Origin of the sequence: Sphingopyxis panaciterrulae (assembly GCF_014199295.1) — a bacterium.
GTDB lineage: Bacteria > Pseudomonadota > Alphaproteobacteria > Sphingomonadales > Sphingomonadaceae > Sphingopyxis > Sphingopyxis panaciterrulae.
On the sequence record NZ_JACIJH010000015.1, the window covers coordinates 57,487 to 109,230 of the forward strand.

Here is a 51,744-nt window from a genome sequence, read left to right on the forward strand (position 1 = left end):
CTCGGGATGAAGGTCGAGCCCGCCGGCGATGGGCAATGGCACGATATCGATCATGCCATTGCCTCGGGAGCGGGCCTCTACGGCGAATGGACATTCGCGGCGATCCAGCGCCTTCCCGTGACCAGCCAGAAGCGCGAGGGAGCGGAAGTCCACATCCGATTCGGAAAACCGGTCCTCCTGGAGCGTTACGCCTTCCCCCAGGACGACGAGGCTGCGCTCGAACGTTTGCAGGCGGATTTTCGCCGTCACATAGCGAAGCGCGGGATTTTGGGTCTGGAGTATCTTAGCTCTCAGCTCGTTATGCCCTGAGCGAGATTCTCCTAGATTTATCGGCGGTCACGTGCGCTTTCGGCTCGATGCCCGCCAAGCATCGCCGGGCCGAATCGAAAGACAAGAGTCCGATCTCAAGATAGCCTGATTTTGGGATATATCTTCTGAATTCCAGGGCCTTTCCCTGGGGCTCCCGCGCGGTGCTGCGGCCGGACCATCTTGCAATGGTGCTGGATATGTCCCATATAATGCCCCTGAATTGGACGGAGAATGGGACATGGTCGCACAGGCAATCGGAGGTGGGAAAGCAGCCGCGGCACCGGCGCGGCGCGCGGGGGTGCGTCGTTCGGCCAAGTCGGGCGCCTTTCAGACGACCGGCTTCATGACCCATTTCATCGATCCCAAGGGCAATGTCGACTTCGATCAGGTCGTGGACGCCTATCGGCTGACCAAGGGTCAGCTTGCCGACACCGTCGGGCTCGCCGCTGCGACGATCAGCAAGGCCGGGCGCCGCGACGGGCCGCGCGCGCAGACGCGGGTGCGTGAGATGCTCGAGATCCTCGAGCGCGTCCGCGAATGGGCCGGGAGTGATACGCAGGCGCTGGCCTGGTATCGCGCTGAGCCGATCCCGGCGCTCGACGGCCGTACCGCCGAGGCGCTTGTGAAATCGGGGGAGGCGGGCGCCGTGCGCGACTATCTCGATCATCTGGCGCTCGGCGGCTTTGCTTGAGATTTACCGGCCGCTGCTTTCGCGGGCATGACCCGCGCTGGTCCTTCTCGCCCTTGTCGGGCGAGGGGGCGGCGAAAACCGGCGGGCGCTTCAACCGCAAGGGGGAAGCCGCGCTCTATATGTCGCTCGACGTGATGACCGCGATCGGAGAATGCACGCAGGGGTTTGCCAATCGGCTGAGCCCGCTCACCATGGTCGAATATGATGTCGACTGCGAGCCGGTGGCGGATTTGCGGACCGAGGAGGCGCGGGCGGTGCTCGGCGTCTCGCTCGACGAGATGGCGTGCGGCTGGCTGGTCTACCTGCGGGCGGGGACCGAGGCGCCTTCCTGGCTGCTTGCTGATCGGCTGCGCGGCGAGGGTTTTGTCGGAATGCTCGCGCCGAGCTTCGCTCATAGTGCGGGCGCAGGGAACGATAATCTCATCCTGTGGCAGTGGGGAGCCCGCTTGCCGGCGCGAGTGGCGGTCCATGATCCTGAGGGACGGTTGCCGAAAAATCAGCGTAGTTGGGAATAGCGAAGAGTGGGCTTGCGGTCATCCAGTCCTCGGTGTGCCAGGTGCGCACGACCTGTCCGCCCTCGAACTCGTGGATATCGACCGCCTGGATACGCATCGTACGTCCGGTTGCTGGCGGGCCGAGCCAGGCGGCCTTTTGCGTGCCGGTGATCGTCGAGCGGACGACAACCTTGTTGCTGTCGCGGATCACATCCTCGACCCGGATGTCGAAGTCGGGAAAGGCCGTACGCAGTTTGACGAGCGTCTGCTTCGCCGCCTCGGGTCCCGGCGGAGCCGTGGGCGGCGAGGGGATATCGACCCAAGTCGGCGCAAGCAGCCGGTCGAGCAGCTCGGGGTGGCCCTGCGCGAACGCATCTACCAGAGCAGCACGGCGCGTGCCGGGGCGGCGGGCACCGCCGGGGGCGTTTCGACCTGCGCGTGCGCGGGGAGAGGAGCAGCCGTCAGCAGCGCCGCGGCGATCAGGAGGGGCAGGGTTTTCATGACCATACCCCCTCAGCTCTGCGGCAGCGCGCGATGACGCCGATCTGCTGCAGGACCGAATAGAGGTTGGCGACGCCCTAATGCTCGCGGATCGTCCCATCGACGACACGCATTGCGTCGACCGTCTCGAAGCTCACCTTGGTGCCGGTCCCGGCGATGCCGAGGAAGTCGCCCTGGTGCGTGCCGCAATAAGTCTTGTACGTCGTCACGACGTCACCATCGACGCGCTGCCAGTGGATATCGGGGGTGAAATCGTCAATAGCTTTCTCGGCCGTGAGTGGACGCTTGACGCTATTCGCGAGCAACTGATGCAGGATTGAAGCCTGCAGCTCAACGGAAATCGGCGGAGATGGCAGGAAAGGTTTCACTTTTCTTCCTTCCGTCTGCGAAAGCTACCTGTCCGCTAACGGGCCCGCCCGGCGGAGCAAGGCCGTTGTTTTTTGCAGCTTGCGCAGCTTGTGCTAGGCTTCGTCAAACATAATCGGAGTCGCAAGGATGGGAGCAAAGGCCGACCACGATCTTTTGGGTCAGGCGATGGCAGCGGAACGTCAATATGGTGATCGCGCGCCCGAGTTCATTACGAAGAAGGCGCAGGCGCTTCGCAAAGACGGCGAATATTCCGAGGCCGACTTCTGGACGCAAGTCGCTGGCTGTTTGACGGACTTGCACGCGATCAAATTCGCGGGCGGAGGCAAGGCGGCCGCTGAGGCAGCAGAACATCGCGACCTGCAAAACCGCCGGCCGGTGCTCCGGACGACCAACAGCCCGGCGTCAAACCCGGACCGCTGACAGCAGGGATCGGTTGATCACGCGGCGACGATATCATGATCTTCAATGCCAATGGCGCGCGGGAAGTCAGGCCCGATCCGATCGCTGCGCGGCTCGATTTCGTCAACGTCTCGCGGCGGAACGGCCCGCCGCGGCGCGTCAGTCGCGAGCATTGAAGAGGGGCATTCGATCCTGACGGCTGCCGGACAAGATGCGCACTGCGTCGCAGCCAGGATCCGCCGGGTGCGGGCCGGGACGTCGACTGCTCACGTTAGGCGGCGGCGCGCTTGCGCGATGCGAAAGCGGCGATGAGCAAGCGCACCCAGCGCCGCCGGTCGCCGGGCCGGCTGTAGACCACCGTATCGATCACCGGTGCCTCGCCCATCAGCGGATAGACGTCTTCGTCGTCGGCGTTGTGGCCCGGTCTTTCCTGCGTCTCCCATATGAGGTGCGGCAGCCCGCGCGAGTGAGCGAAGCGCGCGATGGCGCGGCGATCGGCTTCGGGCGCCAGAACCAGCTGGACGCCGTGCGCGCGCAGACCGGCATAGACCTGCGACACCACCGGCGAATCCTGGTTGCCGGGCGAGATGGCAAGGCTCTCGCCGGCGAGATCGTCGATCGAAAGGCGCTCGCGCCCGGCAAGGCGATGCCCCGCCGGAACCGCGACATGGCAGTAACGGCGAACGACATGCGTCATGTCGAGATCGGCTTCGACGACGCCCGGCGCCGACAGCGAGAAGAAGACGTCGAGCTCGCCCTCCCTGAGCTTGGCCATCAGCTCGGTCCGCGTGCCGTAGACGATTTCGAGCTGCGGCTCGGGATAGCGCTTCTGGAAGGCGTCGATCGCGTCCATCCGCTGCTCGGCAGCGAAGCTGTAGGCACCGATCCGGACCACGGCTTCGGACTTGGCCTGGATGGCGCGCGCCGCCGCCATCATCGCCTTCTCGCTTGCGAGCAGCGCGTGGGCATGGGGCAACATGGCTTCCCCGGCGGGAGAAAGGGCAACCGAGCGCGAATTGCGGTCGAGCAGGGTCAGCCCGAGCTGGTCCTCGAGCCGCTTCAGATGCTGCGAGACCGCCGACTGGGCCATGCCCAACGCCTCGGCGGTGCGCGTGAACGACCGCTTGTCGGCGATCGTCATGAAAATGAGCATCTGTCGCAAATCGAGCATGGCGAAGATCACCTATCACGTTTTGTGATAGATAGCTCCCGATATCGCAGATGATCAATCCCTCATCGGCTGGCAGTTTGACGCTCGATGTCCGTCACCAAGAACGGACGCCATGAGGGAGAGGTCCGTGAAGATTTCGAATATTTCCGTGCATGCATTTGTCTGGGCTGCCGCGTTCGGCACCACCGCCGCGCACGCGCAGAGCGCGCCGGCCGCGGAAGTGCCTCCGGCGGAGGCTGTTCAGGATGCCGGCGATGGGGACATCATCGTCAGCGCGCAGCGCCGCGAGGAACGGTTGCAGGATGTCCCTATCGCTATCTCGGCTTTTTCGGGCGACGCGCTGCAAAGCGCAGGGATCAGCTCGACCAACGATCTGACGCAGATCACGCCGAGCCTCAACTTCACCCAATCTTCCTTCTCGCCGCAGCCGACGATCCGCGGACTGGGAACGCGCGGCGTCTCGGCGGGCGATGAGTCGCTGGTTCCGGTCTATATCGACGGCGTCTATCAGCCCTTTCTCGGCAGCGTCGCCACCGAGCTCAACAATATCGCGCGCGTTGAGGTGCTCAAGGGCCCCCAGAGCGCGCTGTTCGGGCTCGACTATGACAGTCTCAAGGCGTTCAATCCGGGGATCATCGTCGTCGACAGTTCGGCGTTCGGCCCGACCGGGCCGTGGAGCCGGCGCATGGGATATGGGCCGCTCGTCCGGGCCTCGTCGGGGCTCACCATGCAATGGCGTTATCCCGGCGAGGCCGACAGCTTCTCCGATGCGATCACCGTCTATCCCGATCATGTCGCGGCCCGCATCGGGGCGATCGCCACGCTCGCGCTGCTCGTGCGGCGGCTGCGCACAGGCATCGGCGGGTCGATCGCGATAAGCCAGTCGGAAGTCATGCTCAGCCATATGGCGGCGAAGATCGCGCGCCGCGTGCTCGAACGGGCAGGCGTCGCGGTGACGGGCGAGGAAGCCGAAGGGGCGTCCGCTCTCTATCGCTGCGCGGGCGACGATGAATGGTGCGTCGTTTCGCTGCGCGGCGAGGCCGACCGGCAGGCGATGCTGTCGGTGACCGGCGGCGAGGAAATCGGGGCGTGGCTCGCGGAACAGGACCCGCGCGCGGCAATGGAAGCGCTCCAGGCGGCGGGGGTCCCGGCGGGCGCGATGCTGCGCGTGTCCGAGCTTCCCGAATTCGATTATTATGTCGAACGCGGTTCCTTCCGCAGCGTGACCCATCCGCATCGCGGCGAGCCGCATTTCGCGGAGACGGCGCCGGTGCGGTCGCTGCGCATGCCCGCGCCGCCCGAGGTTCCGGCGCCCTTGCCCGGCGAGCATACGGCGGAAATCGTTCGCGACATTCTCGGGCTCGACGATGCACGCATCGACCAGCTGATCGCACAGGGCGCGCTCGAACAGTTCATCATGCCGGAGGATGCCGCGTGACGGTGCGCCCGGATGCCGGCCTCGCTGGCAAGCCCGCAAAATTCCCGAAAGGTTAAGCACATGATCGATCCCGAACGCATCCCCGTCATTGTCGGCGTCGGCCAGATCAACGACCGGCCGGCCGACCCCGGGGAAGGCCTCGACCCCCTCGGACTGATGGCTGCAGCGCTTCGTCTGGCCGATGCCGATGCCGGCGGGGGATGGCTTGCCGACCTCGATTCGCTTGCGATCGTCGACCAGATTTCGTTCCGGGAACTCGGCGATCTGTCCGCGCCTCTCGCCGACAGTCTCGGGGCGCGTCCGCGGATTTGCGAAAAGACCCGGATCGCCAGCGGCGACAGTCCGATCCTGCTTCTGAACGAAGCGGCCAATCGCATCGGTGCCGGGGAGATCAGGATCGCGGCGATCGCGGGCGGCGAAGCCCTGCGCACCGCCGCGCAGCGCGCCGCAGCCGCGCGCGGGACCGACGTCTCGGCGCAGAATGCCTCGCGCGCCGCCTCGACGCGTCGGACACCGAGCTATCGGCAGCGATACGGGCTCACCGCGCCGGTCGATGTCTACCCGCTTTACGAAAATGCCGGGCGTGCGGCTTATGGACAATCGCTGGACGAAGCGCAGGCCGAAAGCGCGGAGATCTGGTCGCGCTTTTCCGAAGTCGCCGCCGCCAACCCGGGCGCATGGCTTCGCAAGCCGGTCTCGCCCGAAACGGTGCGGACGCCGACCGCCGAAAATCGTCCGATCGCGCACCCCTATACCAAGCTGATGGTTGCCAACTCGTCGGTCAACCAGGGGGCGGGATTCCTGGTAACCAGTCTCGGCGAAGCCCGGCGGCGCGGCGTTGCCGAGGAGAAACTCGTCTATGTGGGGCAGGGCGCCGCGGCCCACGAAGCCGACGATCCGCTGGGCCGCGATCGCTATGACCGCAGTCCCGGCATGATCGTATCGCTTCGGCGCGCACTGGCGGTCAACCGGCTGACGAGCGCAGATCTCGATTTCGTCGAACTCTACAGCTGCTTTCCCTGCGTGCCGAAGATGGCGCGCCGCGTCATCGACTGGCCTGTCGACAGGCCGGCAACGGTTTTCGGCGGCCTTACTTTCGGGGGCGGGCCGATCGGCAATTATATGAGCCACGCGGTTGTCGGCATGGTCGAAGCGCTCCGCGCCGAAGGACGCTTCGGCCTGCTCTTCGCGAACGGTGGCTTTGCGACGCACAACCACAGCATCATCCTCGGTCGCGAACCGGTCCCTGGCGCTGCCCATCCCGGCGAATTTGACTTCCAGGACGAGGCGGACGCCCTGCGGGGAGCCGTGCCCCGGACCGTCGAGGACTATGAAGGGCCGGCCACGATTGAAACCTATTCCGTGCTCTACGAGCGTGACGGTGCGCCGAAGCAGGGTGTGATCGTCGCGCGCACGCCCAATGGCGATCGCACGCTGGCGATGATATCGGGGAAGGATGCTGCGGCGATGGCATTTCTGACCGACGGTATTGCCGAGCCGGTCGGCAGTGCGGGCGATATCACGATCGATAGCGATGGGTGGCAGGTCTGGCAGACAAGTCCTGCCTGATATGCTTGTAGTGCCGCCGGGGCGTCGCTGTGAGCGATTGGCTGTCCAAAGCGGACAAGGGCGGGCTTGAGGTCGACGTGCCGCCACCGGTCAACGGCATTTAGCAGGACATCAGCCATGTATGTAATAGTCACGGGCAGCGCCGGAAAACTCGGACGGGCTGCCGTTGCCGCCTTGCGCAAGGCAGGGCACCGTGTCGTGGGTCTCGATGTCCAGGGACCGGTCGCTGCCGCGCAGTCGCTTCGCGCCGACTGTACCGACTTCGGTCAGGTGATGGGCGCGTTCTCCGGGATCGACATCACGGGCGGAGTTCCCGACGCCGTCGTGCATCTCGCCGGCATACCGATGCCGGGGCTCGCAACCGACCAGCGAAGCTTCGAGGTCAATACGATCTCCACCTACAATGTTTTTTCCGCCTGTGCCCGGCTTGGGATTTCGCGGATCGTGTGGGCATCGAGCGAAACCATCTTCGGACTGCCGTTCGACGAACCTCCGGCGTCGGTCCCGCTCGACGAAAGCCATCCCGACCGCCCCAACTGGTCCTATGCCTTGTCGAAGCAACTTGGCGAAACGATGGCCGGGAATTTCTGCCGTTGGGCGCCGGGGCTTTCGATAGCGTCGCTCCGTTTCTCGAACGTCTATTCCCTCGAGGATTATGAACAGCTTCCTGCCATTCAGGCGAAACCCGCCTGGCGAAAGATGAACCTCTGGGCCTATGTGGATGCCGAAGACGCAGGCGAGGCCTGCCGTCTTGCGGTCGAGGCGGCTTTCGAAGGGCATCAGCGTCTGGTGATCGCTGCCGACGACAGCCTGATGGCGGTCGAAACGTCTCGTCTTCTCGACGATCATTTTCCCGGCATCGAGGCGACCCGCGCGATCGAGGGTCATGCCTCGCTCCTTTCGTCGGACCGGGCTAAAGCGGTTCTCGGGTATCGGCCGCGCTTCAGCTGGCGCGATCGGGTTTCGGCGAAAGCGTAAAGCCGCTGGCGCGCTGTGCCGCCGACGTCGGCGATACCTGGCCATGGGCGAGCGGCGAGCCGGCACGGCAGAGTCCGGGCACATTCAAAGCCCCCTGATCACGTCGCCGGACAGCACCGTGATGACCCAAGCCGCGACCGGACGTCGGGCGCGTTGACGAGCAGGCCTTCCAGCCGCCTTAGTCGAACCATGGTCCCGCGAGCGGTTCCGCCAGATATCGCTGTGCGGTCTTGACGAGCCGCTGAACCCGCAGGCGGTAGGACGCGCTTGCCACGCGCCAGCGCGATGGCGCGATCGCGTCGCCCCAGAGCTGGCGCGCGATGGCCTGCTGGTTTGCGCCCGCCAGCAAGGCGTCGCCAACGCGTAGCTCCATGATCCACTGCGCCGCCCTGCGTTCCTTGGGCATCATCGACCCGGGAAGATGGCCTTTCTCGGCAAGAACGACGAATTGCTTCAGGGATTCTAGCTTCGGCCTGGCTGACTGCAGACCCGTTATGCGGTGCTCGACAAGAACCGGGCCGCCGAGGAGCGTGCCGTCGTGCAAGTCGAGGCGGACGGCCCAATGGCCGTCGCTGAGCAACCAGTGCTCGTTGCCGGACGCGTCTATTTCGACCGACACGAAGGCAGCGACTTCGCGCACATCGAACAGGTCATCGGCGGGGCTGTCATTCGCGGCCGGCCTCCCGCGCAGCACGCGCGGGTCCCGTTCGATGCTCCAGATTGGCCGCGCGGCAGGCGTCGCAAGGGCTGGATCGATCCAGCCCAGCAGCCCGATATCGGCCAGGAAGCCGCTCGGAGCGAAGGCGCGGGCCTCCCATTGCCTTCGATAGCGGCTGTTGCGGCGAAGCCATTCCCACGCAAAGGCCCGCCGATCCGAAATCAGTAACTCGGCATAGGACTGGGGCGAGCGCCAGTCGGCCGCTGGCCCGCGTATCATCGCATATACCCGGAATATTTTCGCAATATTTTCATGCGGCGGCAAGGCGACGACAAAGAGCCGACGTCAGCGGCTGCCGGGGAGCGGAGTTGATCGGGGCGTCAAGGGGGGCGGCGCGGGAAGGGAAGCCGGGCGATACCCACGGGCGCGGATGCCCGTATCGGGCAAGGACCGCACGATGCGCGCGTTATTCGGCTCCTTCGGCAAAATAGGCGCGCAGGCGATGGGCGATGGTTGGTGTGAGGTTCACGAGGCTGCGCCGGCCGTCATGGGCGTCCAGCGACCGCTCGAGGATGCCGGCGTCGCACAGACGCTGGATGAGCTTCATCGCGCTGCTCGTCGGGATCGCCGCGGTGATGCAGAGCGCGGACATGGACAGCGGCTGCCCTCGCGACTGATGGATGAACAGGTCGACGAGCATGTCCCAGGCCGGTTCGCCGAACAGCTCGGGGTTCCCGAGGAGCTGCCTGCGCAATATTCTCCGCCGCATGGCGGTTTCGGCGTTTCGCTGCGCGAGCGCATCCGTCTCGTCGGCGGGATCCGGATGGCTCCGCAGGAAGAAGGGCAGGAATTTTCCGCGCGGTCGCACCTGGGCCGACCCCTCGATCAGATTATAGGTTCGCGTTCCCGTCACGATGATGTGTTCTAGAATTTCGACGTCGAGCGCTCGGCCGACCTCTTCCAGACGCCGTGTCGCGCTCAGGTCTTCCGCGCTCGGTGCCGGGTCGCCGCTCGGGTGGTTGTGGACGAGAATGATCGACGCGGCGTTGTGTTCGAGCGCGCGCCTGAAGATGGTCCGCGGATAGATCGCCAGTTGCGCGAGCGAACCGCGCTGAACTTCCTCGTCGGCGATCAGGCTGCGCGCTGGATCGAGAAAAAGGACGCGCAGCCGTTCCTCGGGCAGGCTGCCCATCGACGCGATGAGATACCGGCAGAGGTGCGGGTTGCGCGGATCAATCCGGACCGTTCTGAGATCGGAGCGCATTCCTTCGAGCATCGCGTCGCGAACATTGGTGAGGAACGAGGCCAAGCCTGGATAGCCCGCTAGAAAGTGGGTCAGCCTTTCGGGAGATTGCGACCAGATCCGGCCCAGGCTTGTGAACTCTTCGAGAAGTCTGTTCGCTATCGTGTCGCAGTCGTCGGGCGCGATCGCCGCGACCAGCCTCGCCAGGATCGATCGTTCCCGTTCGCGCGCAGCCGCCTGAGATGCCGCCAGGTTGCGAGGGCGAGAAGGGGAGGCAGAAGCCAGGATGCAGCGACCTGCATCGTCTGGTACGCCACCGGGTGAACCGAAATCTCCATCGCCTTGCCGACATGGGCCATGAGAGGAAAGATCTGAAGAACGGCCGCCGGCATCGGCCAGAAGCGATGGGCCGTCAGTGCCAGCACCAGCGTCGCGATTGCCGCAGCGATATCGATTGCCAGATGGCCCGCGTCGATCGAGGAGAAGCGCGGCGGGACAAACAGATGCAGGATCTGGTCTGCGAGCGCCATTGCAATCAATATCAACGCCATGGCCCGCTCGGGACCGCCGCCTCTCCTGAGGGCATAGACGAGGACCACCAGCAAGATCGTTACGAAGATTGCGATCCGAACCATCGCGATCAGAAACCATGCGAGCGGTCCCCGGTCAATGTTCAGGACGTGGCCGCAACGGCATGCCGTCCGGCAGCGGCAAGCGACGGACATTCGTGAAGGTCGAGGCCAGCGCTCTCGCGTGCGATGCCGACGAGGTCGCCGTGAACGCGCAAGACGTCCCCGCTCGCGCCGACAAGTGCGGTCTGGACCTTTGCCAGGCGCTGGATCGTCGCATGCCCCTGGACGGCGTCGACGCCGGGTGTGTCCCGGCGCGCGGCGACGACGCTCGTCATCAGGGACGCGACGGCAATCAGCGCATCGTCGATACGTGTTTCCGCGGCAGGGACTTGCTGCTGAAGCCTCGCAACGGTGAAATCGATATTCTCGGACATGACGTCTCCTCTGCCGGAAGCGCATGCTCCGGCTGTTACTCGGCAGGATTGAGAAGGCTCAGCCGGAGATGAGGCGCGACAGCGACTCTGCGATGCCCAGGCTGCCGAGGAGGAAGACGATCAGGGCGACGAGTAATGTCGCGATGATCGTCAGCCTTGTGCCCGGCAGGTGGTCATGCCTCCAGATCTTCCCGGACGGCGGGTGCGTTCCCGAAAGGCGATCCCGGAGCGAACTGCTGTCATCGAGCCCGTCGAAGCCGGAATAGCCACCGTCTGGAAAGTCGGATGCAACGAGGGTCGGCCGATCGACAACCTCTACCGGATCGTATGCGATCCGATGGTATATCTTTCGCAGCCGCGCGTAGCGCAGCGCCACCTCGTCCCGATCGGCCGCGCCGAGCGCGGCCCGGGCATTTGTGATCCGCTGATCGACCGTATATTTCGAAATGCCGAGCTCGCGTGCAATTTGCTTCGACGTCTTGCGTTCCAGCACCAGGTCGAGACAAGCCCGCTGCTTGTCGGTCAATCGGTTCCAACGCAGTCGATCGTCATTGGGGGAAGGTTGCGACCCGTCCATCGTAGAAGCTTTGTCACGTCCCTTTCAGCGAGGCTGTTTCCTGGTCCAGAGCAGTTTGACATTGAAGTCCTTGTTAAATCAACTTTCCTTCGGTCCAGCCGGCGAGGCTCTTCCGGACTTCCATCGCGCGGACATCGGGCCGCGCTCTTCGCGCCGGGCAATTGCGCCATCGCCACGCAGGGTAGCGTTTCCGGCAAAGGCCGGTTCCGGATGCGCTTCGGTCGGCAACAACAACTCTCAAATTGAGACTAACTACCGAATAAGTTTGAAATATTTCTGTCACATTATAGCTTGTATCTGCTCCGCATCGTTTTCGACCAGCATCGATGCGCCACCGCGGTGACCCTGCCGTTTGAGAAGGCGAGGGGATCGGCACCGGACAGGGAGCAATGCCGGAGAGGCTGGTTCGAGAACGCCGCCGGCATTGCCAAGGGTCGAAATGCCTACGCTCGATGCCGCGCAGCGACTCGCGGCCGAAGTCTTGAAGGTCGCGAGCGAAGACGCATTGATCGATATTCTCGACGAGGCCTGCTCGCGGCTCGGATGCTCGTGGTTCGCGCTCAGCCATCACGTCGACTTCCTGGCCGCCCCCGATAAGGGGCTGCGCATCCACAATTATCCGCAGGATTGGGCGCGCTGGTTCGACGAACAGCGCCTTGGCATCCGTGATCCCGTCCATCGCGCAAGTCGTCGCCGCGCCGCGGGGTTCCTCTGGCACGACATGCAGACCTTCTCGCGGCCGCGGCGCGGCGACGAAGCGATATTGGCGCGGGCGCGTCGGCACGACATCCACGATGGTCTCACCATCCCCACGCATGTCCCGGGCGACGCGCACGGATCGGTATCCTTCGCCTGGCAAAAGGGCACATATGCCACGCCGGAGGCGTTGATGTTCGCGCAGACGATCGGCGCTTTTGTCTTCGAGGCGGCGCGTCAGCTCTCGGGCCTCGTCCCGGCCAATGATCAGCCGCGCCTCACGGACCGACAGATCGAATGCCTCCTCTGGGTGGCGCGCGGCAAGTCCGATTCCGTGATCGCGCAGATCATGGACCTGCGCACTGATACGGTGAGCGAGCATCTGCGCAATGCGCGGGCGCGATATTCGGCCCGGAGCCGCGTCAGCCTTGCAATCCGGGCATTGTTCGACGGGACGATCTGCTTCAGCGACGTCGCCGGCGGCTGAAACACCCCCCTTTCTTGGTATGGCGGAATCGATTTTTCCGGTTCAATTGGTCTGTCTCTTTTCATCAGGGAGACACGCCGATGTTCCTCACGATCAACCAGGACAACCGGGCGCGCGAACATGTCGCGCTCCGTTCGATGTTCGAAGCGCGCAAGCGCGTTTTTGTCGATTTGCTCAAATGGGATCTGCCGGTGCTGGCGGACCGGTTCGAAGTCGACCATTTCGACGATCCTTTTGCGACCTATCTTATCGTCAGCGATGCACGGGGCGAACATCTCGCCTCGGCGCGCCTCCTGCCCACAACGAGACCGGCCCTTCTCGACGGCCTCTTTCCGCATCTCGTCTCCGGCCCGGTTCCGAACGGCGCGGCGATATTCGAGATCACGCGCTTCTGCCTTTCGCCGGGCGTGGGCGCGCGGCAACGCCGCGTTGCGCGCGATACGCTGCTCGTGGGACTCGTCGACCACGCGCTGGCCCATGGCATCACGACCTACACGGGCGTCGCCGAGCTTTCCTGGTTCCGGCAGGTTCAGGACTTCGGATGGCGATGCCGCTTGCTCGGCGAAAGGGCTATCCATGATGGCCGCGCGCTGGTCGCGCTGGCGATCTCGATCGAGGCGGACACGCTCGCCAGGCTTGCCGAGGCGGGCATCGGGGCGCCCGGCACCGGCGTGCCCGCCAAAGCCGCATGAGGAGGGCGAGATGTCGATTCATCCCTTCCCGAACTGCGGCCATGCTGCCGCGGCCGCGCAGCAGCTGGCATCCGAAGGCTATGTCCGGCTTCACGGTGCCGTCCCGGCTTCCCGGATCGCGGCGATCGCGGCGGATCTCGCGCTCCGCTTCGACGCGACGCCCTTTTGCTCGGGCGGATTCTATGGCGAACGGACCAAGCGGTTCGGGCGTCTCCTGATCCGCTCGCCGCATATCGCGGACCTCGTGCTGCATCCCGGCATATTGGCGCTTGCCGAATCCGCGCTCGGTTCGTGGTGCGACCGCATCCAGCTCAACCTCACGCAGGCCATCGAGCTCCATCCCGGCGCCCTCGCGCAATTTCCGCATCGCGATCAGGATATGTGGCAGGGTTCGCTTGGTGAGGTCGAATATCTGCTCAACGTCATGTGGCCCCTTACCCCGTTTACCGAGGAGAATGGCGCAACGCTCATCTGGCCCGCGAGCCACGGCGTGGAAGCGCTTGTCGAGGTGCCACGCGAGCAGCCCATCGTGGCCGCCGCCGAGCCGGGCGACGCGATCGTCTTCCTCGGTTCGACGCTGCACGGCGCAGGCGCCAATCGAAGCGCCGGGCTGCGCCGCGGCATCATCGTCAGCTACTGTCTCGGCTGGCTCAAGCCCTACGAGAATCAGTGGCTCGCCTATCCGCCCGACGTGGCGCGGCATTTCCCGCCCGAGTTGGCGGCACTGGCCGGTTATGCGCAGCACCGGCCCAATCTCGGCAATTTCGAAGGACAATGTCCCTCGGTGCTATTCGGTGGATATCCCGACGAGCCGCTTGCCGCGACCGATGCGCTGCGGCCCGATCAAGACGTCTTGCTCGGTGAGTTTGTCTCCGGCCAGCGCGCGGCGGGAGACGGAGCAACCCGATCATGAACGCCGGATCTACAATGGAGCGCGTCTATCTCGACCTCAAGATGCGCGTACTCGATGGGCGCTATCCGCCGGGCACGCGCCTCGATCCGGTCAACCTCGCAAAGACGCTCCGCGCGAGTGCGACGCCGGTCCGCGAGGCGCTGCATCGTCTTGCTGGCGAGCGAATCATCGACAGCTGGCACCAGGAAGGCTTTCGTCCTCCCATCCTCGCGGAGGCCGATCTCCATGACCTTTACAGCTGGGCATCCTGGCTGCTCGGCCTTGCGCTTCAGGGCAACGTGCCGGATCCCGACCATCCGGCGGGCCTGGTCGGGCTCGAGCTGCGCAAGGACTATGCCGAAGCGCTCGACTCGCTTTTCCGGGCGATTGCGATGTGGAGCGCCAATCGCGAAATTCGCTTCGCGATTCTCAACCTGATCGAGCGATGTCACGTCTTTCGGAAGGCGGAGGCCAGCGTCGATACCGCGGCTCGCGACATGCTGGCGGCGATGGAAGATGATTACCGCTTTGGTCGCTGGAGTGCGCTTCGCGCCAAAATCACGCGGTTTCACCGGCGCCGCATGGCGTTCGCGGGCCGCGTCGTCGCCGAGATCAGACCCCGCGACGAACCGCTCCGATGATATTCGAAAGATATTCAAACTATAAAAATTCTATTCTCTCCGACCGGCGTAGCTTTCTGGATGCCGCAATCCCGCGGCTAACCAGAGGAGGTTCTCATGAACCAGTATGACATCGTCGAGGACGGCATCGAAGAACTCGGCGTCGCCAGCGTCGAAACGCTCGGCCAGATTCCGAACCGGCCGGAACCCGATGGCGTCCAGCCCTTCCTGGGCGGCGGCATTTCCGCCGAGTGACGGATCGGGGGGCGCGACGCGCAAGCGCCGCGCCCTCAATCGGCCATGGCCTATCATCTTCCGCCGCATGTGAGTTTCGGGTTTCTGGGCGATCGCGCTGTCGCGCTCGATCTCAGCGCCGATCGCTATTTCCTGATAGCGCCGCGCGAGGCCGCAGCGCTCGCGGCCGCCGGCACAGCGGCGGGCGAGACAGCGCCTTGCGCAGCGCTCGACGCGCTCGTCCGGCGGCGCTTGCTCGCGCCGGGAGCGGGGTCGCCGATCGCACCGATCGCCGCCGTCGACCTTCGCCTCTCCGCAGTCGAGGCGCCACCCGCCGACGGCCATATCACCTTCCTGGAAGTCGGCCTCCTGCGCGCGAGCGCCGGCCTCCATCTCCGTCTGCTGGGGTTGAACGGGACGCTCGTCCGTTGGCGTGCTCTTGCCCGCCGGTACGAGGCGCGTCCGCGGCTGACAGCCGCAGATGCGGACGCAATCCGCGTTGCGCAAGGCTTCGCCGACGCGCGCGTCCTCTTGCCCGCAAGACAGCTTTGTGTTCCCGACAGCCTGGCGCTGGCCCGTGTCCTTTGGCGCCGCGGGATCGATGCGGACGTGTACTTCGGTGCCCGGCTGGCGCCCTTCATGGCGCATGCCTGGGTCCAGCGTGGCGACATTTTGCTCTCGGATACGCTGAATACCGTGGGCGAATATACGCCGGTCTTTCGGCTGTGACGATCTGCATCGCTCTTATTCAGGCCGAAGGCCCCGTACCCGCGTTGCCCGGCGGCTATTCGGAACTTGGGACTATCGGAACAGCGCGGCTCGTCGGCAAGCCCGGCACGATCGTCGCCGTGTCGGGTGAGGCGGCGCTCGTCGGCTACGCCTTTCATCGCGACAGCTTCGCCTCTTGTCCGGCGCTAGATCCCGGCGCGGTCGAGCACATCGTGCGGACCGAAGGCGCGTGGGCGATCAGGAAGCTCTGGGGGACTTTCATCCTGATATGGGCCGACGCGAGCGGGCAGGTCTTTGTCCTTCGTTCACCGTTGACCGGGCCGGCGCTGTTCCAGACCCGCCGCCAGGACGACGGCGGCGCGGCGGCGAACGCATGCTGCGCCTTCACCGACCTCGGCCTCGCGCGCGCGCTGGGGTTTCGGCTCGATCGGCCCGATCCCGGCGCGATCGACGCCTATCTTCGCTATCCCCTGTTGCGAACGCCGCGCAGCACTATAACCGGGGCGACCGAGGTCCTGCCCGGCGAGGTAACGCGCTTGGGGCACCGCGAGCGAAGACCGGCAAGCTGGCTTCCGTGGGATTATGCGTCGTCGCCGCCGATACGCGCCGAGGCGAACGATCTTGGCTCGCTCGTGCGCGCGACCGTCGGCGCATGGAGCGGGCGCTTCGCCCGCGTCCAGCTCGAGCTTTCGGGCGGGATTGACAGCAGCATCGTCGCCGCTTGCCTGTCTGTCCGTTCCGACCCGTGGCGCGCGATCACGATGGTCACGCCGGAGCCCGACGGCGACGAGCGTCTCTATGCGCGTGCGATGGCCGAGCGCGCGAACGCCCCGCTCGCCGAACTCATGCTGCCCGCCGAACCCGCGGACCCGATCTCAACGCCGACGATGTTGCGTGTCCGTCCCGGTGGCTTCGGGCTGATCGGTCCGACCGACGCGGCCTTCCTCGCATCGGCGCGGGCCTATGGTGCCGACGCAATTTTCTCGGGGACCGCCGGCGATGGAGCGTTCGGTTATCAAACGTCGATCGCCCCGGCGCTCGATGCCTTGCGATATCGGGGTATGCGCGCCGCGCTCAGCGCGGCGCGCGACCAGGCCCGCATCACCGACGACAATATCTGGAGCGCGCTGCGTCACGGCGTGCGCGGCTATTTTCGGGGGATCAGACTCTGGCCGGTCGACGATCTATTGCTGTCGGTGCGCCATGCATCGCCAAGGCCCGAGCACCCTTGGATGACCGACGCGGGGCGCATCCCGCCCGGCCAGCGGCGCTACGGTCTCGGCCTGCTGTCGATCCAGCCCTTCCTCGACGGCTATGACCGGTCGCTCGCGCTGCCGAAGATCGCGCCTTTGCTGTCGCAACCGCTGATCGAATATGGTCTCGGCGTGCCGAGCTGGCAGTGGGGCGAGGGCGGGGTCAATCGCGCTCTCGCCCGCGAAGCCTTTCGCGGCGACCTGCCTGACGTCATCCTCGCGCGCCGCAGCAAGGGACGTATCCTGTCGATGTTCCTGCCGGCGTTCGAACGCAATCGGGAGCGGCTTGCCGCCTATCTCCTCGATGGCTGGCTCGCGGGCGCCGGCCTGCTCGATCTCGATACGATCGCCGACATGCTGACGGGGCGAAAGGAGGCCGATACGCTCGCCACGCTCCGTATCCTCCAGTTCGCGGATATCGAAGCCTGGGCGCGCTCGGTGGTAGGGTCCGAGGCGCCATCGCGATGAAGGGGTTGGCAGCCATCCGGGCGCGATGGCCGCAGTGGGCAAAGGCCTTGCCGGGCGCGCCGGGGAGCGGCGCCCGGCACGCACCTAGGGCGCGGTGGCTTGGAAGGACTCCTGCGGAGCCCCCGCGCGGAGCGCGCGCCAACGGACGTACTGGCCAGATTTCGCGGGGGCCGGATCTTCCTCGCCCTTGAGCCAGAAGCGATACCAGTCGAGATTGCGCTCGTAGACCGCACGCTTGTGCACCGGCTGATATTTGATGTGGATTTCGTCCGCGAAGGCGAACAGTTCGGCAGGCTTCCCGGCCAGCTTCAGTTTTGTGTGAAACTCGACGAGGTTGCGCACTTCGGACTCGGGCAACTGCATCAACAGAGGCGTATCGATCGCTACGACATCCGATGCGGGCGAGATTGTCCGCCAGCGTTCGGGGTCGCTGTCGGGATCGCCCGCCTGCCAAAATTCGCGAAATGTCCTGGCGAAGCCGCGATCGGGAAGCGCATTCGACCAGTAATAGTGCGGCGTCGCCTGTCCCGACGAGATGGTGGCGGCCGCAAAGCGCTTCGACTTGCGGATGGCCCAGACGGCAACGGTCGAGCCAAAGCTAAGCCCGCCGATGCCGACGCTTCGGGGATCGATACGTTTTCGTGCGGCCAGGTCGTCGATTGCGTCGCCGATCGCAGCGAGCGCGGTCTCATAGCTTCGCTCCATCGGCTGGCCGGGTGGTGGCGACTGGCCGTTGATGCAGAGCACTGCGATGCCATGTTCGACAAGTGGGAGCATCGGAATCTCGTCGCCGACGCCGCCCTTGAGAAACCCTGCGCAGCGATAATATTGAACGACCAATGGGAGTGGACCAGCGCTACTCGACGGGGTGAGCAGAATACCGTCATGGCCATTTTCCCAACGCAGCGGCGTGGCAACGGCGCCGATCCGGCGGCGCAGGTCCGCATTGGGGTCGGCGATGACCGAGCGGGCTCCATCCACATAGGCGATGCGGACAAGGCGTGGCGGCTCGGTCGCGCTGCTCTCGGCGCAGATGAGCGCCTTCGGCGCGGCGCCGCAGCGCGGTTGCCAGATCGGTGTCCGCTCGGCGCCATCGGTCGCAGTGAGATAGCGCGCCTTGCGGTCCCCGATACGCCAGAGCCAGATATTCTCGCGCGCGCCGGCATCGCGCTCGAACAGGATCAACATGCCGCTGCCGGGCCGCTCGGTAATTGCGGCGAGCTTTCCCGACCGGCAGGGCGCGGCGCTGCAAGGGATGCGCTCACCGTTGGCGCGGACGACCGTCAGTCGGACTTCGCCCGCCGAGCCCTCTATCTCCGCAACGCCGCCTGTCTTCAGGACAATCCGGCGATCCTGCTGGGACCGCGTAGCGGGCAGGGAAGGCGCGATATTCTCGCTGCCGAGCTCAACCGCCGTCTCCTTTTTCGGCGCGTCCCACAACAGGCCCGCGCGATCGAACCAGTTGCGGTTCCACCTTTGCACGACGCGGTGACCGCCCTCGATCTTGCCGCCGGCGATGGCCTGCCCGAGGTCGACACTGTCGTCGACCAGTACGCCTTCGTCATAGGCCCGTTGTTCCGCCGCGGCGACTTCGGCGCGGGTCGCCCCGGTCGTGTAGCGCAGCGATCGACCATCGGCGGAGACATCGAAATCGAGAATGTCTGCAGCATCGACGATCTCGCGCCGCTGGCCTTGGTGCTCGCGCCAGTGCCAGATCGCGGAGACGCCATCGACGAGCGCGAGGGAACGAAAGCCTTTCGAGTCCGCATCCCACACTGCCTTTTGTTCGGCGACCGAACCCGCGCCATCGTGGCGTACCGTCCCCGCGCTTCCCGCATGCACCGGGGGGGCGCCGTCGATATCGGCGACATACCAATCGAGCTTGGTGTCGTTGGCGCTCACCGATGGACGCGACACGCGGAAGAGAATCTTCTCGCCGTCAGGAGAGAGCGTCGGCCCCATGATGTCAGCGACCTCGACGAGGTCGCGCGTCGTCAAGGGAGCGCCGCCGTCGTTTGGCGCTACCGGGACTTGTACGACCGACGCAAGCAAGGCTGCCGCAATCACCATCCGACGATAGCCTGCAGCGCGAAGGTTCGGCCGATCGCGCTCGCCTGTTCGGGATCGTAGCCGATGTTGACGCCGGTCGAGCGGAACAGCGCATAGGGCGGATCCTTGTCGAACAGATTGTTGACGCTGAACGCGAGCCGGAGCTTGCGCTTGTCCGGATCGCCGATCCGCATGCCAAGCTGGAGGTCGACCGTCGTCCAGCTCTTCACGCGTTCGGCCGGCGTCACCGTGAGGTTGCGATAGCTTGCGACATGATTGACCCCGATCCCGCCATCGAAGGCGCCGGCCTCGAAGCCGGCGCGGCCGCGCAGCCGGAGCTTGACCGGCGCACCGAGCGTGCCGACGACATTGTTGGGCGGCGCCGTGTTGGTTATCCGGTGGTCGATCGTGAACAGCCGCGATCCGCCCAGCGACAGGTTGACGCTGCCGTCGGCGAGCGGCCTGCTGTATCCCAGGTCGAAATCGAGGCCGCGCACCGTCGAGCGCGACAGGTTGCGCGTCCGCGCATCGACGATCGCCATCACCTCATCCTGACCGATCCCGATCGCATTCGAGAAGCTCGGGTCGGCGAAATAGGCCGCGACCTCAGCCGGATCGGGCGTATCGTCGATCAAAGCGCCATAGACATCGCGCCGCGTGAAGAACTGCTGGAGAAAGCTGTTCGCCGACGCGATGCGATCCCTGTAGCTGATATCGAACCAGGTGAGGCTGAGCTTCGCGCCGGGAAGGAAGCGTGGCTCGAAATCGACCCCTGCGGTCCAGCTCGTCGCCTTTTCGGGGCCGAGGTCGGGCCGATAGCCGAGCAGGAGCAGCACCGCGGTCTGGCCGGTTTGTGAGGCCGGATCGGTGATCCGGAACGTCTGGTAGAGCGCGTTAGCCGTTCCGACGAGTTCGTCGAAGAAGGGCGCGCGGAACGACCGACCGTAGGAGGCGCGGAGCGCCAGGCCGGGCAGGGGCTCCCAGCGCGCGCCAAACTTCGGATTGGCCGTATCGCCGACGTCCGAATAATCTTCATAGCGTCCCGCCGCCGAAACATTGAGCGTTCCGGGAAAATTCTCCCCTGCGTCGAAGACGGGGATTGCGAGCTCGGCATAAAGGGCTTTGACGATACGTTTGTCGGGCAAGCCGGCGAGACCGCTCGTCTGCGGGGCGTCGGCGACGATGTCGAAGACCTGCGTGAAGTCGAGATTGTCGCGCCGGTATTCGGCGCCGAGGGCGAGCTTTGCGTCGCCGGCAGGAAGCGCCAGCATCGTCCCGTCGGCGCGCAGCGCAGCGGTCCAGCTCTTGTAACGCGAGCGCTGCGAAAATCCGCCGCGCAAGCTGTCGATCAGCGCCGGGTCGTTGACCGCCCCGTCACCGAACAGGTTGATCGCCCGCGCTGGATCGGTCGCCGCGACGGCGCGGGCGAGTCTGACGAGGTGGACGATATTGACCCCGTCATAGCCATCGCGCTGCATCCCGTAGCCGCCCGACAGCTCGATATTCCAGCTGTCGATATCGGCACGCGCTCCGAATGCGGTGTTGAGCGCCGTGACCGTGCCGCGCACTCCTTCGGGCCCGAAGTCGGCGATCGGGTCGTAGTAGACGGTGATTTTCTGGCCGGTGCCGATGGGATCGACATAATAGGGATTGGCGGGGGTCACGACCTGCTGCGAGACGCCTATAATCCGGCGCCGGGCCTCGAAGTCGCGTTCCGCATAAAGCCCTCGCGCGAAGAGGCTGAGATGATCGCCGATCTGCTGTTCTCCCGCCGCGTAGACGGTGAAGCTCTTCTGGCGCGGGAGGATATCGACCTTCCGGCGGGCGTCGCCGCGGGCGAAGCCGGCACTCGGGATGAGTTCAGCGGCTGTCAGCGCGGTCCCGTCCTGCCCGCGCGGGATGAGGAAACGCTGGCCGCCTGCGGCGACGATTGTTCCCGGGTTGGCGAAGTTCGACCGCAGGTCGGGACCGCCGAAGCGCCGAAGGTCTTCGGACGCGGAGGCGCGCTCTTCCGAGCCGAGGCTGCCGCGCCGGTAATATTCGCCGGCAACAACGAGATGGCCCGTTGCCCAGCCGGTGCCGACGATGTGCCCGACCTGGACTTCGCCATAGTCGCCATCGGCGGTTCCGGCGCGCAGCCGCGTCTCGGCCCCGTCGAAGCGACCGCGGAAGCGCAGATTCACCACCCCCGCGACCGCATCGGACCCATAGATCGCCGAAGCGCCATCGGTGAGGATTTCAAGGCGCTCGACCGCGATCGACGGTATCATTGAAATATCGGCGAAGGCGCCCGAGCTGCCGCCGAGCGCGGGGCGCGTCCCGTCGAGGAGGGTGAGCGTCGAGCCTGGCCCGAGGCCGCGGAGGTTGATGCCCGTGCCATAACCGATATTGCTCGCCGCATTGCCGCGCGCCGAGGTGCCGACATTGGCCTCGGCGGGTCCGCCCGAGAAGTTCTGCGGGATCGTCTGGATAAAGTCGGCGAGCGTCGCGCGTCCGCTGCGGTCGAGCGTGTCGCGGTCGATCGTGGCGACGGGCGAGCCGACCGGGCCGGCGCCGCGGATGCGCGATCCGGTCACTATAATGTCCTCGGGCACGGGGACGTCAGTCGAAGCGTCGCCAGCCGCATCGCCGTTTCCCGCGCGGATCACGAAGGCACCCTCGACGACCTCGGCGACGAGACCGGTGCCCGCGAGCAGCCGGGCCAGCGCGACATCGGGCGCGAGGCGGCCCCGCACGCGGCCGCTACGCTTGTCGTCGAGCAGCGCCGAGGAGGCGACCACTTCGCGGCCCGAAACCTGCGAATAGAGACGCAGCGCTTCGCCGAGGCGCCGCGGCGCGATGTCGTAATCCGTTTTCGCCGGCTGGGTCTGGGCGTGCGCCTGCGGTGCCTGAATCGCCATTGCGGCCGTACCCGCTAGCAGCGCCGCCAAAATTCTTATCGTCATTGTTGCCTCCCAAGCGGCCGCTCATGGCCGTCTGGGGGTGCAAAACCCCGAGGTTGGAGAAACTCCCCCCTCGGACCCGATTATTTTTTTCGCAGGATTATTTCTCCGACGCGCTCGTCGATTCCAAGGTCGAGCGCCGCGGCGAGCTTGCGCGCGAGCGCTGGTCCCGCCGACACATCGAAACTACCGGTCACCGGAAGCGATGCGAGCGCCGGGTCGGCGAGGCGGATCGGTTTGCTATCGCTCTGGTTGGCGCGATCGAGCACCGCACCGAGCGGAAGATTGTCGGCGGCGAGCAGGATGGTGGGAGCGGCGGATGGGACCGGGCTCGCCATGGCAGGAAGCCGGTACGGGCCTGTCTCGGGCACCTCGGCACTTTCGCCGGGTGCGAGCCGCAGCGCGCCGCCGCCCGCGCTCGAGCGGATTTCGATCGATCCCCTGATCAGCGTCACGCGCGGGGTGGCTTTGCGGGCATCGACCTCGAAGATCGTGCCGAGCGCGGTCGTCTCCGACCGGCCCGCGACGACGGTGAAGGGACGTGCGGCGTCATGCGCGACGTCGAAGCGCGCGCGCCCGCCGACAAGGATCACGCGGCGCCCACCGGTACTGAATTGCGTCTCGATGCGGGCGCCGTCCATCAAGGTAACGCGGGTGCCGTCGCCAAGTGTCTGCTCGCCGGGGGCGGTCTCGCTCTGCGCGAGCTGCGTTTCGCCGCTTCCGCGCTGGATATACCAGGCTCCGCCGAGCGCCAGCACGATGGCGGCGGCGGTCGCGACGGCCCAGCGGAAGCCGCCGGGTGCATCGGCTTCGCTGCGGAAATGGCGTGCGTCGGCCTTGATGCGGACCGGCGACATGTCCTCGGCAAAGACCCAGTCATTCTCGGCTTTCGCATAGGCCTCGGCGTTGCCCGGCTTCGCGTGCCAGGCCTCGAACGCTTTCTTTTCGGAATCGGTCGGGTTGCCGGACATCGTCGTGGCCCAATCGATCGCCTCGCGTTCCCGCCGCGTCACGCGTCCGTATCTCGCGCTTTGCGGATGGCGACGCGCGCCTTGCTGATATGCTTTTCCACGCGCTTGATGCTCATGCCCTTGATTCGTGCGATCTCTTCATAACTGAGGTTCTCGAACCTGTGCATCAGGAATACATCCTGTGTGGTTGTACCGAGGCGGGCGATCGCCTGCTCGGCGCGGCGGATCATGTCGCGCGCCTCCAGCGCGACATGGGGATCAGGGCCGGCGATCTCTTGCTCCTCGAAGCTGTGATGGGCGGAAATCCGGCTGCGCACCCCTGAGCGCGCGCGGTTCCTGAGGACCGACCGCGCCGCGGCGGCGAGATAGGCGGCGGGGGCGTCGAGCAGGCCCGCGCGATGGCCCTTCGCCGAGAAGACGCGGCGAAAGGTCTCCTGGACCAGGTCGCCTACTTCTTGCGGCGGCACGCTGCGGCGGAAGATTCCGGCAACGAGCGGGCGCTGCGCCGCGTAGAGCGCCTCGGCGCGCGCGCTGCTGCCGAAACCGGCCCAGTCGTCGGGCGGCAGCGGATCGGCGGCATCGAGGCCGCGCCGTCCGTCCTTCTCGCTGTCGTCATAGTCCATCGCGTCCGCCTTCGAGAAGGCAGCGACCGCGCCGACGAGCCGGGCGTTGAGAACAGGTACGAGAAACCCGCGCCGCCGCCTTTGGCCCGAGGGCTTGGACATGCGCAGACGGCCACCCGGCGGGATGGCATTCAGGGACATTGACTCTCGAACGGAGTTCTCACGCTCCGGCATCCGGCGCTTCGCTGCCCGATGCCGGACCAGCATAACCGGCTGTGCCGTAAGGGCAAGAGTCTGCCGGGAGACCGCTCGACTACGGACCGGATTCGAAGGGGTACGGGAGACGAGTCTGGTTTCGGCCGTGCTCGACGAGACCGGTCGGAGGCCGGGATCCACAAAGTCTCGGTTGATGCGCGCGGCCCGAAAGGAGCGCGCACTGGCGGCGGCGGGCGCCGCCAGAGGTCGCGCGTCGCACGGTTGGCCGCGCTGCGCGCTTGGGCTCGCTGGTCTTGGCGCGGCGGCGGCTAAGCACAGCTGCGCACGCACGCCGCCGCGCCTGCGGCTCGCCAAGGGCGCGAGTTTTCAGGCCCTTCGGGCCGCGGTCGAGGCCGATCGCATCGACATTGTTGGGCGGTGCCGTTCGGGGCGCCGGGGCGATGCGGTGAATATGTCGACGAAGCCGGGCTGAGGACGCCGCGCGGAGCGCGGCGGCGCTTTGGTGGGCCGGCACCTCGGACATCGGCGCGGGCGGCGCACGGCCTGTGGGACCGCCCGGCGCCCGCGCAAGCCCGCCTCCGGCGGGCTCCTCCGCTTCGCTGCGGCCCTGCGGGTGCGCGGCCGCCTCGCTGGGCGGTCCCTTGCCCCGTGCGTTCGCCGCCCGCCCCGCTGTCCGGGGCCGGCCGCGGCGGATTTTGGTCCGGAGGAGAGGCACCGTGAACGCATTCCCGCAAGCCTTGGGCAAGGCCGCACCCTCGCGAAGCTCCGCGCGACGGGGCGACAGAGGCGCTGACAGCGCGGGCGGCGCCGCGACGCGCGGCCGAACGCGCGACAAGGGCCGCACCGGCGACGGGGTGCGCGGCGGCGCGCCGGGCGTGTCGCTCTATGACGAGGTGACCGCGCGGATCGTGGGCGAACTCGAGGAAGGGCGTATTCCGTGGGTGCGGCCTTGGGACGCCGCCGCCTTCGCGCCGGGCCTGCCGCGCAACGCCGAAACGCGGCGCAGCTATTCGGGCATCAATATCCTCATCCTCTGGAGCGAGGCGGTGCAGCGCGGTTTCGCCGCGCAAGGCTGGCTGACCTTCAACCAAGCGCGGCAGGCGGGCGGACAGGTCCGCAAGGGCGAAAAGGGCACGACCATCTTCTACGCCGCGCGCTTCACGCCCCAAGAAAAGGGCGGGCGCGGCGCGGGCGGCGCAGCGGTGGCGCCCGCTTCCGTCCCCGACGGGCGCAGCGGCGCGGGAGGGGCGAGCGGAGAGGGGGGCGACCGCTCGATTCCGTTCCTCAAGCGCTTCACCGTGTTCAACGTCGCGCAGGTCGAGGGCCTCCCCGAGCGGTGCACCGCGCCCGACCCCTTGCGCCTGCCGCGCGAGACAATCCCGGTCGCCGAGGCGCTGCTCGCGGCGAGCGGCGCCGATATCCGCATCGGCGGCAACGAGGCCTATTATTCGCCATCGGGCGATTTCGTCGCGCTGCCGCACCAGCAGGCGTTCCGCGCGCAGATCGACTTTTACCGCACCGCGCTGCACGAACTCGGCCACTGGACCGGTCATAGGTCGCGGCTCGATCGCGACCAGACGGGCGGCTTCGGCAGCGCCGCCTATGGCCGCGAGGAGCTTTGCGCCGAACTCGCGAGCGCCTTCCTCTGTGCGTCGCTCGGCATCGCGCCGACCGTTCGCCACGCCGACTATATCGGCGCGTGGCTCGCGATCATGCGCGCCGATACGCGCGCAATCTTCAAGGCGGCGAGCCTCGCGTCGAAAGCGGCGGACTATCTGCTCGCCTTCGCTCCCGCGCCAGCGGGCGGCGACATCGAAGGCGCTCCCGCCGCCGCGCGCGGCATGGGCGCGGCGCGCCACGAAGCGACAGGCGGAGAGGCGGGGCAATGATCCTGCTTCCCGCGCATCTGCGCTTCGCGCTCAACGCCAATGGCCTGACGGGCCGCATCCACGCCGCGCGCGACGAGCGGTTCGACCCGCGCCCGGTCGTCAAATTTTTCAATCCGGTCGGCGCGGCGACGTGGCTTGCGACCGAAATCGACGAAGATGGCGACACGCTGTTCGGGCTGGCCGACCTTGGTTTCGGCTGCCCCGAACTCGGCTGCTTCTCGCTCCGCGAAATCGAGGACGTGCGCTTGCCCTTCGGCCTCGCCATCGAGCGCGACGAGCATTTCTCGGGGCTGGCGCCGCTGTCGGTCTGGGCCGACATGGCGCGGCGCTTGGGGACGATCATTCAGGCCGAGGCCGCGCTCCGCCGCAAGGCGCGCGATGCACGCACCCACCATCCATCGGCGTCGCCGCGCCCCGACAAAGGCGACCTCCAGCCGACCGAAGACGGGGGGCAGCGCGAGCGTCCGGCGCCGCCGTCGGCGGCGAACGACGAGCTTCCGCCACGCTAGGCGGCAAGGCGAGGCGGCGCGCCTTCGCCGTCAGGCCGGTTTCCGGGGGCAAACCCCGCCCACGGAAGTCCCGGGCGCGGAGACCGGAAACCGGCCACCCCAAGATATGGAGTGACGACATGAAACTCGATTTTATCCCGCTCGACAAGCTCTCGGTCGATCCGGCCAATATGCGCGCCAAGGGGCGCGACCCCGACGTCAGCGACATATTGCCGAGCGTCCGCAAGCGCGGCGTTCTCGTTTCGCTGCTGGTTCGCCCCGCCGCCGAGGACGGTCATTTCCGGATTTCGGCGGGGCGGCGGCGCTTCACCGCCGCCAATATCGTCGTGCGCGAGGGCGGACCCGCGCGCCCCTTGCCGTGCGGCATCTTGGACGAGGACGACGACGCCGACGCCATCGAGGCGTCGATGCTCGAAAATCTCGCGCGCGTCGCGCCCGACGAGGTCAGCCAGTGGGAGGCGTTCGTCAAGCTGGTCAAGGCGGGTCGCAAGGTCGAGGAGATCGCCGCCGACTTCGCGTTCGAGGTGCCGACGGTGAAGCGCATCCTCGCGCTCGGCAATCTCCTGCCGCGCATCCGCACCCTCTATCGGGGCGGCGAGATCGACCAGACGACGGTCAAACAGCTGACGCTCGCGAGCAAGAGCCAGCAGACGGCCTGGCTGGCCTTGTTCGACGACAAGGACGCCTATTGCCCGACCGGCTTCCGCCTCAAGGACTGGCTGTTCGGCGGCAATACGATCAAGGCCGACCATGCCCTGTTCGACGTCGAGGAGGCGAAGCTTGCGGTCATCGCCGACCTGTTCGGCGACGAAAGGCTGGTCACCGATACCGACGCTTTCTGGACCCGCCAGATGGCCGAGGTCGAGGCCCGCCGCGCCGGCTATATCGAAGACGGCTGGAGCGACGTCGTCGTCCTCGACTGCGGCCAGCGTTTCGACCGCTACGACCATCGCCACACGTCGAAACGGCAGGGCGGGCGCGTCTATGTCGAGGTCCGCAAGTCGGGCGAAGTGACCTTCCACGAAGGCTTTCTGACCGAGAAGGAAGCCGCGAAGCGCGCCCGAAATGAGGGATTGGGCAGCGACGGCGGCGCGGCGCCCGACAAGGTTCAGCGGCCCGAGGTCACCTCTGCAATGGGCACCTATATCGACCTCCACCGCCATGCGGTGGTGCGCGCCGAGCTCGCGAAGCATGGCGGGGTCGCGCTCCGCGCGATGGCGGCGCATGTCATCGCGAACGCCGACCATTATCGCGTCGAAACCCAGTCCTATGTCTGCGCAAAGGACGAGGTGCAGGAGAGCGTCGAGACGTGCGGCGCCGAAGTGATGTTCGACGAGCGCCGCCGCGCGGTGCTCGGCGTTCTCGGCTTCGACGGCGAGGATCTCACCGTCACCGCGCGCCGTGCCGGTCACCGCCAGTTCGCGCCGATCTTCGCGCGGCTGCTCGAACTGCCCGATCCGGTCGTCCTCGAAATCCTCGCCATCGTCATGGGCGAAACGCTCGCGGCGGGCAGCGAGGCGGTCGAGATGATCGGCCAGTATCTGGACGTCGATATGGCGAAAGTCTGGACCCCCGATGCCGCCTTCTGGAACCAGATTCGCGACAAGGAGGTGCTCGGCAGGATCGTCGCCGAGGTCGCGGGCGATGACGTCGCCGCCGCTAATGCGGGCCAGCAGGCGAAGGTCCTCAAGACCATCGTGACCGATCATCTGGACGGCGCCAACGGCCGTCCGAAGGTCGAGGGATGGGTGCCGCGCTGGATGCGTTTCGCGCCGAGCGCCTATACTTCGCGCGGCGGGGTCGGGAGCGTCGCGGCGCACGACCGGTTGCTCCACATCATCGCGCGCGCCGCCGAGGCCGACGCCGCGCGCGAAGCCGAAGCGGCGGCCGTGGGCGAGGGCGAGACGGATGCGGATGCCGGGAGCCGCACCGCGACCGAGGACGATACTGGGAAAGATTCCGATGCCGATACCGGAGATGCCGGTGACGGTGCGGCGGCGGACGGCGACACCGCGCTCGCGGCCTGACTTGAGGGGAAGGGCGGCGGCGCGCCGCCCTTCCTCTCGCTTGGTCATGTTGCTGCCCCGAAGGCCCGGCGCGCCGCCCCTGACGGGGCGGCGCGGGGAGGGTGGAAAAGTCACGCGCCGGGGCGCGCCGCGAACGATCGCAGCGCGCCCCGGCGCGTGTCTTTGCGTTGGTTTTGCTGCTGCCGCGCGGCAGGCCTGCGGCGCCGCGCGATGTCTTTTGTCAGGATTGGGGCACCCTCGCGGCCCGGTCAGGCGAGCAGGCGGCGGAGGAAATAGACGCGGAAAAGATCGAGCAGCGCCTCGGCGGCTTCATTGTCGTTCGCGTGCGCGACCACCTGCAATCCGCCGTCGGGTCCCGGTTCATATTCGAACGGGTGGAGCCCCGTCAGGCGCAGCGCGGCGGGATCGAGGCCATCGCGGCGGAGGCTCGCGAGCGCCTCGTCGTCGAGTGACAGCCCGATCCAGATGCCCGCGCTACGCGCGGCAATCATGCCCGGATCGCGGCCTTCGGCTGCGATACTGAGGCTTGCCCGTCCGTCCATTTCGGTCCCCTGTGCGGCCATCGCCGGCCCCTGTCGATCGTCTGAAAAGCGGTCAGCCGTCCCCCACGAATCCGGCGCCCGAAGCCGAAGTCCTTGCATCGAAATCCCCGTCTTGGCCATCGGGATTCGTCCGTTGTCGTCACCGTTCGCCGCATCGCAGCCTTGGCGCTCCTGTCTCTTCCGGCACCCGTCCGGGGCTCGGGAAGGCGGTCTGGTACGGGGCGGCGGCGGCGCAACGGGCGCGTTCGCGCTATTTTCCCCGCCGGCTGCGCCGGCTCCTCGCGGCGGTGCCCAAGGGCACCCAAAATCGCGCGCGCGCCCGTCCTCCGCTGCGCTTCGGCCCTCCGGGTGCGCCGCCGCCTGATGCCCCGTCCTCGTCGTCCGCCACGCCCCGGGATGGTCCCGGCGGTGCATTTGAAGGAGACGAACCATGGCAGCAATCGGCTTTGTGAGCGGCAACATGTCCGACGGATATCGCGGCCAGCTCAAGACGCTTTCGATCCGCGCCGAGATCGAAATCCGGGTCAACCGGACCAAGAATGGCGACGCCCAGCCCGACTTCCGGGTCTTCTCGGACAATGTCGAGATCGGCGCCGCGTGGGTCCGCACCGGGCAGGTGTCGGGCGAACCCTATGTCTCGCTCAGCCTCGCCGCGCCCGAATTCGGGCCGCGCCGGCTCTATGCGAACCTCGGGCGCGCCGCCGGGCAGGACGACGAGGACACCTACGCCCTGATCTGGAACCCCGCCGACTGAGCGCTCCCACCCTCGCCCCCGCGCCGTTTCCGGCGCGGGGGCTCGTTTTTTGCCGGGTCATTCTTCGAGCCTCTCCGCCCGGCGCACCGAGATGCATCTCCGGCGCACCACGCGGCACCGAACGGCACCGCGCACCACATGGCCGGAGACCGGGAAAGATGAGCGAACAGGATGACGAGATTATCAGGGCGCGGACGGCCAAACATGGCAGTCCGTTCCTGAACACCGAGCAGGCGGCGGCCTATCTCGGCCTTTGTCCGCGCAAACTTCAATATATGCGCAGCCGCTGCGTCGGACCCCGATACCGGCTCCACAGCCGCTTCATTCGCTATCATATCGACGATCTGATCATCTGGTCGCGCTCGACGGCGCCCGCCGACGATGCGCCGAAGCCGCGCGGAAACCGGAAGGGGAAAGGCGATGCGTGAGCGCCCCGACCTCCCGCTGATCGCATGGGGCGAAGCGCTCCGAGCTACGCGTCTCGCGCGCCAGCGGCGCCAGCTTCGCTTCGCCTTCGCGGCGTTCGGCATCGGCGCGCTTGGCCTTACCATCGCCGTGCCGCCGACTCCGCGTCTCGTCTGGAATGTGAGCGCCAGCGCGCCGCGCGGCCTCTATGTCGTGAGCCCCGGCGTCCCCGTCACAGCTGGCGACATGGTGGTTGCGCGGACCCCGGACCCGTGGCGGATGCTCGCCGCAAGGCGCCGTTATCTGCCCGCCAATGTGCCGCTGGTGAAACGCGTCGTCGCAGCGCGCCGCGAGATCGTCTGCGCGCGCGGTCCCGACATTTCGATCAACGGCGTCCCCGCCGTGACCCGCCGCGCGCGCGACGCCAAGGGACGCATCCTGCCATGGTGGGAGGGCTGCGTCCGGCTCGGCGGCGGCGATGCTTTCCTGCTCATGGCGAACGAGGACGCATCGTTCGACGGGCGCTATTTCGGGGTCACGCGCGCGCGCGACATCCTTGGGCGGGCGCATCTTTTATGGGCGCGCTGAAACACCGCGCGGCGCTGCTCACCGCCCTCCTGACGCTTGCCGCCGGACCCTGCTTTGCGCGCGAAGCGGCGCCCTGGCGTGTCCATGTCAGCGACGCGGCGGCGCGCTTCGGGCTTCCCGAAGAGTGGGTGCTCCGCGTCATCGCCGCCGAGAGCGGCGGGCGGACCGAGCTCGGGGGCAAGCCGATCACCAGCCATGCGGGGGCGATGGGATTGATGCAGGTGATGCCCGCGACCTGGGCGAGTCTGCGCGCGCGCTACCGCCTCGGGCCCGACCCGTACGACCCGCGCGACAATATCGTCGCGGGCACCGCCTATCTGCGCGATATGTACGACCGCTTCGGTTATCCGGGATTGTTCGCGGCCTATAATGCGGGGCCCGGACGCTACGGCGAGCATCTCGCGCGCGGCCGTCCGCTGCCGCGCGAGACGCGCGACTATGTCGCGAAAATCACCGGGCAGGCGGCATTGCCGACCGCGACGGCATTGCCTTCGCGCGGCGATGAAGCGGAGGTGCCGCAGGCCGATGTCGACCCGATCTTCTTCGCGCGAAGCGAACGTGCAGGCCCCGCAGTGCTCGTGACAACGCCGCAGGCGGAGGCACGGTCAGCCATCAATCATGTGGTGCCCGAACAGGGTGCGCGGCGCCCGGACCCGCTCTTCCTGCTGCGCGGCGGCGGCGATGACAGGCGCTAGGACATCGGCCGAGCGCCGGGGCGAGAGGGTAGGGCTCGTCTCGGCAAGGCCGAGTTTGACGGGCGGCGGCGCGGCTGTGCAAGGCCGGCGGGTGCCCCCCAATTTGCTGTGCAAATCGGTTCCCCCCACCGCCGCTTCGCGGCGCCTGCGCTGCGCTCCGGCGGCCCTGACAGCCGCGCCGTCGCCCGTCCCTGAAACATCGTTCCCGACTTGGGGAACGGTCGATTTCAGGAGGATATCATGGTCGATGTTGCAATCTCCGGTGCCGCGGATCGCGTGTTCGAACGGCTGGTTTCGGGGCTCGAAACCGAGTTCGGGAGCGCCGCGGCTGAAGGGCTGGCGCGGGTCTTTGTCGAAGCCGAAGGCGGCGATTTCTACTGGGAGGCGCGCGAGAAAATGCGCTGGCTCGGGCTCTGGGAAGGTCTCGACGAGGAGCAGGCGGAGGCCCTCGACCGGGTGGCGGTTGCAGGCGTTTTCGACGGGCGCTGCTATGTCGCGGTGCTGCTCGTGGACGGCTGGGACGCGGTGCAGGCTTTGCTCGGGGTGCGGCATTTCGAGGAGCGGGCGGCGGCGGACGACGCCTTTGCCAAAGCGCATTGATCGCTATCGGCGGTCGGACGGGAGCGGCGCCGGTGCGGCGCTGCTCCCTTGTTTTTTCCTCGTCGCGGGGTGGGGTCGCGGATGGAGCGGCGGAGCGGTTTCGAGGAGGAAGCGGAGATTGCCGCCGTATTTGGCGAGGACTTGGCGTTGCTTCCGACCAGCGCGGATGCTGCACCCGATGAGAAATCTTGCGCTGCGGACGTCAGCGGCGCGACCCTCGCTCCGGTCAAACGGAAGCGAAGGAGTCGTGTGATGGAATACTTTACCGGCCTCGATGTCTCGGTCGACGAAACCGCGATCTGTGTCGTTGGCGATGACGGCAAAGTGGCGTTCGAAACCGCCGTCGAAACCGATCCGGCTGCAATCGCGGAAGCGCTGCGGCCGTACGCGGATCGCATGCGCCGCGTCGGCCACGAGGCCGGATCGCTGTCGCCGTGGCTGCACACCGAGCTGCTGGCCGAAGGTGTTCCAGCGGTCTGCCTCGAAACCCGTCATGTGCGCGCGGCCCTGTCGGCGCAGCGCAACAAGACGGACGCCAATGATGCACTCGGCATCGCACATATCATGCGCACCGGCTGGTTCCGCCAGGCGCACATCAAGACGGATGGCTGCTATCGGATCAGGCTGCTGCTCGTTCAGCGCCGCAATCTGAAGCGCAAGTTCCTCGACCTTGAAAATGCGATCCGCCACTCGCTGAAGGTGTTCGGGATCCGGCTTGGCAAGGTCGGCCGCGGCGCCATGGAGAAGTCCGTGCGCGAGGCCGTCGCGGGCGCTGGTCTGATGGACTGCATGCTTCGCGCACGCGCCGCGCTGTGGGCTGAGTATCTGACGCTGCACAAGCTCGTCGTGCAGCTCGCCATGCGCGACGAACTCTGCCGGCGCTTCATGGCGATCCCGGGCGTCGGTCCGGTGACGGCGCTGAGCTTCAGCAGTGCGATCGACGACCCGCAGCGCTTCCGTCGATCGCGCAACGTGGCGGCCTACTTCGGGTTGACGGCGAAGCGGTGGCAGTCGGGCACGTCGATCGATGTGCAGGGACGGATCAGCAAGGCTGGCGATCCCGATGTGCGTCGCGCGCTCTACGAGGCGGCGTCGGCGATGCTCAAGAGCCCACGTCGAATAGTGCCCGATTACTTGCTATGAAGGAGAGATGGAGATGGCGAAATCTTGCAGAAAACGGGAGCCAAATAGGACGGCAAGATAAAAGGAGAGTCTCGCAAGGCGAGCCATCTTCCTGTCTGCACATCCCTTTTTACGAGACGCGGCATGCTGCCGCGAGACTCATGCGCCGAGATCGGCGGGTTTCCGCCACCGGGCGCGAGATTCCGGCGGGCGCGGCGAGATGAGCGGCGGCGAGGAGGATTTCGAGCCGAAGCTCGGCAAGATGCGGAGCGTGCGCGGCAAGAAGGCGCGCAAATATCTCGGCCGCCTGCTCGCTGCGGGCATCGCTGCGGCGGGCGGGGCACGAGCGGGGCGCAAAGGCTTCGACGGCAGCCGGATCGGGCGCGGCAGCGCGGCGGGGCGGCTCCTCGCGTCGCGCGGGGCAACCGACCGGTTCACGTCGCGGCGCGTGATCGTGAAGACGCGGCTGGTGCGGCTCGGCGGCAAGGGGCTCGACGCGGCGCGCGCGCATCTCAAATATATCCAGCGCGACGGCGTCACCCGCGAGGGCGCGCCCGGGCAATTATATGGGCCGCAGGGCGATGTCGCCGACGGCAGGGACTTCCTCGATCGCGCGACCGGCGATCGCCACCAGTTCCGCTTCATCGTGTCGGCCGAGGAGGGCGATCTCTACGCCGATCTCAAGCCCTTCGTGCGGCGGCTGATGGCGCAGATGGAGGAGGATCTCGGAACGCGTCTCGATTGGGTCGCGGTCGACCATTTCAATACCGGCCACCCGCACAGCCATATCATGCTCCGCGGACGCGACGAGCGCGGCAAGGATCTGATCATCGCCCGCGACTATATCGCGCACGGGCTGCGGACGCGCGCCAGCGAGATCGCCACGCTCGATCTCGGCCCGAAGACGCAGCTCGAAGTCGAGACACGGATGCGGCGCGACGTCGACGCCGAACGGCTCACCGACATCGATCGCGACCTGCTGCGCGAAGCCGGGCGCCATCCGCTCGTCATGGCGAAGGACCGCGACCCGGTCATCCAGTCGCTCCGTGCCGGTCGGCTGCAGAAGCTCGGCGCGATGGGGCTCGCCGACGAGATTGCGCCGGGGCAGTGGCGGCTCGCGGGCGCGATGCGCGAGACGCTCACCGGGCTCGGCGAGCGCGGCGATATCATTCGCACGATGCAGCGCGAGCTGACCGCGCGGTCGCGCGCGGCGGCGCCGGCGGATCGCGTCATCCACGACCGTCATGCGCCGCTTGTCGAAGCGCTCGTCGGGCGCGTCGTCGCGCGCGGCCTCGACGACGAACTCGCCGACCGCCATTATCTGATCGTCGATGGTATCGACGGGGCCAGCCACTATGTCGCGATCGGCAAGGGCGACGCTGTCGAGACGTTGCCCGAGGGTGCGATCGTCCGGATCGTGCCGACGGCAAGTGCGATGAGCGAGGCCGACCGTACGATCGTCGCGGTCGCCGCGGCAAATGAGGGACGGTACGACGCCACGGCGCACCGGCGGTTCGACAGCCATGCGAGCCCGGCGTTTATCGAGGCGCATATCCGCCGCCTCGAAGCCATGCGGCGCCAGGGTCTGACAGAACGCGCGGCCGACGGCAGCTGGACGATCGCGGCCGACCATACCGAGCGCGCCCGCGCCTATGCTACAGCCTCGGCGCGCGAGCGCCCGGTGACCGTCGAGCTCTTGTCGCCGGTGCCTGTCGAGCGGCTCGCGCGCGCCGAAGCCCGGACCTGGCTCGACCGCGAGGCAGCGAGCGGCGGCACCTTGCCGGCGCGCGACAAGGGGTTCGGGCGCGAGGTGCGGACCGCGATGGCGCTGCGCCAGCAATGGCTGATCGACGAAGAGCTCGCCGATGCCGCGGGCGAGGGAATAGCCTATCGCCGCGGCGCATTGGCGGCGCTGCAGCGGCGCGAATTGTTACGACTGGCGCGGAGCCTCTCGGCCGAACTCGGCAAGGACTTCGTCGAGGCCCACGAAGGCGAGCGGGTCGATGGCCGGCTCGCGAAACGGATCGATGCCGCCGGCGGGCGCTACGCGCTCGTCGAGAAGGCCAAGCAATTTTCGCTGGTTCCGTGGAAGCCGGTGCTCGACCGTCATGTCGGCAAGGAGGTCGGCGGCATGGTCCGCGAAAGCGGGATCAGCTGGACGATCGGACGCGACCGTGGCGGGCCCACGATTAGCTGATCGCGAGCGTCCACAATCCGTTGCGGAACGCCACGAAAGTTGAGCTTGGCGGCAGCGTCAAATCTCTTGGTTCCGTGACCGAAGTGTCATGCCTATCGGCTGCGCGTCGACTGCGCTCATCCGTCGACAAGGAGGGGGCTCCTCTTCGTTGAAATGAGCCGGCTGAACATGCGACCCGTTCGGCCGTCACTCGGCGGCACCGTGCTCGGCTTTTCCCGGGACGTTCGCGCGGTGCCGCCGCTTTTCTCGATGGCGCCCGTGCGGGTCACCTGTTGCCGTGTACTCGCCTATGTCGCGCCCTGAGCGGGCAGATGCCGCCGGACGACATCGAGCGCGGACTCAAGCGCTTCGGAGCGGTAGCCGCCCCCGTCGGCTTGGCGATCGAAAATCCCGTCGGCATCGTCAATCTGGACGAGCACCTCGAGCGCTGCCTGTAATTCTTCGTCCATCAATTATCTCCAGCGCGTTCCATCAGCGCGTCAGTGCGACCGACACGGGGCAGTGGTCGGAGTAATGCTTCTCATTCGGCGCGTAGCGCGTTTCCGCGAAATCCTTCAGGTCGCCGCCCGCGCGCTTGTCGAGGACGATATGGTCGATGAAACTGTCGTAGCGCGGATCGCAGCGCGGCGGCGTTCCTTCGTCGGCGAGGCGAAGGTCGGCATTCGCCGGCTCGCCATCGTCGATCTCCTTCCAGACCGCATCGCCCGGCAGCGCGAGACGGCGGTTCCAGTCGCCGAGCACGGCAAAACGATCGGGTCCGTTCGCGGCCGCGTCGATCCAGCTTTCGAGTGCCGGGATTTGCTGCAGCAGCACCGGGCAGGCCTTCGCCTCGGCGCCCGAAAAGCATCCCGATTTCAGATGGACCGACAGGAGCCGTATCGGCGCTCGCCCGCCTGGCCGCAGCGTGATGTCGACGCCCGACCGGAGCTGCGGATTGCCGAGCATCAGCGAGGTCACGTCGGCGTGGTGGTCGAACGCGATGTCCTTGCGGATTGCAAAGCCCACCGCCTGCCGGATGACCTGCTGCTCGGGATGGTCGCCGCCGCAGGTTCCGCTTGGGCTCCCGGGCCGCGCTTCCATGACGATTGTGAAGCGCGCGGGATCGAAGATGCGCGCCGCGGCCTTGGCATTCTCGGCCTCCTGGAATGCGATGACGTCGGCGTCGAGTCCGTCGACGATCCGGCGCATCGCGGCATAATCTTCGGGCGCCCGCGGCGCGCAGCCGACGCCATCCTTCTCGGCCAGAAATTCGAGGTTCCAGCTCGCGAGCTTGAGCGGCGCCGCGTGCACCATCCCGATTGCGGCGGGCGGAGCCGGTTGCGGTGCGCATGCGGCAAGCGCGAGGAGGACAGCGAGCGGAGCGGTGAAGCGATGCGACATGCGCGGCTTGTGCCGTCGTTGTGCGCCGACATCAATCGCGGCGGACGCAGCTTGTCGCATTATCGGAGACTTCGGAAGGTGACCGACCAGCGCGGCGCGTCCATCGCGGCGATGCTATGCTCCCAATCGTCGCGAACCTCGCCTTGCATATGGTAGATCGAGCGCGGCGCGAGATCGGCGGTCGCACGGTCGAACCCGGCTTCGCGGCGCCGCCGGAAGCGCATCGTCGCCGGTGCGCCCAGCGAAACGCCGATCACATGTTCGAAGACCGGGCGGTCCTTGTGCCAGCCGATGCCGGCGCCGGCCCCATATTCGATGACGAGGGCCTGTTCGAGGGCTTCGGCTTCGATGCCGGCGAAAGCGGCGGCGCGGTCGCGAAGCGGGTCGAGCCAGCCCGGTATCGGCTCGCCCGGTGCGAAGCGCCCGGTCTGGAAATCATAGGTCCAGCCGAACGAACGCGTCAGCCTTTTGCCTTCCCATTGCTGGAACTGGAACGGGGTGAGGCCCGCGGTCTCGATCTGCGCGATCAGCGCATGCTCTTCGCGGGCGTCGATCAGCGCGTCGCGATAAGCGAGGCCGGGCAGGAGCGGGGCGCCGAACAGATCGGCCTGGCGCGCGCACGCCGCTGCGCGAGCGGTCACAGCGGCAGCGCGGCCTGCGCGCGAAGCGGCTCGACGAACAGGCTGTGTTTCGGGGGCGGCGCGAACAATGTCTCATTCGGGAGCGTCCCATCGAGCCAGTGCATGACATCGCGTCGCTCGACGATGACCCCGTGGCGCGACTGATACGGGCTGACGTCGGGACCCGCGTCGATCGTGAGAATACGGTAGGAGAGCGGCCAGTCGGCGAGCGGCGGATCCCAGATCGCCGCGAGATAGAAGAAGTTGCCGCTGTCGAGCGTCACCCGGTATCTTTTGTCGTCGGTGCCCATGCGGAATTCCGATGCGGGGATCAGGCAGCGGCGATTGGGGCAGGCGCGGCCTTCGGACCGGACGAAGCGATAGTTGATCCCGTCGCTGAAACGCGGGTCGGAACCCCAGACGGCGTTGACCATTTCGATCTCGGTCATATCGTCGGGATTGCGCCGGACGAGCGCGCGCGCCGCGTCGCTCGCGGCGTCGGGATCGAAAGGGGTTGGCGCCGTACCCATGGATAGAACATAATGGGAACGAAGATGAGTCGCAAGAGCCAGGAGAGTGCGGCCGATGTGCAATGATTACCGGCTCGAGGTCGATATCGCGTCGATCGCCGAGGACTTCGACGATCTCCAGATCAAGATCGACATGCCCGAGGGCGCACCGAACGTTGCGGCGCGCGAGGACATCAAGATCACCGACATGGCGCCGATCGTGCGGAGTAGCGAGGGCGCCGCGCTCGGCGAGCTGGTCAACCGGCGCTGGAGTTGGCCGGGGCCGACCGGCAAACCCGTCTATAATTTCCGCTCCGAGGGGCGCGATTTCTCGTCGCATCGCTGCCTGATACTATGCGACGGCTTCTATGAGTTCACCGATCCGGCGGACAAGGCGCAGAAACGCCTCGATAAATGGCTCTTCACGATGAAGGATCATCGCTGGTTCTGCATGGCGGGCATCTGGCGCGAATATGACGGCGGTGAGGCGTTCACGCTGCTGACGATGGACGCCGGACCCGATATCGCGCCCTATCATCACCGGCAGATCATCCCGCTTGCGCGCGACCGCTGGGCCGACTGGCTCGATCCGCGCGTCCCGGCGGCTGAGGTGCTCGGTTGGTTGCCAGAGGGCAGCCTCGAGGTCACGCAGGTTTTCGGTCAGCCGCCGGCGCAAGGTGCGCTGGCGCTATGAGCAGTGGGCCGGAGCTCGAACGCTTCGTCGCGGCGCAGGATCGGGTCTATTCGCGCGCGCTCGATGAAATACGACGCGGGGCCAAGCGGTCGCACTGGATGTGGTTCATCTTCCCGCAGCTCGCGGGCCTCGGTCGAAGCGCGATGGCGCAGCATTACGCGATCGCCGATCTAGGCGAGGCGCAGGCCTATCTCGCGCATCCATTGCTCGGAGCGCGTTATCTCGAATGTGTTGAAGCCCTGCAGGACCTCGAACGGAGCGATCCGGTCGCGGTGTTTGGTGCGGTTGACGCGGTGAAGCTTCGCTCTTCGCTGACTTTGTTCGAGTTGGCTGGCGGTTCGCCGTTGTTCGGAGCGGCTCTTGCGCGCTGGTTTGACGGAGAGCGCGACGAGCAGACGCTCGAGCTATCGAGTTGTAGGGGCAGGGAAGACGTACTGGACGAAGGGCCGTTCTTTCACGGCACAATCGCGGAGTTGCGCGTGGGCGATTTCCTGAGCGCGGGATATCGGTCGAACTATCGCCCCGAAGTGGTGATGAACCACATCTACTTCACTGCTCTCGTTGACGGTGCGGGTCTCGCTGCTGAAATTGCGGCGGAACTCGCCAAAAGCAGCGCAGTCCCGCGTGTTTATTCGGTAGAACCGACCGGGCCGTTCGAGAACGATCCAAACGTGACCGACAAGAAATTTCCCGGCAATCCCACCCGGTCGTATCGCAGCAGCGCACCGCTCAAAGTTACTGGCGAAATCACGGATTGGGCCAGGTTGACGCCCGAAGCGCTACAGATGTGGAGAGAGAGACTGACCGTGCTGCGGTCAGATAAAGGTGGCGAAATTATCAATTGATGCGCGGCGACACCCATGTTGTGTTCAAGGCACACCCGGGTCGCTTGAAAGGGACAGACAGCCCGGCAGACCCGCCAAGTCGGCGGGCGTGACAACCGGCTCGTTCCGATCCTTGCGTTCCGAATAGCGGTCGACGAGCTGGCCGGCATGACCGCGCGTAAGGACAGTGAAGCGCACCAGTTCTTCGGCGACATCGACGATCCGGTCATAGTAGCTCGATGGCAGCATGCGGCCGGCCTCATCGAACTCCGCATAAGCCTTGGCGACGCTTGATTGGTTGGGGATGGTGATCATTCGCATCCAGCGGCCGAGAATACGCAGCGTGTTGACGCTGTTGAACGACTGCGATCCCGCCGAGACTTGCATGACCGCGAGCGTGCGGCCTTGGGTCGGACGGAGTCCCTTATAGGCGAGCGGCAGATGATCGACCTGCGCCTTCATGATGCCTGTGATCTGTCCATGCCGCTCGGGGCTGCACCAGACCTGGCCTTCGGACCAGATGGAATGCTGTCTCAGTTCCTCGACCGCCGGATGATCATCGTCGGCGATCTGGTCGGGAAGGGGAAGGTCGGATGGATCGAAGATCCGCGTCTCGCAGCCGAAGAGCTGGAGCAAGCGCGCCGTCTCCTCGACGACGAGCCGCGAATAGGAGCGTTCGCGCAAGCTGCCGTAGAGCAAGAGTATGCGCGGCGCCGGATCGAGCGGACCGAGGCCCAGCGCCGGCTGCGATCGGATATATTCGGGGCTCAGCGCCGGAAGGTGCTCGGGATCGGCCAGCGTGCGCAAACGGGAAAAGATCGGAGTGGTCATCAAAATCAGTCTTTCGCGGGCGTGGACGCCGGAAACCAGCGGCGTCCGAACCAGAAGGCAACGCTCACCAACAGGATGAGCACGGGGACTTCGACGAGCGGGCCGATGACCGCTGCGAACGCGACCGGCGAGGCGAGCCCGAAGGCAGCGATGGCGACCGCGATCGCGAGTTCGAAATTATTGCCCGCCGCGGTGAAAGCGACTGCTGTTGTGCGAGGATAGTCGGCTTCGATCAGTTTACCCATCCAGAAGCTGATGATGAACTGGACGATGAAATAGATGGTGAGCGGGATCGCGATCAGGATGACGTCGCCGGGAATGCTGACGATCTCGCCGCCCTTGAGGCTGAACATCGCAACGATCGTGAAGAGCAATGCGATGAGCGTGATCGGCGCGATCTTCGGCAGGAAGCGTGTCTCGTACCAGTCGTTGCCCTTGGCGCTGGCGAGCCATTTGCGGGTGAGATATCCGGCTACGAACGGTATTCCGAGATAGATGAGCACCGCCTCGGCAACGGTCCAGAAGCTCACGTCGATGATGCTGCCTTCGAGCCCGAAGAGCGGCGGGAGCACAGTCAGGAAGAACCAAGCATAGACGCTGAAGAACAGGATCTGGAAGATCGAGTTGAAGGCAACGAGCGCGGCGACATATTGATTGTCGCCCTTTGCGAGCTGGTTCCAGACGATCACCATCGCGATGCAGCGCGCGAGGCCGATCAGGATCAGGCCCGTCATATATTCGGGCCGGTCCGACAGGAAGGTCACCGCGAGCGCGAACATCAGCACCGGACCGATGATCCAGTTCTGGATCAGCGAGATGGCGAGAACCCTTTTGTCCTCGAACACCCGCGGCAATTCCTCGTAGCGAACACGCGCGAGCGGCGGATACATCATCAGGATGAGGCCGATCGCGATCGGGATGTTGGTCGATCCCCAGGAGAGGCGGTCGATCGCGTCCGGCAGGCCCGTGAACACCGAGCCCAGCAGGACGCCGAGCGCCATCGCGAGAAAGATCCACAGGGTGAGATAGCGATCGAGGAACGACAGGCGTTCGCGCTTTGGGTGCGTCATCGACTATCTCGTCAGGCGCCGACGCGGTTGCCGGCGTCGTCGACGACCTCTTCGCCGTCCTCTTTCGCGAAAGCGCCGCGCTGGCGCGCCGGGATCAGGTCGAGCACGACTTCGGACGGGCGACAGAGCTTCACACCCAGCGGCGACACGACCAGCGGGCGGTTTATGAGGATCGGATGCGCCATCATCGCGTCGATCAGTTGATCGTCGGTGAGCTCCGGGCGCTCCAGTCCGAGTTTGGCATATGGCGTGCCCTTTTCGCGCAGCAGATCGCGCGGCGTGATTCCGGCTCGCTCGATCAGCTGCACGAGCAATCCCCGCGTCGGCGGGGTCTTCAGATACTCGACGATATGGGGTTCAACTCCCGCATTGCGGATCATCGCGAGCGCATTGCGCGACGTCCCGCATTCGGGATTGTGATAGATGATGATGTCGGTCATTCGTTGATTTCCGTCAGCAGCAGGCAAGTTCTGCGAGCAGCGGCTCGCACAGCTCGGCGCGGCCCTGGCAGCAGTCCTTCGCGAGAAAGAGCATCAGACCCTTCAACGCGTCGATCTCCGCGCGTTGAATGAACTGCCGCCCGCGCTTCTCCGATTTGACCAACCCCGCCTTTGCCAAGACCGCGAGATGTGTGGAAAACGTGCTTTGCGTCAGTCCCGAAGCATCGACGAGCTGCCCGGTCGATAGCCCTTCGGGCTCGTGCTGGACCAGCAAGCGGAAAGCTTCGAGCCGGGTCGGGTGTGCCAGTGCGGCGAGCGCTGTAAGGGCGGTGTCGGTATTCATGCATCGGAATTATCCGATGGGTGTGCGTGCGTCAAGACCTATCGGAAAAATACGATGCATTTAGTCGGCTGTATGTTCTTGTCGCGCATCGTACGCGTCAGTGGACCTACGCTCTTGATCGCACGGACGCGTCGGGCCAATTTGACGAAATTCTGCTTCTGAGGTGGTGCAACATGCATGTCCGTCAAATAACCATGGGGGACGCACAAGCGGTTCAGGCCATTTACGCACACTATGTAACGTCGACCACGATCTCCTTCGAGGACGTGCCGCCAGACGTCATGGAAATCGAAAGGCGGATTGCGGCTATTCTGCCCCGCTATCCTTATCTGGTGGCCGAAGAGGATGGACGCATCGTTGGCTATGCATATGCCTCTGAGCATAGGACTCGTGTGGCTTATCGGACGTCGGTCGATGTAACCGTTTATGTGGCGCCGGGCGCACAACGGAGTGGCGTCGCGCGTTGTTTATACTCCCGTCTGCTGCCTGCCGCAGCGAGCCTGGGCTATCATGCTGCGTTTGCCGGTATCGCGCTGCCAAACGACGCCAGCGTCGGGCTGCACGAAGTCATGGGGTTCGAGTTGGTGGGCGTCTATCGCGAGGTCGGACGAAAATTTGATGCTTGGCACGATGTCGGTTGGTGGCAACGGCTGTTGTGAGCGATGCGAAGGGGCCGGAGTAGCTGAGAAGCGCCCCTTACTCGGTTAGTCCGTACCTATCGAAAGTCGCGCGGCTTGATCTTGATGCCCTCGGTCGGCTGGCCGGGGATGATTCCCGAGCCGAGCCGGAGATCGGGAATATAGATGTCGCGCGGATTGCGGCCGAGAGGTTGAGTCGTGGGGTCGCGCGGGTCGCGGCCGACCGGGCTTTTGACGACATCGGCGCGGCTCACGCGATAGACATCGGCGACGTCGGCGCGGTTGCCTACGCTCGCGAGGAGCGGCGACAGATCGTCGAGGCGCTGCGCGATGACATGGATGACCTCGCCCTCGCGCTGGACCTGACCGCGCACTCCCATCATCGATGCGCCGAGCACCGTGCGGCGATTGGCCTCGAAGACCTTGGTCCAGACGACGAGATTGGCGACATTGGTCTCGTCCTCGAGCGTGATGAACATGACGCCTTTCGCCGATCCCGGCTTCTGGCGGACGAGCACGACCCCGGCGAGTTCGATCCAGCGCCCGTCCTTGACGCCTTGCAGCTCTTGGCAGCTGATCATCTTGCGCGCACGTAGCTCATCGCGGAGGAAGGCGAGCGGATGTGCACGGAGCGACAGGCCCGAGGCGCGGTAATCTTCGACCACTTCGGCGCCTTCACCCATCGGCGCGAGCGGGACGGCGGGCTCGACCGCTTCGCGCTGCAGCATGCCGGCGCGCTCGTCGGCCGCCGCGAAGAGCGGGAGGGCGGCGTGGCCGAGGCCTTTCACTTCCCACAGGCCTTCGCGGCGCGAAGAGCCCAATGAGGCGAAGCCGTCGGCGTCGCCGATGCGGTCGAGCGCACCGCGACCGACGCCAGCGCGGCGCTGGATTTCTTCGGCGCTCGTGAACGCCGTGTCGGCACGCGCAGTGACGATCGCCGCGCCGTCCTCGTTGGCGAGCCCTCGCACCATGCGCAGGCCGAGGCGCACCGCGAGATATTTGCCCGCACCGCCGCCGGGATCGCTCGCTTCGAGCGTGCAGTCCCAGCGGCTGTGGTTGACGTCGACGGGACGCACCTCGACGCCGTGCTGGCGCGCATCGCGTACGATCTGTGCCGGCGCGTAGAAGCCCATCGGCTGCGCGTTGAGCAGCGCGGCGCAGAAAACATCGGGATGATGGCATTTCATCCACGACGAGGCATAGGCGATCAGCGCGAAGCTCGCGGCATGGCTTTCGGGAAAGCCGTAGGAGCCGAAGCCCTCGATCTGCTTGAAGGTCCTTTCGGCGAAGTCCTGGTCGTAACCGCGCGAGACCATGCCGTTGATGAGCTTGTCGCGAAAATGCGAGACGCCGCCGGTCAGCTTGAAGGTCGCCATCGCGCGGCGGAGGAGATCGGCCTCGCTCGGCGTGAACCCCGCGCATTCGATCGCGACACGCATCGCCTGTTCCTGGAAGAGCGGGACGCCCAATGTCTTTTCGAGCACGCGGCGCAGCTCGGAGGTGGGGTAGGTGACCTCTTCCTGCCCGTTGCGGCGGCGGCGATAGGGATGGACCATGTCGCCTTGGATCGGGCCAGGACGGACGATCGCGACCTGGATCACGAGATCGTAGAAGGTGCGCGGCGCCATCAGCGGGATCGAAGCCATCTGTGCACGGCTTTCGATCTGGAAGACGCCGAGCGTGTCGGCCTTGCGGATCATCGCGTAGGTCGCAGGGTCTTCCGCAGGGATCGTCGAAAGATCGTGATGGATGTCTTTGGCTTCGCGCAGGAATTCGAAAGCGCGGCGCATGCAGGAGAGCATACCGAGCGCGAGGATATCGACCTTCATGAAGCCAAGCGCGTCGATATCGTCCTTGTCCCATTCGATGACCTGGCGGTCGTCCATCGCCGCGGGTTCGATCGGCACGAGCTCGTCGAGCCGGTCGCGCGTCAGCACGAACCCGCCCGGATGCTGCGAGAGGTGGCGCGGGGTATTGATCAGCGTGCGCGCGAGCTCGAGCGTCAGCATCAGCCGCTTGTCGGCCATGTCGAGATTCAGCGCCGCGGCATGGCTTTCGTCGACGCCTTCGCGGCTATAACCCCAGACCGCACCTGCGAGCCCCGCGGTCATGTCTTCGCTGAGGCCGAGCGCCTTGCCGACCTCGCGCACTGCGCCGCGCGAGCGGTAGCGGGTGACCACTGCGGTGAGCGCGCTTCGCGTGCGGCCATAGGTTTCGTAGATCCACTGGATGATTTCCTCGCGCCGCTCATGCTCGAAATCGACGTCGATATCGGGGGGCTCGCGCCGTTCGGCCGAGATGAAGCGTTCGAAGAGCAATTCGGAGCGCACCGGGTCGATCGAGGTGATGCCGAGCACGTAGCAGACCGCACTGTTCGCCGCCGAACCGCGGCCCTGGCAGAGGATTTCGCGGCGGCGCGCTTCGGCGACGATCGAGTGGACCGTCAGAAAATAGGGCGCGTAATCGAGTTCTCCGATCAATCGCAGCTCATGCTCGAGCTGCGTCCGGACCTTGCCGTCGAGGCCTTCGGGATAGCGCGCGGGGGCTTTCTCCCAAGTCAGAAGCTCGAGCTCCTGTTGCGGCGTGCGCCCGGGGACGCGGATTTCCTCGGGATATTGGTAGCGCAGCTCCTCGAGGCTGAAGGTGCAGCGCTCCGCAAATTCGACCGTCCGCGCGACGGGTGAGGCGTCCTTGAGGTAACGGCGGAACAAGCGCTCCATCTCGGCGGCGGATTTCAAATGCCGGTCGGCGAAGCGCTCGCGGCGATCGCCGAGATCGTCGATCGTGCATTTCTCGCGGATGCAGGTGACGACGTCCTGCAGCAGGCGGCGTTCGGGAATGTGATAAAGCACGTCGCCGGTCGCCACGGTCGGCACCCGCGCGGCGGCGGCTTGCGCCGCGAGGTCGCGCAGCCGGATCGCATCGCGCGGGCGGCGGCGGATCGTCAGCGCCATATAGGCGCGGTCGCCGAAGATCCGTTTCGTTCGTTCGAGCGCGCCTTCGGTTGCCGCGTCGGCGCGGTCGGGAACGAGGCAGGCGATCAGCCCTTCGTTCCATTCCTCGACATCGGGCCAGTCGAGATGACACGCGCCTTTGCCGGCGCGGCCCTTGCCGACGCTGAGCAGCCGGCACATGCGGCCGTAAGCCGCCTTGTCGGTCGGATAGACGAGAAGCGCGGTGCCGTCGGTGAGGTCGAGCCGCGAACCGACGATCGCGCGCACGCCGGTTGCCTTCTCGGCATCCCAGGCGCGGACGATCCCCGCGACCGAATGGCGGTCGACGATACCGAGCGCGGGCAGGCCGAGCAGCGCCGCGGCGGCGAACAGCTCATCGGGCGACGAGGCGCCGCGCAGGAAGCTGAAATGCGTGGTGACCTGCAGTTCGACATAAGCGGGCGTGTCGCCGCTCAAGCGAAGGCGCTCCGGTTCGGCCGCCTTCTCAAGCGAATGCCGGTTGCTATCGGTCGCCTTCTCAAGCGAAGGCTCCGTGGATAAACCAGCGCATCGATCCGGTCGCGGCGTGGACGCCATCGCCGAGGCGGAACAGCCAGTAACGGCCGCCCGCTTCGGTCTCGACCTGGTAATAGTCGCGCACGCTCAGCGGCGTCTCGCCTTCGATCCCGCCATCGCGCCACCATTCGCCCTGCAGTCGCTCGGGCCCGTCGCCCTGCGTCACGCGGTAGCGCTTGCCGCGCCAGACGAAGAGGCGCGGCGCGTCGTCGGGGAGCAGGGCGATGACATCGACCGGCTCGGGCCGTGCGAGCATCCGTGACGGGCGCGGGAGCTCGTCGGACCATGCCGCGCCATCGGCTTGGCGGAGCGCCGGCGTGATTGCGACCGATCGCTCGGGCATCGCGCCGGGGCGGGGTACTGTCCGGTGCAGGCTGCGCTGGCCGAAACGGTTGGCGAGGGTGTCGACGAGCGCGGGCAGGTCGGGCCCGCGCCGTGTCAGGCTTTCGAGGCTCTCGCCCTGCCGCAGCGCCTGCACCTCGATAAGCGGCGCGACGAGCGTCATCGCCTCGATCCCGAGCCCGGGGTCGATGGTCTCGATCTTCGCGGTGAGGAGTTTCGCGAGATGCTTTGGATCGCGCGATGGCGCCGCGGTGCCGACGCGGATCGCCTGCACCTGCCCGTCGACGCGGTGGAAATAGCAGTCGAGCCGGCGCGCGCCCTTGCCGAGGCGGCCCAGCTGGCCCGCGATATCGTGCGCAAGGTCGCCGATGACCTGCGCAAAGGCCTCGGCGGTCGCGATCGGCTCCATGAAACCGCGCCGCGCGCGCGGGAGCTGCTCGGGGAAGATCGGCTCGATCGGCTCGGGCAATGTGCCGAGCGCCTGGTCGAGGCGGCGGTGCAGCTCGCGCCCGAACCTCTTGGCGAGTGGGCCGCGCGGGGCGCCGGTTAACTGCTCGACCCGCTCGAAGCCGAGCTTGCGTAGCGCCTCGACGTCGGCGGGCGGCAGGCGGAGCGCCCGGATCGGCAGCAGCGCAATGGCCTTGCGGTGCGCGCCGGGTTCGATCGTCACCGGCCGACCGGCGGGGACATAGCGCGCGACCGCGTGCGCGCAGCCCGCGGTGTCGGCGACCGCGATCTGCAGCGAAAGGCCGAAAGCGCCGGTGCGGCGGTGCAGATCCTTGAGCAGAGCGCGCTCGCTCGAGAAGAGCGCGGCGCAGCCGGTCACGTCGAGCCAGAGTCCGTCGGGCGGGTCGGGCGCGACCACCGGCGAATAGCGCGCACCCACCCAGAGCGCGAGGCGGCGCAGCCCCTCGAAATCGACTTCGGGCTCGGCGTCGACGACATCGAGTTCGGGCGCGAAGGCGCGCGCCTTGGTGATCGTCATGCCGGGGCGGATGCCGAGCGCGCGGGCGTCCGCGTCGACCGCGGCGACGATCCGCCGGCCATGGTCGGGGATCGCGGTCACGAGCGGTGGGGCAGGGACGCCGCCGTCAGGCCGCGGCTTGCCGGTCTTCCTGCGCAGCCGGTCGGTCGACCAGTGCGGCAGGAAGAGCGATACGACCCGTCGCATCGCAGCCCTCCAATATCCAGAAATGCGGATTGCCGCCGCGCACCCGCTCGAGCGCGACGCGCCAGCGCGGGCGGCCGAGGCTCGGAATGCCGAGGTCCTCGCTCGGGCTTGCGGTGATCCGCCAGCGCGTCACCGCGGCGGTGCCTTCGGCCGCCTGATCGGCTTTGCTGGTGCGGCGGAACACGAAGGCCGGCACGCCCGAGGTTTCGGCGGCGAGCTGGAGGCGCTTCGACGCAACGCAAGAATATTTGCTCACCTCGCCGACGACGCCCGCGAGGCCGGGGTGCCGCAGGCATTCCTCCATCGCGAGCAGGACATTGGTGTCGCTGCCCGCCTCGACATGGATCACGCGGTCGGGGTGCAATCCCGCGAGGTGAAGGGCAGGGGCGAACAGGTCGTGCCAGCGCAGGCACCAGAATACGGGGCCCTCGGTCCGCGCGAGGATGCCGGCGAGGAAGATCGTCGCGCTCGCATCGTCGGCGAGCTCGGGGCTTCCGGCTATCTCGTGGAGCGCGCCGGTCGCGATTCCGCCGCCCGGGAGCCGCGAATCGACCGCGTCGACTCCGAAGGGAAGCACCTCGTGCCGCGCGCACACGCCATCGATCCGCGCAATTTTGGCGCGAAGATCGGCGAGGACGGCAGGGTGGCGCATGATGTCATAGGACTCGGCAGATAGTGGATTCGTTCCCTCTTTGTTCCTTCTCGACTTGCCGAGTCAAGCGCGACGCCGCAAAGGGCAGGCCGATCATGGTGCGATCAGGTCCGGAATGAATCGAGTTTGGCTTGCCAGAGTCTTGATTGTCGGCCAGATTCAGGGGCTGACATGAAAATGGACATCGATCATCTTCCCGCGCGGCAGCAGGGCGAACTCCAGCGCATCAAGGATGTGCTGATGGAGGAATTCGCGCGTTCGATCGAGCGCGCGACCAAGGCCGAGAAGCGTAACGGCAAGATTCTGAAGATCATCCTGTTCGGCAGCTACGCGCGGGAGGATTGGGTCGACGAGCCCGAGAACGGCTATCAGTCGGATTTCGACCTGCTCGTCATCGTCAGCCACGAGGACCTGACCGATATCTCGGATCACTGGTATATCGCAGAGGACAAGATTCTTCGCGATCCTGAGGTCGGCCGGACGCTCAACATCATCGTCCACACGCTGTCCGACGTGAACAAGGCGCTGACCCGCGGCGAATATTTCTGGGTCGACATCCTGCGCGACGGAATTCTGCTCTACGATTTGCCGAACCACGCTCTTGCTCAACCGAAACCCCTTACGCCGGCCGACGCCTACGAGATGGCGGCGGAATATTTTGATGAGGGTTCCTCTGAGGCGGGACGCCGATTAGAGGCCTTCGCGTTTGAATTCGACAAAGCGAGCCAGGACAAAGGGTGGCTTAAAGGAGCTGCATTCGCCCTGCATCAGGCGGTTGAACGCCTCTACGGATGCTATCTGCTAACGAACACCTTCTACTTTCCGCGCTCGCACAACATCAAATTCCTCCGCTCGCTCGCCGAGGACCGCGAACCACAGCTCATCGAAGCCTGGCCGCGCGACAGCAAATTGGATCGGCGCCGCTTCGAGCTGTTGAAGCGGGCGTATGTCGAGGCGCGATATTCGCCGAGCTACGCGATCACCGCCGAGGATCTACAAGCACTTGCCGCCGCGGCCCGCAACCTGCGCGAGATTGTCGAGAGGCTTTGCCGGGAACAGTTGGAACAGCTCCGGGTAGCCGCCGGGCTTTAATGCCCGGCACGGAGATCAACGGGGTGTGTAAGCCTTCCCGTCACCGATAAACCGCTTGCTCCGCGCTTTCGCATCGGCGCGCTTCACAGCCATCTCGGCATTGTCGCATTCACCGCCGCGGACCGAGCCATCCTGGCATCCCGCATATACCTCGCGCGCCTCGTCAACATGCGCCTCGAAATACTGCCGGCTGCGCGGTTCCTCCTTCCCGCAGCCCGTAAGCGCGGTTCCGAGAAGAACAATTCCAATAACTTGCGTCTTCATCAGGCTCTCCTTTGCGAGCCGGCAAATTATCGCGGTGCGTCACGACCGAGCAACAAAAGACCGCAGAAACTCTCAAATCGAGAGCGATTGTTTGCGCACACCGTCGCCAGCCCGCCGGGCATTTGTTACAGACAGGCCGCCGGGCGGCCGCCGCATATGTGCAAGCCTCGGCTAAAAGCGGCGGCGCAAGTTCTCGAACTTGTTCTCAACGTAAGCGTGTCCTGAAGGCCGCCTTGCAGGAAGCTGCTGCGCGGTGCTGATAGCCGCTCTTTGCGAGGAGCGGTGATGAACGAGGATATCGCGGCGACGGGAGCGAGTGCTCTTACGACCGGTCATATGAGTGATCATATGAGCAGTCGGATCGCGGTCGTGGGCGGGCGTCGTCGCTGGTCGGTGGATCAGAAGCTGTCGATCCTGCGCGAGGCGTTCGGCCCTGACGGCTCGGTCTCGGCGACGTGCCAGCGACACGCGGTCGGCAGCGGGATGCTCTATACGTGGCGCCGGCAAGCACTGGCGGGTGATTTGACGGGAGCGAAGCGCACGCCGGTGCCATCGTTCGCCGAGGTCGAGGTGTCGGTGCCGGCCACCGCGACGGCAGGCAGCGGCCAGATCGGGATCGAGCTGCCGTCAGGCGTGCGGCTCACCGTCGACGCGGCGGTTGATGCCGATGCGCTGGCACGGGTGTTGTCCGTCCTTGCCCGATGATCCCGTTACCACCGACAACGCGCATTTATCTGGCCTGCGGCGCCACCGACATGCGCAAGGGGTTCGATGGTCTCGCGGTGCTGGTGCAGCAGGTGCTGGAGAAGAGTCCGCACTCGGGCGCGCTGTTCGCGTTCCGCGGCAAGCGCGGCGATCTGGTCAAGCTGCTCTGGTATGACGGCCAGGGCCTGTGCCTGTTCTCGAAGCGCATGGACCGGGGCCGGTTCATCTGGCCGATCACCAAGGCGGGCAAAGTCAGCCTCACCGCGGCGCAGCTTTCGATGCTGCTTGAGGGCATCGACTGGCGGCGTCCCGAACGCACCGCGGCGCCCCTGCTTGCAGGGTAAAAAGTGGCGGATTAGTGAGGGTTCTACTGGCATCGCGGCGCCGCTTTTGCTAGGCGTCCGGGGTGTCGGAACCAGCCTCTTCCAGCATCGACAAGGACGCCCGGATCGCCGAGCTCGAAGCCGCTCTCGCGGCCCGCGATACGCTGATCGATACCCTGCGGCACCAGCTTGCCCAGCTCCGACGCATGACCTTCGGCCAGTCGTCGGAGAAGCTCGCGCTGCAGATCGAACAGCTCGAGCTCGCTCTCGAAGAACTCGAAGGCGAAGCCGAGGTCGCGGATAGCCGAACGACCGACAGGGTGCCCGCCGAGCGGGTATCGCCGGTGCGCGCCTTGCCCGATCATCTGCTGCGCGCTGAACGGCGGATCGAGCCCGAGGCCGGCAGTTGCACCTGTCCCGATTGCGGCGGCGCGCTGCGTCCGTTGGGCGATGACCGCGACGAGCAACTCGACGTCGCCCCGATCCAGTGGCGCGTCATCCGCACCGTGCGGCCCAAGTATAGCTGCCGCGCCTGCGACAGGATTGTCCAGGCACCGGCGCCGGTGAAGGCCATAGCACGCGGCAAGGCGCGCTTCGCGACGCTCGCCCATGTCGTCGTGAACAAGTTCGATCACCATCTGCCCCTCTATCGCCAGGCAGAGATGATGGCGGCGCAGGGCATCGACATCGACCGCTCGACTGCTGCGCGACAATCAGGGTGAGAATTGCCGACAATCAGGATGAGAATGGCGGCGGTGTGTCTGTCGGGACGAGGGGCGAAGCCCCGAGGAGCG

At 66.3% G+C, this 51,744-nt stretch carries 56 protein-coding genes and 3 pseudogenes (1 of these 59 only partly in view); 33 read left to right on the top strand and 26 right to left on the bottom strand.

Features of this window, described 5'->3' with window-relative positions; all coding sequences use genetic code 11:
* The 3 genes from FHR21_RS17500 to FHR21_RS17510 all read left to right on the top strand — a co-directional run.
* Nucleotides 1–309, top strand: partial view of a hypothetical protein gene (locus FHR21_RS17500; RefSeq protein ID WP_184100674.1) — the end only. Its footprint begins 1,059 nt before the window's first position; the window shows 309 of its 1,368 coding nt (coding positions 1,060–1,368); its start codon lies off the left edge, out of view; the stop codon is at nucleotides 307–309.
* A 238-nt stretch (nucleotides 310–547) separates the two neighbouring features.
* On the top strand, nucleotides 548–1,000 hold the full coding sequence (locus FHR21_RS17505; RefSeq protein WP_221235240.1) for an antitoxin Xre/MbcA/ParS toxin-binding domain-containing protein: 453 nt from the start codon (nucleotides 548–550) through the stop codon (nucleotides 998–1,000).
* Nucleotides 997–1,515 (top strand): RES family NAD+ phosphorylase, encoded by a 519-nt coding sequence (locus tag FHR21_RS17510; protein ID WP_184100676.1) that lies wholly within the window; start codon nucleotides 997–999, stop codon nucleotides 1,513–1,515. Before FHR21_RS17505 ends, FHR21_RS17510 begins: the two co-directional genes overlap by 4 nt.
* Here the strand turns inward: FHR21_RS17510 and FHR21_RS21335 are convergent.
* The 3 genes from FHR21_RS21335 to FHR21_RS17520 all read right to left on the bottom strand — a co-directional run bounded on the left by FHR21_RS21335 (nucleotide 1,421) and on the right by FHR21_RS17520 (nucleotide 2,363).
* The gene (locus FHR21_RS21335; protein WP_362989313.1) at nucleotides 1,421–1,876 is read right to left on the bottom strand and encodes an ester cyclase; all 456 of its coding nucleotides are present in this window, start codon (nucleotides 1,874–1,876) and stop codon (nucleotides 1,421–1,423) included. The genes FHR21_RS17510 and FHR21_RS21335 overlap by 95 nt on opposite strands.
* The gene (locus FHR21_RS21110) at nucleotides 1,870–1,995 is read right to left on the bottom strand and encodes a hypothetical protein (protein WP_276569293.1); all 126 of its coding nucleotides are present in this window, start codon (nucleotides 1,993–1,995) and stop codon (nucleotides 1,870–1,872) included. Before FHR21_RS21110 ends, FHR21_RS21335 begins: the two co-directional genes overlap by 7 nt.
* A 77-nt stretch (nucleotides 1,996–2,072) precedes the next feature.
* Entirely contained in the window at nucleotides 2,073–2,363 is a 291-nt protein-coding gene (locus tag FHR21_RS17520) for an ester cyclase (protein WP_184100680.1), read from the bottom strand.
* Nucleotides 2,364–2,490: 127 nt separating this feature from the next.
* Here FHR21_RS17520 and FHR21_RS17525 point away from each other — a divergent pair, with 127 nt between their 5' ends.
* Nucleotides 2,491–2,784 carry a hypothetical protein gene (locus tag FHR21_RS17525; protein WP_184100681.1) on the top strand — a complete coding sequence of 98 codons (294 nt, stop codon included), beginning with the start codon at nucleotides 2,491–2,493 and terminating at the stop codon, nucleotides 2,782–2,784.
* A gap of 250 nt (nucleotides 2,785–3,034) precedes the next feature.
* Here the strand turns inward: FHR21_RS17525 and FHR21_RS17530 are convergent, their stop codons facing one another.
* Nucleotides 3,035–3,934: a LysR family transcriptional regulator gene (locus FHR21_RS17530; RefSeq protein ID WP_338113204.1), complete on the bottom strand. Its 900-nt coding sequence runs from the start codon at nucleotides 3,932–3,934 to the stop codon at nucleotides 3,035–3,037.
* Nucleotides 3,935–4,082: 148 nt separating this feature from the next.
* Here FHR21_RS17530 and FHR21_RS17535 point away from each other — a divergent pair, with 148 nt between their 5' ends.
* The 3 genes from FHR21_RS17535 to FHR21_RS17545 all read left to right on the top strand — a co-directional run bounded on the left by FHR21_RS17535 (nucleotide 4,083) and on the right by FHR21_RS17545 (nucleotide 7,919).
* Nucleotides 4,083–5,372, top strand: a complete 1,290-nt coding sequence (locus tag FHR21_RS17535) for a CoA transferase (protein ID WP_221235241.1) — start codon at nucleotides 4,083–4,085, stop codon at nucleotides 5,370–5,372.
* A 60-nt stretch (nucleotides 5,373–5,432) separates the two neighbouring features.
* Nucleotides 5,433–6,941 (top strand): acetyl-CoA acetyltransferase, encoded by a 1,509-nt coding sequence (locus tag FHR21_RS17540; protein WP_184100684.1) that lies wholly within the window; start codon nucleotides 5,433–5,435, stop codon nucleotides 6,939–6,941.
* Nucleotides 6,942–7,058: 117 nt separating this feature from the next.
* Nucleotides 7,059–7,919 carry an NAD-dependent epimerase/dehydratase family protein gene (locus FHR21_RS17545; protein ID WP_184100685.1) on the top strand — a complete coding sequence of 287 codons (861 nt, stop codon included), beginning with the start codon at nucleotides 7,059–7,061 and terminating at the stop codon, nucleotides 7,917–7,919.
* Nucleotides 7,920–8,097: 178 nt separating this feature from the next.
* On the opposite strand, the gene FHR21_RS17550 is transcribed toward FHR21_RS17545, so the two are convergent.
* From FHR21_RS17550 to FHR21_RS17570, 5 genes are all read right to left on the bottom strand, one after another.
* The gene (locus FHR21_RS17550) at nucleotides 8,098–8,856 is read right to left on the bottom strand and encodes a transcriptional regulator domain-containing protein (protein WP_184100686.1); all 759 of its coding nucleotides are present in this window, start codon (nucleotides 8,854–8,856) and stop codon (nucleotides 8,098–8,100) included.
* Nucleotides 8,857–9,043: 187 nt separating this feature from the next.
* Nucleotides 9,044–9,853 carry a JAB domain-containing protein gene (locus FHR21_RS17555; RefSeq protein WP_184100687.1) on the bottom strand — a complete coding sequence of 270 codons (810 nt, stop codon included), beginning with the start codon at nucleotides 9,851–9,853 and terminating at the stop codon, nucleotides 9,044–9,046.
* A gap of 125 nt (nucleotides 9,854–9,978) precedes the next feature.
* The gene (locus FHR21_RS17560; RefSeq protein WP_184100689.1) at nucleotides 9,979–10,455 is read right to left on the bottom strand and encodes a hypothetical protein; all 477 of its coding nucleotides are present in this window, start codon (nucleotides 10,453–10,455) and stop codon (nucleotides 9,979–9,981) included.
* Nucleotides 10,456–10,493: 38 nt separating this feature from the next.
* Nucleotides 10,494–10,826, bottom strand: a complete 333-nt coding sequence (locus FHR21_RS17565; protein WP_184100691.1) for a hypothetical protein — start codon at nucleotides 10,824–10,826, stop codon at nucleotides 10,494–10,496.
* Nucleotides 10,827–10,884: 58 nt separating this feature from the next.
* Entirely contained in the window at nucleotides 10,885–11,352 is a 468-nt protein-coding gene (locus tag FHR21_RS17570; protein WP_246427306.1) for a helix-turn-helix domain-containing protein, read from the bottom strand.
* A gap of 490 nt (nucleotides 11,353–11,842) precedes the next feature.
* Here FHR21_RS17570 and FHR21_RS17575 point away from each other — a divergent pair, with 490 nt between their 5' ends.
* From FHR21_RS17575 to FHR21_RS17605, 7 genes are all read left to right on the top strand, one after another.
* Nucleotides 11,843–12,586 carry a helix-turn-helix transcriptional regulator gene (locus tag FHR21_RS17575; protein ID WP_184100695.1) on the top strand — a complete coding sequence of 248 codons (744 nt, stop codon included), beginning with the start codon at nucleotides 11,843–11,845 and terminating at the stop codon, nucleotides 12,584–12,586.
* A gap of 80 nt (nucleotides 12,587–12,666) precedes the next feature.
* Nucleotides 12,667–13,278, top strand: coding sequence for an acyl-homoserine-lactone synthase (locus FHR21_RS17580; RefSeq protein WP_184100697.1), 612 nt, complete (start codon nucleotides 12,667–12,669; stop codon nucleotides 13,276–13,278).
* A 10-nt stretch (nucleotides 13,279–13,288) separates the two neighbouring features.
* Entirely contained in the window at nucleotides 13,289–14,191 is a 903-nt protein-coding gene (locus FHR21_RS17585; protein WP_184100699.1) for a phytanoyl-CoA dioxygenase family protein, read from the top strand.
* Nucleotides 14,188–14,811 carry a GntR family transcriptional regulator gene (locus tag FHR21_RS17590; protein WP_184100701.1) on the top strand — a complete coding sequence of 208 codons (624 nt, stop codon included), beginning with the start codon at nucleotides 14,188–14,190 and terminating at the stop codon, nucleotides 14,809–14,811. Before FHR21_RS17585 ends, FHR21_RS17590 begins: the two co-directional genes overlap by 4 nt.
* 96 nt (nucleotides 14,812–14,907) lie before the next feature.
* Nucleotides 14,908–15,045 carry a hypothetical protein gene (locus FHR21_RS17595; RefSeq protein WP_184100703.1) on the top strand — a complete coding sequence of 46 codons (138 nt, stop codon included), beginning with the start codon at nucleotides 14,908–14,910 and terminating at the stop codon, nucleotides 15,043–15,045.
* Between the two features lie 45 nt (nucleotides 15,046–15,090).
* The gene (locus FHR21_RS17600; protein WP_184100705.1) at nucleotides 15,091–15,753 is read left to right on the top strand and encodes a lasso peptide biosynthesis B2 protein; all 663 of its coding nucleotides are present in this window, start codon (nucleotides 15,091–15,093) and stop codon (nucleotides 15,751–15,753) included.
* A complete protein-coding gene (locus FHR21_RS17605; RefSeq protein WP_184100707.1) occupies nucleotides 15,750–17,474 on the top strand; it encodes an asparagine synthase-related protein in 1,725 nt (574 codons plus the stop codon). The genes FHR21_RS17600 and FHR21_RS17605 overlap by 4 nt, the downstream gene beginning before the upstream one ends.
* Nucleotides 17,475–17,558: 84 nt before the next feature.
* Here FHR21_RS17605 and FHR21_RS17610 read toward each other — a convergent pair whose 3' ends face one another.
* The 4 genes from FHR21_RS17610 to FHR21_RS17625 form a co-directional block, all read right to left on the bottom strand.
* A complete protein-coding gene (locus FHR21_RS17610; RefSeq protein ID WP_184100709.1) occupies nucleotides 17,559–19,472 on the bottom strand; it encodes an Atxe2 family lasso peptide isopeptidase in 1,914 nt (637 codons plus the stop codon).
* 65 nt (nucleotides 19,473–19,537) lie between these two features.
* Nucleotides 19,538–22,468 carry a TonB-dependent receptor gene (locus tag FHR21_RS17615; RefSeq protein WP_184100711.1) on the bottom strand — a complete coding sequence of 977 codons (2,931 nt, stop codon included), beginning with the start codon at nucleotides 22,466–22,468 and terminating at the stop codon, nucleotides 19,538–19,540.
* 80 nt (nucleotides 22,469–22,548) lie between these two features.
* Nucleotides 22,549–23,478 carry a FecR family protein gene (locus FHR21_RS17620; protein WP_184100713.1) on the bottom strand — a complete coding sequence of 310 codons (930 nt, stop codon included), beginning with the start codon at nucleotides 23,476–23,478 and terminating at the stop codon, nucleotides 22,549–22,551.
* A complete protein-coding gene (locus tag FHR21_RS17625) occupies nucleotides 23,475–24,233 on the bottom strand; it encodes an RNA polymerase sigma factor (protein WP_184100716.1) in 759 nt (252 codons plus the stop codon). Before FHR21_RS17625 ends, FHR21_RS17620 begins: the two co-directional genes overlap by 4 nt.
* 836 nt (nucleotides 24,234–25,069) lie before the next feature.
* Here FHR21_RS17625 and FHR21_RS17630 point away from each other — a divergent pair.
* The 3 genes from FHR21_RS17630 to FHR21_RS17640 all read left to right on the top strand — a co-directional run bounded on the left by FHR21_RS17630 (nucleotide 25,070) and on the right by FHR21_RS17640 (nucleotide 28,640).
* Nucleotides 25,070–26,104, top strand: coding sequence for an ArdC family protein (locus FHR21_RS17630; protein ID WP_184100771.1), 1,035 nt, complete (start codon nucleotides 25,070–25,072; stop codon nucleotides 26,102–26,104).
* Entirely contained in the window at nucleotides 26,101–26,613 is a 513-nt protein-coding gene (locus FHR21_RS17635) for a DUF2958 domain-containing protein (RefSeq protein WP_184100718.1), read from the top strand. Before FHR21_RS17630 ends, FHR21_RS17635 begins: the two co-directional genes overlap by 4 nt.
* Nucleotides 26,614–26,732: 119 nt before the next feature.
* Nucleotides 26,733–28,640, top strand: a complete 1,908-nt coding sequence (locus FHR21_RS17640) for a ParB/RepB/Spo0J family partition protein (protein ID WP_184100720.1) — start codon at nucleotides 26,733–26,735, stop codon at nucleotides 28,638–28,640.
* Between the two features lie 248 nt (nucleotides 28,641–28,888).
* On the opposite strand, the gene FHR21_RS17645 is transcribed toward FHR21_RS17640, so the two are convergent.
* Nucleotides 28,889–29,203, bottom strand: a complete 315-nt coding sequence (locus tag FHR21_RS17645; protein WP_184100721.1) for a hypothetical protein — start codon at nucleotides 29,201–29,203, stop codon at nucleotides 28,889–28,891.
* A gap of 409 nt (nucleotides 29,204–29,612) precedes the next feature.
* On the opposite strand from FHR21_RS17645, the gene FHR21_RS17650 reads away from it, so the two are divergent.
* The 8 genes and pseudogenes from FHR21_RS17650 to FHR21_RS21120 all read left to right on the top strand — a co-directional run bounded on the left by FHR21_RS17650 (nucleotide 29,613) and on the right by FHR21_RS21120 (nucleotide 35,846).
* Nucleotides 29,613–29,936, top strand: a complete 324-nt coding sequence (locus FHR21_RS17650) for a DUF736 domain-containing protein (protein ID WP_184100723.1) — start codon at nucleotides 29,613–29,615, stop codon at nucleotides 29,934–29,936.
* Nucleotides 29,937–30,094: 158 nt separating this feature from the next.
* A complete protein-coding gene (locus FHR21_RS17655) occupies nucleotides 30,095–30,364 on the top strand; it encodes a MerR family transcriptional regulator (protein WP_184100725.1) in 270 nt (89 codons plus the stop codon).
* Nucleotides 30,357–30,929, top strand: a complete 573-nt coding sequence (locus FHR21_RS17660; protein ID WP_184100726.1) for a S26 family signal peptidase — start codon at nucleotides 30,357–30,359, stop codon at nucleotides 30,927–30,929. The genes FHR21_RS17655 and FHR21_RS17660 overlap by 8 nt, the downstream gene beginning before the upstream one ends.
* Nucleotides 30,917–31,624: a lytic transglycosylase domain-containing protein gene (locus FHR21_RS17665; RefSeq protein WP_184100728.1), complete on the top strand. Its 708-nt coding sequence runs from the start codon at nucleotides 30,917–30,919 to the stop codon at nucleotides 31,622–31,624. Before FHR21_RS17660 ends, FHR21_RS17665 begins: the two co-directional genes overlap by 13 nt.
* Before the next feature lie 240 nt (nucleotides 31,625–31,864).
* Nucleotides 31,865–32,224, top strand: a complete 360-nt coding sequence (locus FHR21_RS17670; protein WP_184100730.1) for a hypothetical protein — start codon at nucleotides 31,865–31,867, stop codon at nucleotides 32,222–32,224.
* Nucleotides 32,225–32,476: 252 nt separating this feature from the next.
* A pseudogene (locus FHR21_RS17675) lies at nucleotides 32,477–33,328 on the top strand (IS110 family RNA-guided transposase); the annotation flags it as partial.
* 238 nt (nucleotides 33,329–33,566) lie between these two features.
* The gene (gene rlxS / locus FHR21_RS17680) at nucleotides 33,567–35,543 is read left to right on the top strand and encodes a relaxase/mobilization nuclease RlxS (RefSeq protein WP_184100732.1); all 1,977 of its coding nucleotides are present in this window, start codon (nucleotides 33,567–33,569) and stop codon (nucleotides 35,541–35,543) included.
* 168 nt (nucleotides 35,544–35,711) lie between these two features.
* Entirely contained in the window at nucleotides 35,712–35,846 is a 135-nt protein-coding gene (locus FHR21_RS21120; protein ID WP_276569294.1) for a hypothetical protein, read from the top strand.
* Here the strand turns inward: FHR21_RS21120 and FHR21_RS17690 are convergent.
* Genes FHR21_RS17690 through FHR21_RS17705 form a run of 4 tightly spaced genes read right to left on the bottom strand, consistent with a single transcriptional unit; the run spans nucleotide 35,831 to nucleotide 38,073 of the window.
* Nucleotides 35,831–35,992, bottom strand: coding sequence for a hypothetical protein (locus tag FHR21_RS17690; protein WP_184100736.1), 162 nt, complete (start codon nucleotides 35,990–35,992; stop codon nucleotides 35,831–35,833). The two genes, FHR21_RS21120 and FHR21_RS17690, sit on opposite strands and share 16 nt — an antisense overlap.
* A gap of 22 nt (nucleotides 35,993–36,014) precedes the next feature.
* Nucleotides 36,015–36,923: an endonuclease/exonuclease/phosphatase family protein gene (locus FHR21_RS17695; RefSeq protein WP_184100738.1), complete on the bottom strand. Its 909-nt coding sequence runs from the start codon at nucleotides 36,921–36,923 to the stop codon at nucleotides 36,015–36,017.
* A 59-nt stretch (nucleotides 36,924–36,982) separates the two neighbouring features.
* Nucleotides 36,983–37,564, bottom strand: coding sequence for an alpha-ketoglutarate-dependent dioxygenase AlkB (locus FHR21_RS17700; protein ID WP_184100740.1), 582 nt, complete (start codon nucleotides 37,562–37,564; stop codon nucleotides 36,983–36,985).
* The gene (locus FHR21_RS17705; protein WP_246427307.1) at nucleotides 37,561–38,073 is read right to left on the bottom strand and encodes an SOS response-associated peptidase family protein; all 513 of its coding nucleotides are present in this window, start codon (nucleotides 38,071–38,073) and stop codon (nucleotides 37,561–37,563) included. The genes FHR21_RS17700 and FHR21_RS17705 overlap by 4 nt, the downstream gene beginning before the upstream one ends.
* A gap of 55 nt (nucleotides 38,074–38,128) precedes the next feature.
* Between FHR21_RS17705 and FHR21_RS17710 the strand changes: the two genes are divergently transcribed.
* The 3 genes and pseudogenes from FHR21_RS17710 to arr all read left to right on the top strand — a co-directional run bounded on the left by FHR21_RS17710 (nucleotide 38,129) and on the right by arr (nucleotide 39,591).
* Nucleotides 38,129–38,746, top strand: coding sequence for an SOS response-associated peptidase (locus FHR21_RS17710; protein WP_184100742.1), 618 nt, complete (start codon nucleotides 38,129–38,131; stop codon nucleotides 38,744–38,746).
* Nucleotides 38,743–39,141 (top strand): annotated as a pseudogene (locus FHR21_RS21340) (DUF1810 domain-containing protein); the annotation flags it as partial. The gene FHR21_RS17710 and the pseudogene FHR21_RS21340, both read left to right, overlap by 4 nt.
* A gap of 39 nt (nucleotides 39,142–39,180) precedes the next feature.
* Nucleotides 39,181–39,591 carry an NAD(+)--rifampin ADP-ribosyltransferase gene (gene arr / locus FHR21_RS21345; RefSeq protein ID WP_276569299.1) on the top strand — a complete coding sequence of 137 codons (411 nt, stop codon included), beginning with the start codon at nucleotides 39,181–39,183 and terminating at the stop codon, nucleotides 39,589–39,591.
* Nucleotides 39,592–39,615: 24 nt separating this feature from the next.
* Here the strand turns inward: arr and arsH are convergent, their stop codons facing one another.
* From arsH to FHR21_RS17735, 4 genes are read right to left on the bottom strand one after another with little or no spacing between them, the layout of a single operon-like run.
* Nucleotides 39,616–40,401, bottom strand: a complete 786-nt coding sequence (gene arsH, locus FHR21_RS17720) for an arsenical resistance protein ArsH (protein WP_184100744.1) — start codon at nucleotides 40,399–40,401, stop codon at nucleotides 39,616–39,618.
* 5 nt (nucleotides 40,402–40,406) lie between these two features.
* Nucleotides 40,407–41,471: an ACR3 family arsenite efflux transporter gene (gene arsB, locus FHR21_RS17725; RefSeq protein WP_184100745.1), complete on the bottom strand. Its 1,065-nt coding sequence runs from the start codon at nucleotides 41,469–41,471 to the stop codon at nucleotides 40,407–40,409.
* A gap of 11 nt (nucleotides 41,472–41,482) precedes the next feature.
* The gene (gene arsC / locus FHR21_RS17730; RefSeq protein WP_184100746.1) at nucleotides 41,483–41,911 is read right to left on the bottom strand and encodes an arsenate reductase (glutaredoxin); all 429 of its coding nucleotides are present in this window, start codon (nucleotides 41,909–41,911) and stop codon (nucleotides 41,483–41,485) included.
* A gap of 13 nt (nucleotides 41,912–41,924) precedes the next feature.
* On the bottom strand, nucleotides 41,925–42,254 hold the full coding sequence (locus FHR21_RS17735) for an ArsR/SmtB family transcription factor (protein ID WP_184100747.1): 330 nt from the start codon (nucleotides 42,252–42,254) through the stop codon (nucleotides 41,925–41,927).
* A 173-nt stretch (nucleotides 42,255–42,427) separates the two neighbouring features.
* On the opposite strand from FHR21_RS17735, the gene FHR21_RS17740 reads away from it, so the two are divergent.
* Nucleotides 42,428–42,913, top strand: coding sequence for an arsinothricin resistance N-acetyltransferase ArsN1 family B (locus tag FHR21_RS17740; RefSeq protein WP_184100748.1), 486 nt, complete (start codon nucleotides 42,428–42,430; stop codon nucleotides 42,911–42,913).
* 56 nt (nucleotides 42,914–42,969) lie between these two features.
* Here FHR21_RS17740 and FHR21_RS17745 read toward each other — a convergent pair whose 3' ends face one another.
* The 3 genes from FHR21_RS17745 to FHR21_RS17755 all read right to left on the bottom strand — a co-directional run bounded on the left by FHR21_RS17745 (nucleotide 42,970) and on the right by FHR21_RS17755 (nucleotide 48,566).
* Nucleotides 42,970–46,302, bottom strand: a complete 3,333-nt coding sequence (locus FHR21_RS17745) for an error-prone DNA polymerase (RefSeq protein ID WP_246427309.1) — start codon at nucleotides 46,300–46,302, stop codon at nucleotides 42,970–42,972.
* Between the two features lie 61 nt (nucleotides 46,303–46,363).
* The gene (locus tag FHR21_RS17750) at nucleotides 46,364–47,914 is read right to left on the bottom strand and encodes a DUF6504 family protein (protein WP_184100750.1); all 1,551 of its coding nucleotides are present in this window, start codon (nucleotides 47,912–47,914) and stop codon (nucleotides 46,364–46,366) included.
* Nucleotides 47,835–48,566 carry an ImuA family protein gene (locus FHR21_RS17755; RefSeq protein WP_184100752.1) on the bottom strand — a complete coding sequence of 244 codons (732 nt, stop codon included), beginning with the start codon at nucleotides 48,564–48,566 and terminating at the stop codon, nucleotides 47,835–47,837. Before FHR21_RS17755 ends, FHR21_RS17750 begins: the two co-directional genes overlap by 80 nt.
* Before the next feature lie 171 nt (nucleotides 48,567–48,737).
* On the opposite strand from FHR21_RS17755, the gene FHR21_RS17760 reads away from it, so the two are divergent.
* Nucleotides 48,738–49,658 carry a HEPN domain-containing protein gene (locus FHR21_RS17760; protein ID WP_184100754.1) on the top strand — a complete coding sequence of 307 codons (921 nt, stop codon included), beginning with the start codon at nucleotides 48,738–48,740 and terminating at the stop codon, nucleotides 49,656–49,658.
* A gap of 15 nt (nucleotides 49,659–49,673) precedes the next feature.
* On the opposite strand, the gene FHR21_RS17765 is transcribed toward FHR21_RS17760, so the two are convergent.
* Nucleotides 49,674–49,922 (bottom strand): EexN family lipoprotein, encoded by a 249-nt coding sequence (locus tag FHR21_RS17765; RefSeq protein ID WP_184100756.1) that lies wholly within the window; start codon nucleotides 49,920–49,922, stop codon nucleotides 49,674–49,676.
* A gap of 285 nt (nucleotides 49,923–50,207) precedes the next feature.
* Here FHR21_RS17765 and tnpA point away from each other — a divergent pair, with 285 nt between their 5' ends.
* The 3 genes and pseudogenes from tnpA to FHR21_RS17780 form a co-directional block, all read left to right on the top strand.
* Nucleotides 50,208–50,627 carry an IS66-like element accessory protein TnpA gene (gene tnpA / locus FHR21_RS17770; RefSeq protein WP_246427310.1) on the top strand — a complete coding sequence of 140 codons (420 nt, stop codon included), beginning with the start codon at nucleotides 50,208–50,210 and terminating at the stop codon, nucleotides 50,625–50,627.
* On the top strand, nucleotides 50,624–50,971 hold the full coding sequence (gene tnpB / locus FHR21_RS17775; protein ID WP_137754517.1) for an IS66 family insertion sequence element accessory protein TnpB: 348 nt from the start codon (nucleotides 50,624–50,626) through the stop codon (nucleotides 50,969–50,971). Before tnpA ends, tnpB begins: the two co-directional genes overlap by 4 nt.
* A 62-nt stretch (nucleotides 50,972–51,033) precedes the next feature.
* Nucleotides 51,034–51,669: pseudogene (locus FHR21_RS17780) on the top strand (transposase domain-containing protein); the annotation flags it as partial.
* Between the last annotated feature and the right edge of the window lie 75 nt (nucleotides 51,670–51,744).

Bases quoted from the DNA above. Each gene is read 5' to 3' on its own strand.
- FHR21_RS17640 (WP_184100720.1), top strand. From the start codon at position 26,733: ATGAAACTCGATTTTATCCCGCTCGACAAGCTCTCGGTCGATCCGGCC.
- FHR21_RS17600 (WP_184100705.1), top strand. From the start codon at position 15,091: ATGGCCTATCATCTTCCGCCGCATGTGAGTTTCGGGTTTCTGGGCGAT.
- FHR21_RS17645 (WP_184100721.1), bottom strand. From the start codon at position 29,203: ATGGCCGCACAGGGGACCGAAATGGACGGACGGGCAAGCCTCAGTATC.
- FHR21_RS17670 (WP_184100730.1), top strand. From the start codon at position 31,865: ATGGTCGATGTTGCAATCTCCGGTGCCGCGGATCGCGTGTTCGAACGG.
- FHR21_RS17755 (WP_184100752.1), bottom strand. From the start codon at position 48,566: ATGCGCCACCCTGCCGTCCTCGCCGATCTTCGCGCCAAAATTGCGCGG.
- FHR21_RS17625 (WP_184100716.1), bottom strand. From the start codon at position 24,233: ATGCCGGAGCGTGAGAACTCCGTTCGAGAGTCAATGTCCCTGAATGCC.
- FHR21_RS17740 (WP_184100748.1), top strand. From the start codon at position 42,428: ATGCATGTCCGTCAAATAACCATGGGGGACGCACAAGCGGTTCAGGCC.
- FHR21_RS17735 (WP_184100747.1), bottom strand. From the start codon at position 42,254: ATGAATACCGACACCGCCCTTACAGCGCTCGCCGCACTGGCACACCCG.
- FHR21_RS17750 (WP_184100750.1), bottom strand. From the start codon at position 47,914: ATGCGACGGGTCGTATCGCTCTTCCTGCCGCACTGGTCGACCGACCGG.
- FHR21_RS17650 (WP_184100723.1), top strand. From the start codon at position 29,613: ATGGCAGCAATCGGCTTTGTGAGCGGCAACATGTCCGACGGATATCGC.
- FHR21_RS17615 (WP_184100711.1), bottom strand. From the start codon at position 22,468: ATGACGATAAGAATTTTGGCGGCGCTGCTAGCGGGTACGGCCGCAATG.
- FHR21_RS17540 (WP_184100684.1), top strand. From the start codon at position 5,433: ATGATCGATCCCGAACGCATCCCCGTCATTGTCGGCGTCGGCCAGATC.
- FHR21_RS17590 (WP_184100701.1), top strand. From the start codon at position 14,188: ATGAACGCCGGATCTACAATGGAGCGCGTCTATCTCGACCTCAAGATG.
- FHR21_RS17575 (WP_184100695.1), top strand. From the start codon at position 11,843: ATGCCTACGCTCGATGCCGCGCAGCGACTCGCGGCCGAAGTCTTGAAG.
- FHR21_RS17635 (WP_184100718.1), top strand. From the start codon at position 26,101: ATGATCCTGCTTCCCGCGCATCTGCGCTTCGCGCTCAACGCCAATGGC.
- FHR21_RS17530 (WP_338113204.1), bottom strand. From the start codon at position 3,934: ATGCTCGATTTGCGACAGATGCTCATTTTCATGACGATCGCCGACAAG.
- arsC (WP_184100746.1), bottom strand. From the start codon at position 41,911: ATGACCGACATCATCATCTATCACAATCCCGAATGCGGGACGTCGCGC.
- FHR21_RS17655 (WP_184100725.1), top strand. From the start codon at position 30,095: ATGAGCGAACAGGATGACGAGATTATCAGGGCGCGGACGGCCAAACAT.
- arsB (WP_184100745.1), bottom strand. From the start codon at position 41,471: ATGACGCACCCAAAGCGCGAACGCCTGTCGTTCCTCGATCGCTATCTC.
- FHR21_RS17705 (WP_246427307.1), bottom strand. From the start codon at position 38,073: ATGGGTACGGCGCCAACCCCTTTCGATCCCGACGCCGCGAGCGACGCG.
- FHR21_RS17690 (WP_184100736.1), bottom strand. From the start codon at position 35,992: ATGGACGAAGAATTACAGGCAGCGCTCGAGGTGCTCGTCCAGATTGAC.
- FHR21_RS17545 (WP_184100685.1), top strand. From the start codon at position 7,059: ATGTATGTAATAGTCACGGGCAGCGCCGGAAAACTCGGACGGGCTGCC.
- FHR21_RS17565 (WP_184100691.1), bottom strand. From the start codon at position 10,826: ATGTCCGAGAATATCGATTTCACCGTTGCGAGGCTTCAGCAGCAAGTC.
- rlxS (WP_184100732.1), top strand. From the start codon at position 33,567: ATGAGCGGCGGCGAGGAGGATTTCGAGCCGAAGCTCGGCAAGATGCGG.
- FHR21_RS17585 (WP_184100699.1), top strand. From the start codon at position 13,289: ATGTCGATTCATCCCTTCCCGAACTGCGGCCATGCTGCCGCGGCCGCG.
- FHR21_RS21120 (WP_276569294.1), top strand. From the start codon at position 35,712: ATGCGACCCGTTCGGCCGTCACTCGGCGGCACCGTGCTCGGCTTTTCC.
- tnpB (WP_137754517.1), top strand. From the start codon at position 50,624: ATGATCCCGTTACCACCGACAACGCGCATTTATCTGGCCTGCGGCGCC.
- FHR21_RS17765 (WP_184100756.1), bottom strand. From the start codon at position 49,922: ATGAAGACGCAAGTTATTGGAATTGTTCTTCTCGGAACCGCGCTTACG.
- FHR21_RS17760 (WP_184100754.1), top strand. From the start codon at position 48,738: ATGAAAATGGACATCGATCATCTTCCCGCGCGGCAGCAGGGCGAACTC.
- arsH (WP_184100744.1), bottom strand. From the start codon at position 40,401: ATGACCACTCCGATCTTTTCCCGTTTGCGCACGCTGGCCGATCCCGAG.
- FHR21_RS17560 (WP_184100689.1), bottom strand. From the start codon at position 10,455: ATGGTTCGGATCGCAATCTTCGTAACGATCTTGCTGGTGGTCCTCGTC.
- FHR21_RS17695 (WP_184100738.1), bottom strand. From the start codon at position 36,923: ATGTCGCATCGCTTCACCGCTCCGCTCGCTGTCCTCCTCGCGCTTGCC.
- FHR21_RS21110 (WP_276569293.1), bottom strand. From the start codon at position 1,995: ATGAAAACCCTGCCCCTCCTGATCGCCGCGGCGCTGCTGACGGCTGCT.
- FHR21_RS17580 (WP_184100697.1), top strand. From the start codon at position 12,667: ATGTTCCTCACGATCAACCAGGACAACCGGGCGCGCGAACATGTCGCG.
- tnpA (WP_246427310.1), top strand. From the start codon at position 50,208: ATGAACGAGGATATCGCGGCGACGGGAGCGAGTGCTCTTACGACCGGT.
- FHR21_RS17555 (WP_184100687.1), bottom strand. From the start codon at position 9,853: ATGCTCGAAGGAATGCGCTCCGATCTCAGAACGGTCCGGATTGATCCG.
- FHR21_RS17665 (WP_184100728.1), top strand. From the start codon at position 30,917: ATGGGCGCGCTGAAACACCGCGCGGCGCTGCTCACCGCCCTCCTGACG.
- FHR21_RS17595 (WP_184100703.1), top strand. From the start codon at position 14,908: ATGAACCAGTATGACATCGTCGAGGACGGCATCGAAGAACTCGGCGTC.
- FHR21_RS17505 (WP_221235240.1), top strand. From the start codon at position 548: ATGGTCGCACAGGCAATCGGAGGTGGGAAAGCAGCCGCGGCACCGGCG.
- FHR21_RS17660 (WP_184100726.1), top strand. From the start codon at position 30,357: ATGCGTGAGCGCCCCGACCTCCCGCTGATCGCATGGGGCGAAGCGCTC.
- FHR21_RS17550 (WP_184100686.1), bottom strand. From the start codon at position 8,856: ATGATACGCGGGCCAGCGGCCGACTGGCGCTCGCCCCAGTCCTATGCC.
- FHR21_RS17710 (WP_184100742.1), top strand. From the start codon at position 38,129: ATGTGCAATGATTACCGGCTCGAGGTCGATATCGCGTCGATCGCCGAG.
- FHR21_RS17525 (WP_184100681.1), top strand. From the start codon at position 2,491: ATGGGAGCAAAGGCCGACCACGATCTTTTGGGTCAGGCGATGGCAGCG.